The organism is Streptomyces sp. NPDC127114 (assembly GCF_042677525.1).
Lineage (GTDB): Bacteria > Actinomycetota > Actinomycetes > Streptomycetales > Streptomycetaceae > Streptomyces.
The window spans coordinates 12,966-69,122 of record NZ_JBHXTJ010000032.1; the positions used below are offsets into that span (position 1 = coordinate 12,966).

Sequence of the window (56,157 nt, forward strand, 5' to 3'; positions counted from 1 at the left end):
CCCGTGGTTGCCGCTATGCTGGGTGTGGGGGGCGTCGCCGCTTAACGCTCCCCCGGGCTGTTGGCGCTCCGCTGTACGCACGCCGCCACCCCTCGGGGTGCGGCCTTCCGCCGTTTCACGTGAAACATTCAGCGGGTGGCGCCGGTGACGATCCAGCGACCGGAGCGGGCCCGGAACCACAGCGTCGCCATGCGGACCGTCATCATCAGGGTCATCGCCCCCCACAACGCGGTCAGACCGCCTCCGGCCACCGGAACGAGCAGGGCGACGGGCGCGAAGACGGCCAGCGTCAGCAGCATGGCCCAGGCGAGATAGGGGCCGTCACCAGCGCCCATCAGGACACCGTCGAGAACGAAGACCACGCCGGAGACGGGCTGGGAGAGCGCCACGACCAGGAGGGCGGGAAGTAGGGCGTCCTGCACCGCCTGATCACCGGTGAAGAGCGGGATGAACAGAGGTCGGGTCAGGACGAGCAGCACCCCGAGCCCCACTCCGGAGACCACGCCCCACTGCACCATGCGGCGGCAGACCTGGCGGGCGCCGTCCGCGTCGTCTGCCCCGAGGTAGCGGCCGATGATGGCCTGGCCGGCGATGGCGATGGCGTCGAGAGCGAAGGCCATCAGGCTCCACAGGGACAGGATGATCTGGTGGGCGGCGACGTCGGCGTCCCCGAGGCGGGCGGCCACGGCGGTGGCGATCATCAGGACGGCCCGCAGCGAGAGCGTGCGAACCAGGAGCGGGGCGCCGGCCTGGGCACTGGCCCGGATGCCCGCGGCATCGGGTCGGAGGGAGGCGCCATGCCGCCGGGCGCCGCGGACGACCACGACGAGATAGGCGGCGGCCATGCCGAACTGGGCGATGGCCGTGCCCCAGGCGGATCCGGCGATGCCGAGCCCGGCGCCGTAGACCAGGCCCACGTTCAGGGCGCCGTTGGCCGTGAACCCGGCGATGGCGACGTAGAGCGGGGTGCGGGTGTCCTGGAGACCGCGGAGGACTCCCGTGGCGGCCAGGACGACGAGCATGGCGGGGATGCCGAGGATGGAGATGCGCAGATAGGTGACGGCGTAGGGTGCGGCCGTGTCGGAGGCGCCGAAAAGGCTGACGAGCCAGGGTGCCGCGGGCAGGGTGAGGGCGACCACGGCGGCGCCGAGCAGCAGGGCGAGCCAGATGCCGTCGATGCCCTGGCGGATGGCGGCCTTGAGATCACCCGCGCCCACGCGGCGGGCGACGGCCGCGGTGGTGGCGTAGGCGAGGAAGACGAAGACGCTGACCGCTGTGGACAACAGGGCGGAGGCGATGGCGAGACCCGCGAGCTGGGGTGTGCCGAGGTGGCCGACGATGGCGCTGTCGACCATGAGGAAGAGGGGCTCGGCGACGAGTGCGCCGAAGGCCGGGACGGCGAGCGAGATGATCTCGCGGTCGTGTTGCCGCCGAACGGCCTTGGGGATCGCGGGAGCCTGATGCATGAGCCCAATCTAATCTTCCACAGGTAAGAGATGCAAGGGTGTTATGACCCTTACCCTCCCGGCGTGGGACCCTTCGGGTGTGCGCCGTTTGTTCTGATCTTGGTCCGGGCGGCGAAGTTTTTCTCCCCCACAGCCAGTGGACGGAATAACAGCAGGTCAGAAGGGTTTGCCGGAGCCGGTTATGAGTTTGTCCACATGGCTGTCCCCTGGTCCGTGCACAGGTTCCGGGGAGTTCTCCACAGCATCTGGGCCTTCACCCACAGGCCCTGTGGATAACCAGATTGGCTGACGGTGCCCGCGGGCCTACCGTGGTCCGGCGCCCGACGCGCCAGAAGCGGAGTCGAAGCCCCTTGTTTGTCGGAGCCGTGGCGTAAGAAAAGAGGGGCACGGCGATGTCCGCGGAGCGGACGGGAGGAGGTGGCTTGGGTGAGCATGCCCGAGCCCATGGACGATCCCTGGGCCGACAGCGGACCCGGCGACCGGCTCCCGACGCGTACCCGGGACGGCCGGGGTCGCGGCCGCCCCCGGGAGGACCAGCACGAGCGAGGCAGTGAGGGCGGCTGGGACGGCGGCATCTCCGGCTTCGAGCGGGTTCCTCCGCAGGACCTGGACGCCGAGCAGTCCGTCCTCGGCGGCATGCTGCTCTCCAAGGACGCCATCGCCGACGTCGTCGAGATCATCAAGGGCCACGACTTCTACAAGCCGGCCCACGAGACGGTCTACGCGGCGATCCTCGACCTGTACGCGAAGGGCGAGCCCGCCGACCCCATCACGGTCGGTGCCGAGCTCACCAAGCGCGGCGAGATCACCCGGGTCGGCGGCGCCTCCTATCTGCACACCCTCGTGCAGTCGGTGCCGACCGCCGCCAACGCCGCGTACTACGCGGAGATCGTCCACGAACGGGCCGTGCTGCGCCGCCTCGTGGAGGCCGGCACCAAGATCACACAGATGGGATACGCGGCGGACGGCGACGTCGACGAGATCGTCAACCGCGCCCAGGCCGAGATCTACCAGGTCACCGAGCAGCGCACGACCGAGGACTACCTGCCGCTCGGCGACATCATGGAAGGCGCGCTCGACGAGATCGAGGCGATCGGCTCGCGCAGCGGCGAGATGACCGGTGTGCCCACCGGCTTCACCGACCTCGACGCGCTCACCAACGGCCTGCACCCCGGTCAGATGATCATCATTGCCGCGCGTCCGGCCATGGGTAAGTCCACGCTCGCGCTGGACTTCGCGAGGGCCGCGTCCATCAAGCACAACCTGCCCAGCGTCATCTTCTCCCTCGAGATGGGGCGCAACGAGATCGCGATGCGTCTGCTCTCGGCCGAGGCCCGGGTCGCGCTGCACCACATGCGCTCCGGCACCATGACCGACGAGGACTGGACTCGGCTCGCCCGGCGCATGCCGGACGTCTCGCAGGCCCCGCTCTACATCGACGACTCGCCGAACCTGTCGATGATGGAGATCCGCGCCAAGTGCCGCCGTCTGAAGCAGCGCAGCGGTCTCAAGCTCGTCATCATCGACTACCTCCAGCTGATGCAGTCCGGCGGCTCCAAGCGCGCCGAGAGCCGTCAGCAGGAGGTCTCCGACATGTCGCGAAACCTCAAGCTGCTCGCCAAGGAGCTGGAGCTCCCGGTCATCGCGCTCTCCCAGCTGAACCGTGGCCCGGAACAGCGCACGGACAAGAAGCCGATGGTCTCCGACCTCCGAGAGTCCGGCTCGATCGAGCAGGACGCGGACATGGTCATCCTGCTCCACCGTGAGGACGCCTACGAGAAGGAGTCGCCCCGCGCGGGCGAGGCCGACATCATCGTCGGCAAGCACCGTAACGGTCCGACGGCGACCATCACGGTGGCCTTCCAGGGTCACTACTCACGCTTCGTGGACATGGCGCAGACCTGACGGCGGCCCTTGCGGGCTCCCAGCCCTGCGGGAGGCCGCTCAGCGCCTCGTCTCGTACCTGGTCGTGACCACGCCGCCGGGAAACGTCCGCGTCTCCACCAGCTTCAGGTTCACCCAGCTGTCCAGCGCGGTGAAGAACGGCGTCCCGCCGCCCACCAGGACCGGATGGGCGGCGATCACGTACTCGTCGATCAGTCCGGCGCGCATGGCCGCCCCGGCGAGTGTCGCGCCGCCGATGTTCATCGGGCCGCCGTCCTCGGTCTTGAGCCGGGTGATCTCGGCGATCGCGTCGCCGGTGAACAGGCGGGTGTTCCAGTCGACCTCGTCGATCGTCGAGGAGAACACCACCTTCGGCGTGTCCCGCCAGTTCCGGGCGAACGCGATCTCCGCCGGCGTGGCGTCGGGCTGCTGGTCGCCGGTCGGCCAGTAGGAGCTCATCGTCTCCCACAGCTTGCGCCCGTACAGCGACAGGTCACTCGCCTGCTCGTGGTCGAGCCACCACTGGAACAGCTCCTGGCTCGGCGGTCCGCCCCAGCTGATGTCGTCGCCGGCCGCGGCGATGTAGCCGTCCAGGGTCAGGTTCATGCCGTAGATCAGTTTCCGCATGGCCAGCCTTCCGTCCGTGGGTGCCCGGCACAGGGACCAGCATGGCGAGGAAAACACATCGGTGCGCGATCCGGGCCCGCCGTCAGGCCACGTGAGACAGCCATGCCACGATCGGCGAGCCCCACAGCCCCCGCCAAAATGGGAAGGCGTGCGACGGCGCGGGCGGCGAGGATGAGCGCATGACCTCCTCCTTCGAAGACCTCCTGCCCAGTACCGAGCGCGCCTTGCTGCGTCGGATCGCCGTCGCACAGACCGAGGGGCGCTCGCCCTCGTTCGTCGCCGGCGTGATGCGGGGAGGACGGACGGCCTGGTCCGGCTCGCGCAGTTGTGTGGACGGCCACGCCCCGGACGCCGACACGCAGTTCCGCATCGGATCGATCACCAAGGTCTTCACCGCGGTCCTCGTGATGCGGCTGCGGGACGAGGGGCTCATCGGACTCGACGACCCGTTGGAGAAGCATCTGCAGGGCACCGGAGTGGGAGAGGTGACGATCGCTCAACTCCTGTCGCACAGCGCCGGTCTCGCCGCCGAGACGCCGTCGCCGTGGTGGGAGCGGACGCCCGGGTCGACGAGGCCGGGGCTGGCCGACGTGCTGGGGGAGCAGCCCGTGCTGCACCCGGCCGGTCGGCTGTTCCACTACTCCAACCCCGGTTACACGCTGCTCGGTTCGCTCGTCGAGACGCTTCGCGGAGTGTCCTGGGAGGAGGCGCTGCGGACCGAGATCCTGGAGCCGCTGGGGCTCGGCCGTACGACGGTCCAGCCGGTCGCCCCGCACGCCGGCGGCTGGGCGGTGCATCCGTGGGCCGACGTGATGCTGCCCGAACCGCTGGAGGACCTGGGGATCATGGCGCCGGCCGGGGTGCTCTGGTCGACGGTCGAGGACCTCTGCCGGTTCGCCGCGTTCCTGGCCGAGGGGGACGACCGGGTGCTCTGCCGGACGTCCGTGGCCGAGATGAGGGTGCCCGCGGTGCCGCCGGCGGCCGGTGACGGCATGTGGGGCTACGGCCTCGGCGTCCAGCTGATGCGTAGCGGCGACCGGACGTTCGTGGGACACACCGGCTCGCTGCCCGGGTTCGTCGCCGGCCTGTGGGTGGATCCGGACGAGGGCCTGGCCGCGGTGGCGCTCGCGAACGCCACCTCCGGGCCCCTCGCGGCCGCGGTGGCGGCCGATCTCGTCCGGATCGTGGCGGAGGCCGAGCCGCGCATCCCGGAGCCCTGGCGGCCCCTTCCCGCGGCCGAGGTGGACGACGAGCTGCTCGCCCTCACCGGGCCTTGGTACTGGGGCACGTACGGCTTCGGACTGCGGGTCGGTGCCGGGCGCGCCGTGACCCTGGAGCCGTTGAAGGGTGTCGGGCGTCGGGCGAGCTTCCGGGCGCTGCCGGACGGGGGCTGGATCGGACTCGACGGCTACTACCAGGGCGAGACCCTGCGGGTGGTGCGGCGCCCGGACGGCTCCGTGAGCCATCTCGACCTGGGTTCCTTCGTCTTCACCCGCGAGCCGTACGAGCCGGGCGACGCCGTCCCCGGCGGTGTGGACGAGGCGGGCTGGCGCGGTCTCTGACCGGCCGCCGCGGCACGCTTGCCCGGGTACGCGGTCACCGCGTACCCGGCGCGCATCCGGCGGCCTCTCGGGTGCGCTGTTTCACGTGAAACAGCGCACCTTGCAACAGCGCACCATGAAGCAGCGCACGTTGAGCAAGCGCACCCGCTCACAGGCTCAGCTTGAATCCCACGTGCGAGGCCTCGAAGCCAAGCCGCTCGTAGAACCGGTGGGCGTCGGTGCGTGTGACGTCGGACGTCAGCTGCACCAGGCGGCAGCCCTGCTCGCGGGACTCCTCGACGGCCCACTCGATGAGCCGGCTGCCGAGGCCGCTGCCACGCTCGTCCGCGTGGATACGGACGCCCTCGATGATCGAGCGGGTGGTTCCCCGGCGGGAGAGCCCGGGAACGACCGTCAGCTGAAGCGTGCCGACGATCCTGCCCGCGCGCACGGCGACGACCACGTGCTGGTGGGGGTCGCCTTCGAGCCGGTCGAAGGCGGCGTCGTAGGGAGTGAGGTCGTCGGGGGACTCCCGCTGGGCGCCCAGCGGGTCGTCGGCGAGCATCGCGACGATCGCGGGCAGGTCCGCACGCCGGGCAGGCCGGATCTCAAGATCGCTCATGGAGGCAGGCTACGCGCCGCCCTCTGGGCTCAGGCCGGAACGCCGAGCCCTTCGAGGACGCGCACGAACGGGGCCAGCTCCGGGTTCGCGGCGGCCTCGTCCAGCGCCTCGCGCAGGGCGGCGTCGTTGGTGGGACGGGCCTCGTCGAGGAGCTTCTGGCCGGCCTCGGTGACATCGGTGTAGATGCCGCGCCGGTCGGTCGCGCAGAGGTAGCGGGTGAGCAGCCCGCGGTCCTCGAGCCGGGTGACGAGCCGGGTGGTCGCGCTCTGGCTGAGCACGACGGCATCGGCGACCTGCTTCATCTGGAGATGGCCGCCGGGCCCGTCGTGCTGGCGGCTGAGGACGTCGAGGAGCGAGTACTCGCGGACACTCAGACCGTGCCGGGACTCCAGGGCCCGCTCGATGTGCGACTCGATCCTGCCGTGCAGCAGGGAGAGGGCGCACCAGCCCTGGGAGAGGGCCGTCAGGGCGGGATCCGTCGCGGTCATGATCTCTCCTCGCTTTCACGGTCTGGCCTGGTCCGAAGCGGCTCCCTACCAGGGTAGAGGATGCGGCGCAAAAGTCGGCGTATGCAAGTAATGCGCGGAGGGCAGCCCGGGTCTCATCCCGCGGCGACCGTCAGCGGAGCGAAGCGGCGGCTCCCGTCGCCCGGCAGGTCGGGAAGCGAGCGGATCATGATGGACGTGGTGGCGATCCGCTCAAGACCGTTCGCCTTCAGCCAGGTCACGAGGCCGGTGTGGCCGGCGTCGACGTCCGTGCGCAGCGGGCGGTCGGTGGCGGCCGCCAGCGAGGTGACCAGCGCCTGTGCCGTGGCCAGGTCGCGGGCGATCAGCGGGCCGACCACATGGGTGTCCATGTTGGGCCAGATCGCGCCGAAGCCGGTGATCTTCCCGTCCTGCTCCGCCACCCGGAGCTCGTCGGCGAAGGCGGGAAGCCGCGTGATCATGTGGGTGCGGTCGGCACCGAAGATCTCGTGGTCGAGGCGCAGGACGTGCTGGAGGTCCTCGGCGGTGGCGGGCCGGACCGCACGCTCGGGTGCGGGCTCGGTCGCGGTGAACCGTCCCTTCAGCATCTCCGAGCGGCCGACCTCGGCGAAGCCCAGCTCCTCGTAGAGCGGCTGCCCGTTCGCCGTGGCGTACAGGCTGAGCGGGGTGTCGCCGGCCTCCGCGAGGACGTGACGCATCAGCCGGCGTCCGACGCCTCGGCGGGCGTACCGCTCGGCGACCAGGACCATGCCGATCGCGGCGAGGCCGGGTCCGTACGAGGTGACCACGCAGGCCGTGGCCAGTCCCTTGCCGGCCGGGTCGTCGATGCCGTACCCGACACCGGCCGCGAGGAGCAGTCCCCACTTGTGCTCCTCCCGGGCCCATCCGCGGTCCTCGGAGAGGTCGGCGCACGCCGGCAGGTCGTCGGAGGTCAGGCGTCGGATGGGGAGCTGGTCGAGCGGGGTCCGGTCGAGCGGGGTCCGGTCGAGCGGAGAGTGCGAGAGGGGCATGACGATCAGGCTGTCCGACGCCCCGAGGGTGCGTCCACCGGTTTACGAGAACTGGCCTTCGCGCCGAGCCCCGGAAGGCCGGGCAGCGCGGCGCGTGGCCGGTCCGCGCAGGCGGCGGCCTCGTGCCGTCAGCCCCCAGGGCTTGAGCACGGATATCGCGGTCATGAAGAGATAGGCCGTCGTGGAGACCACCGGGGCCGCGACGAGGCTGCTGTCCGGCACTCCTGCGGCCGCCGCGTGGGAGATCTCCGGACGGAGAGCGAAGATCGTCGCGGTGGCGGTGGCCACGGTGATCCAGAACTTGATCCAGACCCAGCGATGCCGGGCGAGCCCCCAGGGCGTCCCCAGGGAGAGCACGAGGCCGCTGCCCAGGGTCACGAGTGCGACGGGGGCCAGCAGCCAGTCGGCGAACACCTTCATGGCCCGGTAGGCCGCCTGCGTGAGGGACAGGTCCTGGGTCGTGTACGCGGTGAGGCCCAGGGCCAGCAGCCCCACGCTGAGGCCGAGCCAGGCCACCGAGACCGCCACATGGACGACGAGGAGGGCCCGCCGTACGGGCCGCTGGAGATGTTTCACGTGAAACACCGTGCCGAACGGCAGTCGTCTGCCGCGTCTGACCGGGGGAGTAACCGGGCGTACTAGCCTGGGCGTACATGACGACCCTTCTCGGCCGGCGGCGGCTGCATCTCTTCGATCTCGACGGCACGCTGATCCGCGGTTCGGCGGCCGCTGTGGAGATCTCCCGCCAGCTCGGGCTGAGCAAGGAGATCGAGCAGCTGGAGCAGGACTTCCTGCTCCGGGGGCTCACACCGGACGAGTTCGCCGTGCGGGCGCACGCACTCTGGGCGGAGCTCACCCCGGAGCACGTGACCGCGGCCTTCGAGGGAGCGCCCTGGCTGGCGGGGATCCAGGAGGTCTGGGCCGACATCCGCGCCGAAGGCGGCCTCTGCGCGGTGATCTCCCTGTCGCCCGACTTCTTCGTCGAGCGGCTCATGGAGTGGGGTCTGGATGCCGCTCACGGCTCCCGCTGGCCTGCCGTCCCCTTCACCCGGCCGATCCATCGGCCCGACATCCTCGACGCCTCGGCGAAGGTACGGATCGCGGGCGAGCTCTGCGCCCGCTTCGGCGTCGAGGCAGCCGACTGCGTGGCGTACGGCGACTCGATGTCGGACGCCGCACTCTTCGCGATCGTCCCCGAGACCGTGGCGGTGAACGCGGACCACCACCTCGTCGACCTCGCCCGGCACCACTACGCGGGCGGCGATCTGCGCGAGGCGTACGCATTGGTCCGAAAGAGCGCAGCCTAGCCGTCCGGGCGGGGCGAATCACCGGGAATCCCGCTTTCCGCCCAGGATCCTCCACGGACTGTCATCCTGCGAACACGGAGGCCGACTGCGGGGAGGCAACGACATGACGGATGCTCCGGCTGCGGCCACGGACGCGCCGCCCCGAATACCGATGGACGAATCCGCTTCCGAGCCGGCGGCCACGACGGACGCGCCCTCGCCCGACGCGATCCTGATCCGCCGCACCCTGGTGGAGATCGCCTCCGTCGCCGACCGGGTGACCTCGTACTTCTACGCCCTGCTCTTCACGCGCCATCCCGACCTGCGCGCGATGTTCCCCGCCGCCATGGACACCCAGCGGGACCGGCTCCTGAAGGCTCTGCTCACGGCGGCCGAGCACCTGGACAACACGCCCGTCCTCACCGACTACCTCCGCAACCTGGGGCGCGGGCACCGGAAGTACGGCACCCGGGCCGAGCACTACCCGGCCGTCGGCGAGGCACTGATCGGTGCCCTGGAGCGGTACGCGAGCAGCGTGTGGGACGCGGACACGGAGGCGGCCTGGGTCCGTACGTACACGACGGTCTCGCAGATCATGATCGACGCCGCGGCCGAGAACGAGCAGCACGCGCCCGCCTGGTGGCAGGCCGAGGTCGTCAGCCACGACCTGCGGACACCCGACGTCGCCGTGATCACGCTCCGCCCCGACCAGCCGTACCCGTTCCTCGCCGGGCAGTACACGACGCTCGAGACGCCGTGGTGGCCGCGGATATGGCGGCACTACTCCTTCGCCTCGGCACCCCGGCCCGACGGGCTGCTCTCCCTGCACGTCAAGGCGGTGCCCGCGGGCTGGGTGTCCAACGCGCTGGTCCACCGGGCCCGCCCGGGGGACGTGCTGCGGCTCGGCCCGCCCGCCGGTTCGATGACGGTCGACCACTCCACCGACAACGGGCTGCTCTGCCTCGGCGGCGGAACCGGGATCGCGCCGATCAAGGCGCTGGTCGAGGACGTCGCCGAGCACGGGGACCGGCGGCCGGTCGAGGTGTTCTACGGCGCCCGCAGTGGTCATGACCTCTACGACATCGACACGATGATGCGGCTCCAGCAGACCTTCCCGTGGCTCGCCGTCCGCCCGGTCACCGAGAAGGAGGGGCGGCTGCCGGACGCCGTGCGCCAGTACGGCCCCTGGGCCGAGTACGACGCCTATCTGTCGGGGCCGCTCGGCATGATCCGCAGCGGCGTCGACGCGCTGAAGGGCGCCGGCATCCCCACCGACCGGATCCGCCACGACTACCTCGGCGAACTGGTCCCCCAGGCCTCGTAGAGCCGGTCCTAGCCGAGGTCGGGGGCGTGCATGGCGCGGACGCCCTCGATGTTGCCGTCCAGGTAGTGGCGCAGCGACAGCGGGACGAGATGGACGGCGGCGATGCCGACCCGGCTGAAGGGCACCCGGACGATCTCGTACTCGCCGACACCCTCGTCGACCTCCGGACCGTGCCGCCGCGAGGGGTCCATGGACTCCAGACGGCAGACGAAGAAGTGCTGGACCTTCACCCCGGAGACGCCGCCGTCCACGATGTGCTCGACGGTGTCGACGAAGCAGGGGACCACATCGGTGATCTTGGCGCCGAGCTCCTCGTCGACCTCCCGGTGCAGGGCCTCGACGACGGTCGAGTCGGAGGGCTCGACACCGCCGCCCGGAGTCACCCAGTACGGGTCCATGCCCGGCTTGGTGCGCTTGATGAGGATCAGGTCGTCCCCGTCGAGCAGGATGGCGCGTGCGGTGCGCTTGACCACTGGTCGTTCGGTCATGGGAAGAAAATGGCCCGCCCCCGCTGTCCTGAAACACTCTCTGTCCTCCCGCACGCGGTGTCCCGGGGACTCACCAGTCCCCCGCGGCGCGCAGCAGCCACTCGTGGGCGCGTGCGATGTGCGGCAGGGCGAGCGTGCCCGTGCGGACGACGAGGAAGTAGGTGCGCAGCGGCGGCACCGGAGGATCGAGCAGGGCCACGAGCCGTCCGCGCTCCAGATCCTCCTCGCACAGGTAGCGCGGCAGCACGGCGAGGCCCGCGCCGGAGGCGGCGGACTCCTTCACCGCCCGCAGGTCGGGGGCGATCACGGTCGCGGTGGCGGCCGGCTTGGACTCGAAGACGGCTGCCCAGTAGCGGGCGACGAAGGGCAGTGACTCGTGCACCTCGACCACCGGAAGCTGCTCCAGGACGACGGCGCACTCGCGGAGCACGTCCGGCGAGAGCCGGGCGGCCCAGCGCGGGGCCGCGACGAGGACGTGCTCCTCGTCGCACAGCGGGGTGGCGGTGAAGAGGCCGCCGCGCGGCCGGGCGGTGGCGACGGCCAGGTCGTGGTGGCCGGCGGCGAGCCCGTCCAGGGTCTCCTCCGCGTTGCCCAGCAGGGACGTGCGGACGGAGAGGCCCTGGGCGATCAGCGGGGTCAGGGCGGGCAGCAGCCGGGCCGAGGTGAACTCGGGCGGCCCCGCGACGTGCAGGGTGCGCAGGCCGTCCCGCTCGTCCGGACCGGTCCCGGCGATCTCGACGAGGGCGTCCAGATGCGGGGCGGCACGATGGGCGAGCTCGTCGCCGACGGTGGTGGGAGTGACCCCACGGGCCTGTCTGAGGAAGAGCGGACGGCCGAGTTGGCGTTCCAGGGTGCGGATCTGGCTGGTGACCGCCGGCTGGGAGAGACCGAGGAGCGCGGCGGCGCGGGTGAAGGACCCGGCCCGGTGCACCGTGACGAACGTGCGCAGCAGCGTCAGATCCATGTCCGCCCCTCCCGGCCCCTCGGGCGGGCCGTTCGACTCAGGCAGTCCGCGGACGGCGCCTCAGGACCGTCCAACTATAAATAAGTCGATAGGCCGCTGTCGCTACCGTGATTGGACACTGACGCAGAGTCAACTAGCCTTGTTCAGGCGGTCGTCCGCCGAGGAAAACCGCAGGGGGACGGGGGCGCTCCGAGCCATGAGGGGGGAGGTTCGGAGCGCCCCTGCCACCGCGCCTGCCGCCGCGGCCTGTCCGGGCCCTGATCCGAAGGAAACGGCCTAGCCGGCGTCCTTGGCGGCCTTGTCGAGCGCCTGCAGCACGTCCGCGACCAGATCCTCCGGGTCCTCCGCGCCCACCGAGAAACGGACGAAGCCCTCGGGCACCGCGTCCCCGCCCCAGCGTCCGCGCCGCTCGGCCGTGGAGCGCACGCCGCCGAAGCTGGTCGCGTCGTCGACCAGGTGCAGCGCGTCCAGGAACCGGTCGGCCCGCTCCCGGTCCGGCAGCACGAAGGAGACCACGGAGCCGAAGCGCCGCATCTGCCGCGCGGCGACCTCGTGCGAAGGGTCGCCGGGAAGGCCCGGGTAGCGCAGTCCGGTCACGTCGCCGCGGTCGGTGAGCGCCTCGGCGAGGGCGAGCGCGGTGGCGCACTGGCGGTCGAGCCGCAACTGGAGGGTGGCCAGGGACCGATGGGCGAGCCAGGCCTCCATGGGGCCGGGGATGGCGCCGACGATCTTGCGCCAGCGCCGCACCTCGGCGGCCCGTTCGGGATCGCGGCAGCTGACATGCCCGAGCAGGATGTCGCCGTGCCCGGTCATGCCCTTGGTGTCGCTGGCCACGGAGAAGTCGGCGCCCAGCTCCAGCGGCCGCTGGCCGAGCGGAGTGGCCAGGGTGTTGTCGACGGCGACGAGTGCCCCGGCCTCGTGGGCCGCGGCCACCATGCGGCGCACGTCGCACACGTCGAGCCCGGGGTTGGACGGGGTCTCCAGCCACAGCAGCTTCGCCCCGGCGAGGACGGACAGCTGGGCGTCGCCGCCGGTCGGCGCGGTGCGGACCTCGATCCCGTACGCCCGCAGCTGCTCGTGCAGCAGGGGCAGGGCCTGGTAGCCGTCGGAGGGGAGGACGACGGCGTCGCCGGACCTGAGCTGGGAGAGGAGGACGGCGGAGATGGCGGCCATGCCGGAGGCGAAGACCAGCGTCTCGACGCCGCTCTCCCCCGGTGCCTCCAGCGCGCCGATGGCCCGTTCCAGATGGGTCCAGGTCGGGTTCTCGTCGCGGCCGTAGGTGTACGGACCGGTCGGCTCCCCGGGGAGGTGGAAGTGGGCCGCGAAGACCGGGCCGGGCAGGGTCGGCTCGTACTTCACGGGCTCGGGCAGCCCGGCCCTTACCGCCCGCGTGCCCTCGCCGAGCGCGCCGGCGCCGGGCCGACCGCTCATGCCGTCCGCCGCGCCCACGCCGTCCGTCCCGCTCATGCCGTCCGCTCCTCCACCGGGTCCGTGACCGCGACGGCGACCGCGTCGCGTACCGCCGCGAGCAGGCCCTCGCTCGCCGTCTCCACCATCTCCAGGCACTCCTCGAAGTGGTCACGGCCACCGTAATAGGGGTCCGGGACGTCGAGGTCGGAGCCCGCCGCGGGGTCGTACGAGCGCAGCAGCCGGATCTTGGCGGCGTCCTCGGGCGTGGGGGCGAGCCGCCGCAGCTCCCGCGCGTGGCCCTGGTCGAGGGCGATCACCAGGTCGAGCGCGGGGAACCAGGAGGCGCGGAACTGCCGGGCGGTGTGCCCGGACTCGTAGCCGTTGTCGTCGAGGACGGCGACCGTGCGCGGATCGGCGCCGTCCCCCTCGTGCCAGCCTCCGGTACCGGCGCTGTCCACCTCCACCACGCCCGTAAGGCCGGCCTCCGTCACACGGGCGCGGAAGACGTGTTCGGCCATAGGGGAGCGGCAGATGTTGCCCGTGCAGACGAAACAGACGCGGTAGGTCATGGCCGGTCCTCAGTCGTTGTCGGGCAGGACGACGTTCAGCGCCCACGAGACGACGGAGATGATCAGGCCGCCGAGCACGGCGGTCCAGAAGCCCTCGACGTGGAAGCTGAGGTCGAGCTGGTCGGCCAGCCAGGACGTCAGGAGCAGCATGAGCGCGTTGACGACCAGGGTGATCAGACCGAGGGTCAGGATGAAGAGCGGAAACGTGAGGAGCTTGACGACCGGCTTCACCAGCCAGTTCACCAGGCCGAAAACCAGGGCGACCAGGATCAGGGTCCAGGCCTTCTTGGCAGTGCTGTCACCGGTCAGCGTGATGTCCTGCAGCAGCCAGATGGCCACGGCGAGAGCACCCGCGTTCGCGAGCGTCTTGACGACGAAATTCTTCATGTGTCTGATCGTGGCAGACATGATCCGGCCAAGGCAGGGGCGTACAACGATGAAGGCATTCCGACTGGACGAGCTGGAGGCGGAGCGCGCCGCGAACGACGGCGCCTACCTCCAGTTCCTGCGCGAGCGCAACATGTCGGTGGGTCTGTACGCACTCGACGCGGGGCAGCTCGACCCGCAGCAGCCGCACGGGCAGGACGAGGTGTACTTCGTGGTGAGCGGCCGGGCCGACATCACGGTCGGGACGGAGACGACGCAGGTGGCGCGGGGCAGTGTGGTGTACGTGCCGGCCGGCGTCCCGCACAAGTTCCACCGCATCACCGAGGACCTGCGGGTCATGGTGGTCTTCTCGCCGCCGGAGGCCTGACTCCGGCGAGGGGTTCGGAGCCCTGACCCCTTAGGGGTCGGATCAGGGAAGAGCAGGGGCCCGGAGGGCCCCGCGTGCCCCGGCTGCGCCCCTAGCATCGAAGGTGTCCGGCGCAGAGCGCGACGGCGAACCGTTCGGAGATGAGGTAAGCGCAATGGCGGTGAAGGAGATTCTCGCGGGGATGCCGTGGTGGGTGAAGTGGATCGCCATACCCGTCATCGCTCTGGTCGTCTTCGGCGGTCTGATCACCAGCGTCCTGACCTTCGTGGTCGGCCTGCTGTTCAAGCTGCTGGTGTTCGTGGCGCTGGTGGCCGGTCTGATCTACGTCGTCAGGAAGTTCACGTCCTCGTCGGCCTCCCGGCGCGAGGACTGGTAGCACAAGTTACCCGGCGGTATGCGGTGCCCTCGGGCGATTAGCCCGGCCGAGGGAACGCGCAGGTCGAAACCCGGTTGGCCCTAGGACCTGCCATTAGAGTGGAAATCTCTGCCGCCCCGGGAACCACAGGCGTAGACCTCCGCAACGACGCGTGATCGTGTCTGCCCCCGGACGGGTCCGCCACCGGACCCGCCGGTCCCAGGCCGCGGCGGGCGCGCGGGGGCGGCCCCCGCGGGCGGGTGCGACGCACTCGTCGACACGCCTGGGGGTGACCTTTGGCCACTGCTTCGCAGCCCGCTGCTCCTACTCTGATCGGTTCCGTGCAGCGGGCGCTGAGACTCCTGGAGGCCGTGGGCTCCCACGAGGACGGTGCTCCCGCCAAGCAGCTCGCGCGCGAGGCCGGACTTCCGCTTCCCACCGCGTACCACCTGCTCCGCACCCTGACGCACGAGGGCTATCTGCGCCGCGAGAAGGGTGTGTTCGTCTTCGGTGACGCCGCCGGCCGACTGGTCGGCGGCGGAGTTCTGCAGAATCGTCGCACCAAGATCGAAGACTCTCTCGCCCACTGGCGGGACTCCATCGGAGTCCCCGTCTACTTCGCCATCTACCGCGAGGGCGAGATCGAGCTCGTCGCCGTCGCCGACACCCCCGCGGCCCCCGCCGTCGAGGAGTGGGCCGACTTCCGGGAGACCGGTCACGCGCACGCCATCGGGCAGTGCCTGCTGAGTCAACTGGATCTGAAGGCTCGTCAAGACCACCTCGACCGCCACCCGGTGGAAGCCATCACGCCGTATACGGTGCGTAATCGACGGTCCCTTTTGAACCGTTTGGGCGGTATGGGGCGAATGGAACCCCTGGTGGAGCGTCAGGAATATGCGCTCGGCACGGTCTGTGCGGCCATTCCCATCACCGCGGGGTCCACGGCGGCCGCGATGGCGATTTCCCTCCCTCTTCACCAGGAAGAACGATTGCTACCTGCTATCGGTCGGCTACAGAATGAGATCGGACGGCTCTTCAGTTCGCTCGCGTTCTCTATCAGTATCTGAAAAATCACTCCTTGTGATCTGCTAGCGCGTACAGCACGATTGCGTCAAGAGGGCCATGGGGGATCATTCCTGGCCGTTTCGACCACAGCTTTCAGCAGCGTGTTTACACAACTGCTCCATCTACTGCGGGGTACATGATGCGAGAGACGGTTCAGGCCGAGGTCCTGATGAGCTTCCTCGTCTCCGAGGAGCTCTCCTTCCGGATCCCGGTGGAACTGCGATACGAGACCCGCGACCCCTATGCGGTGCGGATGACGTTCCACCTCCCCGGAGACGCGCCCGTGACCTGGGCCTTCGGGCGCGAGTTGCTGCTCGACGGGATCAACCGCCCCAGCGGGGACGGCGACGTGCACATCGCGCCGACCGACCCCGAGGGGCTCTCCGACGTGATGATCCGTCTTCAGGTGGGCGGCGACCGCGCCCTGTTCCGCGCGAGCGCACCGCCGCTCGTCGCCTTCCTCGACCGTACGGACAAGCTCGTCCCGCTCGGGCAGGAAGAGACATGGGGCGACTTCGAGGACAGCCTGGAGGCTGCCCTCGGCCGCATCCTGGCGGAGGAGAACGCCGGTTGACCCGCGAGGGCTGACCGCCGGGCCTACTTGGCCCGGCGCCGCCGTCCGCCGCCGCCGGTCCGTGCCGGGCGCTGTCCGCCGGTTCCCGGGCCGGGCCGGTCCGCCGAAACCACCAGTGCCGCAAGGCCGGTGGTGATCGGCACCGAGGCGACCAGACCGATCGAGCCGACCAGCGTCCGGACGATCTCCTCGGCCACCAGCTCGCTGTTGGCGACCGTCCCGACGCTGCTCTGCGCGATCGAGAACAGCAGCAACAGCGGCAGCGACGCGCCCGCGTAGGCCAGGACCAGGGTGTTCACCACCGAGGCGATGTGGTCGCGGCCGATCCGGATCGCGGACCGGTAGAGCCGTCGGGGGCCCATCGTCGGGTCGGCCTGGTGGAGTTCCCAGACCGCCGAGGTCTGCGTCACCGTCACGTCGTCGAGCACGCCCAGCGAGCCGATGATGATTCCGGCGAGCAGCAGACCGGACATGTCGATGTCCGGGTACAGGCCGTGGATGAGGCCGGTGTTGTCGTCCGTGTTGCCGCTGAGCGAGGCCCAGTCGATGAAGAGCGAGCCGAGCAGACCGATCAGCAGCAGCGAGACCAGCGTGCCCAGCACCGCGACCGAGGTGCGGGCCGACAGGCCGTGGCACAGGTAGAGCGCGATCAGCATGATCGCGCTCGATCCGACGATGGCGACCAGGAGCGGATTCGATCCCTGAATGATCGCCGGCAGGATGAACAGGGTCAGCACCACGAAGCTCGCCGCCAGCGCGATCAGCGCCATCACGCCGCGCATCCGGCCGACGACCACGACGGCGAGCGCGAAGATGCCGGCGAGCACGATGATCGGCAGCTTCCGGTTCACGTCGGTGACGGAGTACTGGAGGTCCCGCGGCGCGTCGGGGGCGTACGCCACCACCACGCCCTGCCCCTCGTGGAGTTGCCGCGGCGCGTCCGGCTGGACGATCTCGGTGAACCTACGGCCCTTGTCCTGACCGGTGGTGACCTCGACGGTCGCCTTCTCGCACTGCCCCTGCTGGGCGTTGACCGCCTCGCGCCCCTGCGGGGTGGTGGTGTCGCCGGTCGGCGGGACCTGGGCGGCGTTCACGTCCTTGCAGTCGACCCGCTCGACGGAGACGACCTTGCCCTGCTCGGTCTGCCGGTCGAAGCCGACGCCCGTGCGCTCGTGCCCGGGAGCGCCGCCCGGCCACAGCACCACGAGGCCGACGACGACGGCGGTGGCGAAGGGGATGAGCACCGCGGCGATGACCTTCCGCAGGTGCCGGGAGACGGGTGCGGCGGGGCCGTGGCCGTGCGCATGGCCGTGCCCGTGGCCGTGCCCGTCGCCGTGGGGTTCGTGGGGCTGCTGCGTTGACGTCACCGACCGATCATCGCAAGAACGTGGAGGCCCCCACTGTTCAGCACGCCAGGGATGACGCTAGCGTGGTGACACCTTTGCACACGCGGGAGCTCGGAGCACCGGGCTGAGAGGGCGCTGATCACCGTACGCGCGTACCGATGTACGTACGGGAGGAGGCTGCGCCGACCGCCGAACCTGTTACCGGGTAATGCCGGCGTAGGGAGATTCGGTCTCATGACCATTCAGGATGCACGCACGCCTGCCTCCGACCAGGACCAGAGCGGCCCGCAGGAGCGCACGCCGGGCTGGCACAAGGGCTACGTCGAGGGTTCCCGCCCCGACATCCGGGTGCCCGTCCGCCAGGTGCACCTCACCAACGGCAAGGACGTGACGCTGTACGACACGTCCGGTCCGTACACCGACCCGACCATCGACACCGACGTGCGGCGCGGACTGCCGCCGCTGCGCGAGAACTGGATCATCGCGCGCGGTGACACGGAGGAGTACCCGGGCCGTCCGGTCCGGCCCGAGGACGACGGCATCAAGCACACCTCGCCGCGCGGCGGCGGGCTGAGGAACCTCGACGCCGTCTTCCCCGGCCGCCCGCGGCTGCCCCGCCGGGGCCGCGACGGCCAGGCGGTGACGCAGCTCGCGTACGCCCGCCGGGGCGAGATCACCCCGGAGATGGAGTACGTCGCGATCCGCGAGAACGTCTCGCCCGAGGTCGTACGGGAGGAGATCGCGGCGGGCCGCGCGGTCCTGCCGGCCAACGTCAACCACCCGGAGATCGAGCCGATGATCATCGGCAAGCGGTTCCTGGTGAAGGTCAACGCCAACATCGGCAACTCGGCGGTCACCTCCTCCATCGAGGAGGAGGTGGAGAAGATGACGTGGGCGACCAAGTGGGGCGCCGACACGGTCATGGACCTCTCCACCGGCCGCAACATCCACACCACCCGCGAGTGGGTGCTGCGCAACTCCCCCGTGCCGATCGGCACCGTGCCGCTCTACCAGGCCCTGGAGAAGGTCGACGGCAAGGCCGAGGAGCTGACCTGGGAGATCTACAAGGACACGGTCATCGAGCAGGCCGAGCAGGGCGTCGACTACATGACGGTGCACGCCGGCGTGCTGCTGCCGTACGTGCCGCTGACCGCCCGCCGCAAGACCGGCATCGTCTCGCGCGGCGGCTCGATCATGGCCGCCTGGTGCCTCGCGCACCACAAGGAGAACTTTCTCTACACGAACTTCGAGGAGCTCTGCGAGATCCTCGCGGCGTACGACGTCACGTACTCGCTCGGCGACGGCCTGCGGCCCGGCTCGATCGCGGACGCCAACGACGCGGCGCAGTTCGCCGAGCTGAAGACCCTGGGCGAGCTCAACACGATCGCCAAGCGCCACAACGTGCAGACGATGATCGAGGGCCCGGGCCACGTCCCGATGCACAAGATCAAGGAGAACATCGACCTCCAGCAGGAGATCTGCGAGGAGGCGCCGTTCTACACGCTCGGCCCGCTGACCACGGACGTCGCTCCCGCGTACGACCACATCACGTCGGGCATCGGTGCGGCGATGATCGCCTGGTGGGGGACGGCGATGCTCTGCTACGTCACGCCCAAGGAGCACCTCGGTCTGCCGAACAAGGACGACGTGAAGACCGGCGTCATCACCTACAAGATCGCGGCGCACGCGGCGGACCTGGCCAAGGGGCACCCGGGCGCGCAGGAGTGGGACGACGCGCTGTCCGACGCGCGCTTCGAGTTCCGCTGGGAGGACCAGTTCAACCTGGCCATGGACCCGGACACGGCTCGTGAGTTCCACGACGAGACGCTTCCGGCGGAGCCCGCGAAGACGGCGCACTTCTGCTCGATGTGCGGCCCGAAGTTCTGCTCGATGAAGATCTCCCAGGACATCCGCCGTGAGCACGGCGGTGACCTGAAGGCGGACGAGATCGAGGCGGGCATGGCCGCGAAGTCGGCCGAGTTCGCCGCCGCCGGGAACCGGGTCTACCTGCCGATGGCGGAGTAGCCGGGGCCCGTCCCGTACGTGCCGGCCCGCGAGACTCGGGGGAGTCGCGGGCCGGTGCCTCACTCCGGCCGGTGATCCGGCGGGCCGAAGTCCGGGCTGGTGAAGTCCGGGCTCGAGTAGGTCGGGCGGGGTGAGGGGGTGCCCTCGGCCGGGCTGGTGAAGTCCGGGCCGCTGTAGCCGACCTTGGGTATGCGGCCGGCCGGCGGCGGGGACTGCCGGGGGAGCGCCGGAGCCGTGGCGGCCTCGGCGGGCGTGGCGGCCAGCGCCTCGCGCAGGAAGGGCAGTACGCCGCGCTCCAGGAGCGCCTGGCGCCAGGCGTCCCTGGCGCGTGACAGCTCGTCGTCGGGAGTTCCGGCCGGGACCTGCGTGGCGCCGTTGCGAAGAGCGGTGACGAGGAGTCCGGCCGCCGCCCAGAGCAGGCCGGCCGCGGCGACGGCGCCGAAGAACAGGCCCGCGGTGAGCAGGGTGTCGGCGAAGGCCGGGGGCGGGTCGAGCATCTTCAGGACGGCGCCGACGAGGAGGACGACGACCGCGGCGGTGCCCGCGAGGAGCGGTGCGAGGACGGTCACGACGGCGACGACGCCCGCGCCGTCCGTGTCGGCCGGCACCTCGCCCGTACCGCTTCGGGTGCCGCTTCCCGTACCGCTTCCGCTTGCGCCGCCCGTGCCCCGTGCCGCACCGCGGACCTGCTCGCGGATCTTCACGAAGTGGTCGTACTCGGTCGCGGCCGCCGTGGTGATGAGCGCGGTCGCGTTCAGGGCCATCGCGCGCAGCTGGGCGGGGCTGAGCCGGGTCCCGGCCTCGGCGAGATCCGGGTGGTCGTGCGCGTTGCGCAGTGCCTCGTCGACGACCCGCTCGTACTCGGCGCGGTCCTCGGTCAGCAGGTGCGGAGCCACGTTCATGTGCATCCCCCGATGCTCCGTAGGGGCCGGAACCGGCCGTGCTCGACGGCGGATCAGGCGGAAACGGAGGAGAGCCTGCTACGGATGAGCCGATGGTAGGGCGGTTACGGCACGCGGTGACAGGGTGTTCCCGGAAATCGCCTTCCCCGGATGCGGAGGGTTATGCGTCAGGCGGGCAGCGGGAGTTGGACGACCAGCAGCTTTCCGGCCATGGTCACTCCGCCGTCCATCGCGATGGCGAGACCGTCCGCGTACACGTGCGGGCCGTCGACGACCGGGCGCTCGCCCTCCTCGCCGTCCTCCGTGCCGACCTGGCCGAGAAGGTACGGGATGGGGCTGTGGCCGTGGACGATCCGGCTGCCGCCGTAGGTGCCGAGCAGCTCCCGCACCGCCTGCGGGCCGGCGGCCTCGTCGCGGAACGCGAAGCGCTTGGTGAACTTCCGGAACAGGTCCCAGACCTCGTCCGCGTCGTTCCGGTTGAGGATCTCGTGGACCTTGTCGTTGACGTCCTCGATGGTGTCGCCGTACTCCAGATACGCCGTGGTGTCCGAGTGCAGGAGCAGGTGGCCGTCCTGCTCGACGACGGCGTCGAGCCGGGACATCCACTGGAGGTGGACGTCCTGGAGGCGGTCCATGTCCTGCTTCTGGCCGCCGTTGAGCAGCCAGGCGGCCTGGAAGGTGGCGGTGCCGGCGCCGGAGCTGACCGGTGTGTCGCCGAACCGCTTGGCACCGATCAGGAGCAGTTCGTGGTTGCCCATGAGGGCCTTGCAGTAGCCGCCGGCGGCGGCGGCCTCGGCGGACAGGCGCATCACGAGGTCGATCACGCCGATGCCGTCGGGCCCGCGGTCGGTGAAGTCGCCGAGGAACCACAGGCGGGCGTTGCCGGCGGCCCAGCCGCCGTTCTCGTCGATGAGGCCCTGGGCGCGGAGCGCCTCCAGGAGCTCGTCGAGGTAGCCGTGCACGTCGCCGACGACGTAGAGCGGGCCGGGGCCGTCGCCCGGCGCGGAGGCCGGGGCCGGCTGGGGCACGGGCGTGACGTGGACCTGGACGGTGTCGCCCCGGTTGATGATCGGCAGGTCGCGTTCGGTCGGCGTGTACCCCTCGGGCGGCTCGTCCTCGGGGAACGCGTTTCCGGGGTGGCCCGAGGCGAGCGAGCCCAGGTGGAGCGTCGCGTCGGCGGGAGCGGCCGCGGGAGCAGCGGGAGCGACCGCCGGGCCGGAGGCCGGAGCGGCCGCGGGCGCGGGCGCGGCGGGAGGCGTGGGTGCGTCGGCCGGGAACGGCTCGGCCGCGTGCCCCTGGACGGGCACCCGGGCGTACGGAGGTACACGGAAGTCACGCAACGTCGCCGTGCGCACCACGGGTTCCTGCCCGGCCCCCTGTGTCATCGACCCCTCCACCACCGTCGCGATGCCCTGCACATCGCGGACCGGCCTGGTCGTGGTGGTCCGCGGTGTCGTCCGCCCATCATAGGAATGAGGGTCCTCCTGTGTGACGCACCAGGGGTGGTGAATCCGGGTCCACTCCGGGTTCACCGGTTGTTTCGCCCGAATTGAGAAGGTCCAGGCCAGGGAACGGGCAGGGCCGCCCAGAGGTTTGGCCCTGCCCGTTCCCAGAGGTGCGGCCCCCGCCCCGCACCTCTCGCCCCCCTTGTGGTCGTCCTGCGCGGTCCCTCTTCCGGGGTTCAGTCCTTCGAGGGAGAGCGTGGCGGGCTCACCGTCGTCCGCGGCGAGCGTCGCTGGGAGGAGGTGCGGACGATCAGCTCGGTCGGTATCACCTGCTCGACCGGGCCGTCCGTCTCGATTCCCTCGATGGCGTCGATGAGGAGCTGGACGACGGCGGTGCCGATCCGGCGTGGCTTGAGCGAGAGCGTCGTGATGGGCGGTTCGGTGTTGGCGTAGACGGTCGACTCGCTGCAGCAGACGAGCAGCAGGTCGTCGGGCACCCGCAGCCCGTAGCGGCGGGCCGCCGCGAGCAGGTCGGTGCCGTTGGGGTCGAAGAGCCCGTACACGGCGTCGGGCCGGTCGGGTCGGGCGAGCAGGCGGTCGGCGGCGACGGCGCCCGCACAGGGGTCGTGCGCGGGGTAGGCCTCGTAGACGGGGTCCTGGCCGACCCGTTCGCACCAGTTGAGGTACGCGGTGGTGGAGAGCCGGGTGTACGTGTCGGTGGTGGTTCCGGTGAGCAGGCCGATCCGGCGGGCGCCGGCGGCGGCGAGGTGGTCGAGCAGGTCGAGGACGGCTGCCTCGTGGTCGTTGTCGACCCAGGCGGTGACCGGGAGGGTGCCGGCGGGGCGGCCGTCGGAGACGACGGGCAGCCCCTGCCGGACCAGCTCGGTGACGACCGGGTCGTGGTCGGAGGGATCGATGACGACGGTTCCGTCGAGGGCGACGTTGGACCAGACGTCGTGTCGTGAGGTGGCGGGCAGGATGACGAGGGCGTAGCCGCGGGCGAGCGCGGCGGACGTCGCGGCCCTCGCCATCTCCGCGAAGTACGCGAATTCGGTGAAGGTGAAAGGTTCATCCCCGTACGTCGTCACGGTCAGGCCGATGAGTCCCGACTTGCCGGTACGGAGGGTGCGGGCTGCCGCGGACGGGCGGTAGCCCAGTCTGTCTGCGACCTCGCGGACGTGACGGCGGGTGGCGTCCGGGAGCCGGCCCTTGCCGTTGAGCGCGTCGGAGACAGTCGTGATGGAGACTCCGGCGGCGGCGGCCACGTCCCGGATGCCCGCTCGGCCCTGCCGGCTTCCCCGGGTCTGTGCCCGGCTCACCTGGTGCTTCCCTGCTGCTGTCATGGCGAGCCGATAGTAGGGCGATGGGGGCGGGTTGGGCCGGTCGCATATGCAGACATTGACAGGCACGTTTCTGCATGATCGAGATTCAAGAAATGCCTTGGAAACAAAGGAAGTTCAGGTCGGAGGCATGGGGCCTGTGGTCCTCGTTGCCCGTGCGCCTGGTGAGGGTGGGAGGTCTCGAAGAGGTCTCAACTCACCTCTACGGGCGATGCGCGCCACGGCGCTCGCCACCGGCGCGCGCCACCCCAGGGCGCGCTCCCCCTGTGTCGGGTGCCGTTCGCGGCCCATTTGTCCACAGCCCATTCGCAGGCGGGCCGAATCCTCATAAGGTGAGGAGTATTGGTGGTACGGAAGGTCGAGGAGGACACAGAGTGAGCGAGACCAGCGGGACCAGCGGCACGAGCGCGTCGGGCCCCAGGCTGCGCGCCGTGCTGGACGGCGTCCCCACCTACAAGCCGGGCAAGCCGGCCGCCGCGGGCGGACCGGTCGCCTTCAAGCTGTCCTCCAACGAGAACCCCTATCCGCCGCTGCCGGGCGTGATGGAGCGCGTGCTGGCCGCCGGCGCGAACTTCAACCGCTACCCGGACATGGCCTGCACGGGCCTGATGGAGGAGCTCGCCGACCGCTTCGGCGTGCCCGTCTCCCACCTGGCCACCGGCACCGGCTCGGTCGGCGTGGCGCAGTCCCTGCTCCAGGCCACTTCCGGCCCGGGCGACGAGGTGATCTACGCCTGGCGCTCCTTCGAGGCGTACCCGATCATCACGCAGATCAGCGGGGCCACCTCGGTGCAGGTGCCGCTGACCGACGGCGAGGTGCACGACCTCGACGCGATGGCGGCGGCGATCACCGACCGGACCCGGCTGATCTTCGTCTGCAACCCGAACAACCCGACGGGCACGGCCGTGCGCCGCGCGGAGCTGGAGCGCTTCCTGGACCGGGTGCCCTCCGACGTCCTGGTGGTGATCGACGAGGCCTACCGGGAGTTCGTCCGCGACACCGATATCCCGGACGGCATCGAGCTCTACCGCGACCGGCCGAACGTGGCGGTGCTGCGGACCTTCTCGAAGGCGTACGGCCTCGCCGGCCTGCGGGTGGGCTTCGCGGTGGCCCACGAGCCGGTGGCGGCCGCGCTGCGCAAGACGGCGGTGCCGTTCGGCGTGAGCCAGCTCGCGCAGGACGCGGCGGTGGCCTCGCTGCAGGCGGAGGACGAGCTGCTGGGGCGGGTCGGCTCGCTGGTGGCCGAGCGCGAGCGGGTCCATGCGGGGCTCGTGGCCCAGGGCTGGACCGTGCCGGACACCCAGGCGAACTTCGTCTGGCTGCGGCTCGGCGAGCGGACCATGGACTTCGCGGCGGAGTGCGAGCGGCACGGCGTGGTGGTGCGGCCGTTCGCGGGGGAGGGCGTCCGCGTCACGATCGGTGAGTGCGAGGCGAACGACCTGTTCCTGAAGGCGGCGGAAGGCTTCCGCAAGGACGCGTAGTCCGTCAGGTCGGTCTCGGATGGCCGGCGGGGCGGGTCGTCTCGGATGGCTGACGGGGCGCGTCGTCCGACGGTCCCGTCAGTCGACGAGTTCCACGCGGATCGGGTCACCGTCCCTGACGGTGGCCAGGATCCTCGGGTCGCCGTCCAGCATGCCCAGGATGTTGCACGGGCTCGCGAGCCGCGGCTCGTCCCCGCGCGAGATGGGCGTCGGGCCGTAGGGAAGGGCGAGCGCGTCGCCCTCCGTCCAGAAGGCGACCGTGCCCGGCGCGACGACCTGTCGGGCGCCGGGCTCGACGGGGACGGAGACCGGAGTGTCGAAGTAGACCTCCTCGCCCCACGTCCGGGCGGTGGAGGAGATCGGGAGAACCCCCGCGAGCGCCTTGCTCGTGGGGGTTTCGTCGATGGTGGCCGTGGTGTGGCCGGCGGGCCAGGAAAGACGTATCCGAAGGGTCATGGCCCGGATTCAACAATATGTTGAAGGTCTTGGGAAGGGGTGACCTTCGGTACAGGCACCCCCCCCTATGCCTACGGATTCCGTATGAGCAATAATGCTTGTGAATGTGAACGCGTTCACAAGCGTGTCACCTTCCTCCCGTAATGGGTGGGAGCAAAGGGGCAAACTGCCGATGTGACCACGGCGATGTAAGGAGAGACGACGTGGATCTAGCGTTGGCGCCGGAGACTCTGGCGCGCTGGCAGTTCGGTATCACGACCGTCTACCACTTCCTGTTCGTTCCGCTGACGATCTCCCTCGCCGCCCTCACCGCCGGTCTACAGACGGCGTGGGTGCGCACGGAGAAGGAGAAGTACCTCAGGGCGACCAAGTTCTGGGGCAAGCTCTTCCTGATCAACATCGCCATGGGTGTCGTCACCGGCATCGTGCAGGAGTTCCAGTTCGGCATGAACTGGTCCGACTACTCGCGGTTCGTCGGTGACATCTTCGGAGCGCCCCTCGCCTTCGAGGCGCTGATCGCGTTCTTCTTCGAGTCGACCTTCATCGGCCTGTGGATCTTCGGCTGGGACAAGCTGCCGAAGAAGATCCACCTCGCCTGCATCTGGATGGTCTCGGTCGGCACGATCTTGTCCGCGTACTTCATCCTGGCGGCCAACTCGTGGATGCAGCACCCGGTCGGCTACCGGATCAATGCCGAGCGGGGCCGGGCCGAGCTCACGGACTTCTGGCACGTCCTCACGCAGAACACCGCGCTCACCCAGTTCTTCCACACCATGACCGCGGCCTTCCTGGTCGGCGGCGCCTTCATGGTCGGCATCTCGGCCTTCCACCTGGCCCGCAAGAAGCACATCCCGGTCATGCGGACCTCGCTGCGGCTCGGCCTGATCACCCTGATCATCGCCGGCCTCGGCACCGCGATCAGCGGTGACCTGCTCGGCAAGGTCATGTTCAAGCAGCAGCCCATGAAGATGGCCGCGGCCGAGGCGCTGTGGGACGGCGAGGCACCGGCCCCCTTCTCCGTCTTCGCCTACGGCGACGTCGAGAAGGGCCACAACAAGGTCGCCATAGAGATCCCGGGCCTGCTGTCCTTCCTCGCGAACGACGACTTCGACTCGTACGTGCCCGGCATCAACGACGTCAACAAGGCGGAGCAGGAGAAGTTCGGGCCCGGCGACTACCGGCCCAACATCCCGGTCGCCTACTGGGGCTTCCGCTGGATGATCGGCTTCGGCATGGCCTCGCTGGCCATCGGCGTCGTCGGGCTCTGGCTGACCCGCAAGAAGTTCATGCTGGCGCCGGGGCTGCGGACCGGTGAGGACGAAGTGCCGCATCTGGTCCTGTTCAAGCGGAAGGCGCTCAGCCCCCGCCTGGGCCGGTGGTACTGGATCGTCGCCCTCTGGACCATGGCCTTCCCGCTGATCGCCAACTCCTGGGGCTGGATCTTCACCGAGATGGGCCGGCAGCCGTGGGTCGTCTACGGCGTGCTCCGCACCCGTGACGCCGTCTCCCCCGGTGTGTCCCAGGCCGAGGTGCTGACCTCGATGATCGTCTTCACGCTGCTCTACGCCGTCCTCGCCGTGATCGAGGTCAGGCTGCTCGTCAAGTACGTGAAGGCCGGTCCGCCCGAGCTCACCGAGGACGACCTCAACCCGCCCACCCGGATCGGCGGGGACCGCGACGCCGACCGCCCCATGGCCTTCTCGTACTGAGGCTCAGGAGATCGAGGCATGGAACTCCACGACGTCTGGTTCGTACTCATCGCCGTCCTCTGGATCGGCTACTTCTTCCTCGAAGGATTCGACTTCGGGGTCGGCGTCCTCACCAAGCTGCTCGCCCGCGACCGGTCCGAGAAGCGGGTGCTCATCAACACCATCGGCCCGGTCTGGGACGGCAACGAGGTGTGGCTGCTCACGGCGGGCGGCGCGACCTTCGCCGCCTTCCCCGAGTGGTACGCGACGCTCTTCTCCGGCTTCTACCTGCCGCTGCTGATCATCCTGGTCTGCCTGATCGTCCGCGGTGTCGCCTTCGAGTACCGCGCGAAGCGGCCCGAGGAGAACTGGCAGCGCAACTGGGAGCAGGCCATCTTCTGGACCTCTCTGGTCCCCGCGTTCCTCTGGGGCGTGGCCTTCGGCAACATCGTGCGCGGTGTGAAGATCGACCAGGAGATGGAGTACGTCGGCAACCTCTGGGACCTGCTCAACCCGTACGCCCTCCTCGGCGGACTGGTCACGCTGACCCTCTTCACCTTCCACGGTGCGGTGTTCGCGGCGCTCAAGACGGTCGGGGACATCCGCGTCCGGGCCCGTTCGCTCGCGCTCCGCCTGGGAATCGTCACGGCGGTGCTCGCGCTCGTCTTCCTCGTCTGGACCCAGGCGGACAAGGGCGACGGCTGGAGCCTGGCCGCGATGGTGGTCGCCGCGCTGGCGCTGGTCGGCGCGATCGGTGCGATCCGGATCGGGCGCGAGGGCTGGTCGTTCGCGCTCTCGGGCGTCACGATCGCCGCCGCGGTGGCGATGCTCTTCCTGACGCTCTTCCCGAACGTCATGCCCTCCACGCTGAACCCGGAGTGGAGCCTGACGGTGACCAACGCCTCGTCGAGCCCGTACACGCTCAAGATCATGACGTGGTGTGCCGCCGTCGCGACCCCGCTGGTGCTGCTCTACCAGAGCTGGACCTACTGGGTGTTCCGTAAGCGGATCGGGACCCAGCACATCGCGGAAGCGGCCCACTAGCCGCCCCTCAGCAGGGGAGCATGTTTCACGTGAAACCGATCGATCCACGACTGCTGCGCTACGCCGGGGCCACCCGCTTCTTCCTCCTGGCGGTGGTCGGCCTCGGCCTCGTCGGAGCGGCACTGATCGTCGCCCAGGCGATGCTCATCGCCGAGGTGGTGGTCGGGGCCTTCCAGAAGGATCTGTCGGTTTCCGGGCTCACCACGCCCCTGCTGCTGCTCGCCGCGGTGGCGGTGGGCCGGGGGCTGGTCTCCTGGCTCACCGAGCTCGCCGCCCACCGGGCGAGCGCGGCGGTCAAGTCCGAGCTGCGCGGCCGGCTGCTCCAGCAGGCGGCGCATCTCGGACCGGGTTGGCTCAGCGGGCAGAGGGCCGGTTCGCTGGCGGCGCTCGCGACCCGGGGCGTGGACGCCCTGGACGACTACTTCGCCCGCTATCTGCCCCAGCTGGGGCTCGCGGTCGTGGTGCCGGTGGCGGTGCTCGCCAGGATCGTGACGGAGGACTGGATCTCGGCGGCGGTCATCGTGGTGACGCTGCCGCTCATCCCGGTCTTCATGATCCTCATCGGCTGGTACACCCAGGCCCGGATGGACCGCCAGTGGAAGCTGCTCTCCCGGCTCTCGGGACACTTCCTCGACGTGGTGGCCGGGCTTCCCACCCTCAAGGTCTTCGGCCGGGCCAAGGCCCAGGCCGAGAACATCCGGTCGATCACCGCCGACTACCGGCGGGCGACCATGCGGACGCTGCGGATCGCGTTCCTGTCCTCCTTCGCCCTGGAGCTGCTCTCGACCCTGTCGGTCGCGCTGGTCGCGGTCGGCATCGGCATGCGCCTGGTCCACGGCAGCCTCGACCTCTACACCGGTCTCGTCATCCTGGTCCTGGCGCCCGAGGCGTACCTTCCGCTGCGGCAGGTGGGCACGCAGTACCACGCGGCGGCCGAGGGGCTCGCCGCCGCCGAGGAGATCTTCGAGGTCCTGGAGCGCCCGCTGCCGGCCGGGGGTACGGAGCCGGTGCCCGCGTCCGTACGGCTTGAGCTCGACCGGGTGACGGTACGCCACGCGGGCCGGGCCGCACCCTCCCTCGACGCCGCCACGCTCACCGTGGAGCCGGGCGAGACCGTGGCCCTGGTCGGACCCAGCGGCGTCGGCAAGTCCACACTGCTCGACGTGGTGCTCGGCTTCGCGGCACCGGAGAACTGCGGCGGCTCGGGGAGGGCGTCGGCCGGCGGCGCCGAGGGCGGCGTGGTCCGGGTCGGTGGGGTGGACCTCTCCTCGCTCGACCTGGACGAGTGGCGCTCCCGGATCGCCTGGGTGCCGCAGCGGCCTTATCTCTTCGCCGGGACGATCGCCGAGAACGTCCGCCTGGCCCGCCCCGACGCCTCCGACCCGGCCGTGCGCCAGGCACTGCGGGACGCGGGCGCGGACGACTTCGTCGCCGACCTGCCGGACGGCGCGGACACCCTGCTGGGCGAGGACGGCGCCGGGCTCTCGGCGGGGCAGCGGCAGCGGCTCGCCCTGGCCCGGGCGTTCCTGGCGGACCGGCCGCTGCTGCTCCTCGACGAGCCGACCGCCGCGCTCGACGGCGAGACCGAGGCCGCCGTCGTCGAGGCGGTCCGCCGCCTCGCCGCGGGCCGCACCGTCGTCCTGGTCGTCCACCGCCCGGCGTTGCTCGCCGTCGCGGACCGGGTGGTGCGCCTCGCTCCGGCCGGGAGCCGGACGGACGGGGCCGCGCCGGCCGAGCCGGCGGTCGCCGCGGGCAGCCCGCACGTGGCCGGCCTGCTGCCGGACGGCTCGCCCGCGCCCACCGAGGACCCGGCCCGGGCCGCCGGTACCGGGGACACCACAGGAGTACGGGGCGAACTCCGCGAGGGCGGGGCCGGGGCCGGGGGCGCGTCAGGGACGGCGGCGGACCGGGGCTCCGCCGCGGGGTCCGTCTTCGCGCGGGTGCGTGCCATGGCAGGGGAACTGCGGGGCCGGATGGTGCTCGCGCTGCTGCTCGGGAGCCTCGCGCTGGGGTCCGCCGTCGGGCTCATGGCCGTGTCCGGCTGGCTCATCTCGCGGGCCTCCGAACAGCCGCCCGTCCTCTATCTGATGGTCGCCGTCACCGCGACGCGCGCCTTCGGCATCGGACGGGCCGTCTTCCGCTACGCCGAGCGGCTGGTCTCGCACGACGCCGTGCTGCGGATGCTCGCCGACCTGCGGGTCGCCGTCTACCGGCGCCTCGAGCGGATCGCGCCGGCCGGGCTGCGCCGCACCCGGCGCGGCGACCTGCTGGCCCGGCTCGTGCAGGACGTCGACGCCCTCCAGGACTACTGGCTGCGCTGGCTGCTGCCCGCGGGCGCCGCGCTCGTCGTGGGCGCCGGATCGGTCGGGTTCACCGCCTGGCTGCTGCCCGAGGCCGGTGCCGTGCTGGCCGTGGGCCTGCTGGTCGCCGGCGTCGTCGTGCCGGTGGCCGGCGGCGCGCTGGCCCGGCGGGCCGAGCGGCAGCTGGCGCCCGCGCGCGGCGCGCTCACCACAGCCGTCGTCGATCTGCTGCGCGGCTGCGCCGAACTCACCGTGGCCGGGGCCCTGAAGGGCCGCGTCGAACGGGCCGAGGCGGCCGACCGTACGCTCACCGGCATCGCGTCCCGGCAGTCCGCCGCCACCGCGCTCGGGGCCGGGCTCTCCGCCCTGGTCTGCGGTCTGACGGTCGCCGCCGCCGCGCTCGTCGGTGTGCAGGGCGTCCGGGACGGGCGCCTGGACGGGGTCGCGCTCGCGGTCGTCGTGCTCACCCCGCTCGCCGCCTTCGAGGCCGTCACGGGACTGCCGCTCGCCGTCCAGTACCGCCAGCGGGTGCGGCGCAGCGCCGAGCGGGTCTTCGACGTGCTCGACGCGCCCGTCCCCGTACACGAGCCGACGACGCCCGCCGCTCCCCCGGCCGACCCGTTCCCGCTCGAACTGGCCGGGCTCTCCGCGCGGCACGCCGGACAGGACCGGCCCGCGCTCGTGGACTTCGGGCTCACGCTGGAGGCCGGGCGCCGGGTCGCCGTGGTCGGCGCCTCGGGCTCCGGCAAGACGACGCTGGCGCAGGTGCTGCTGCGCTTCCTGGACGCCGAGTCCGGCACCTACCGGATCGGCGGGACGTCCGCGCCGGAGCTCGACGGCGACGACGTGCGCCGTTTCGTCGGTCTGTGCGCGCAGGACGCCCACCTCTTCGACAGCACGCTCCGCGAGAACCTGCGGCTCGCCAGGACCGGCGCGAGCGACGAGGAGCTGCGCGAGGTGCTGCGCCGGGCCCGGCTCCTCGACTGGGTGGACTCCTTGCCCGAGGGGCTCGACACGCTCGTCGGCGAGCACGGCTCGCGGCTCTCCGGCGGCCAGCGCCAGCGCCTCGCGCTGGCCCGCGCGCTGCTCGCCGACTTCCCGGTGCTCGTCCTCGACGAGCCCGCCGAGTACCTGGACCTGGCGACGGCCGACGCGCTCACGGACGACCTGCTGCGCGTCACGGAGGGCCGTACGACCGTCCTCATCACGCACCGGCTGCGGGGGCTCGACGCCGTCGACGAGGTGGTGGTCCTGGACCGCGGGCGCACCGTGCAGCGCGGGCCGTACGCCGAGCTCGCGGCGGCCGAGGGGCCGCTCCGGCGCATGCTGGAGCAGGAACGGGAGTCCGATCTGCTGCTCGTCCCCGCCGGCGCGGACGGCCCGGCCCCGCACGACCCGACTTTTCTCTCGAAATGGGACTAACTAGGCTCAGCCCATGACCGCCGCCGTGCCCGACGCCCCGGAACCGCTCGCCTCCCCGGACCCGCTCGAAGCCGCGACCCAGGCCACGCGCAGCCTGCACGGCCTCTCCACCGAACTCACCGCACGGGTGCCACAGCTCCTGGAGGCGATGCGCTCCGTCGGCACCGGCCTCGAACTGCACTCCACGCTCGACCGGATCTGCGAGACCGCGGCGGAGCTCGCCGACGCCCGCTACGCCGCCATCGGCGTCGTGGACGAGGAGGGTGACGGGCTCTCCGACTTCGTCACGTACGGCGTCGGGGACGAGGTGGTCCGCCGGATCGGGCACCGGCCGGACGGGCACGCCGGGCTGCTCGGGGCGCTGATCCGCGAACCGCAGACGATCCGGCTGGCCGACCTGTCGAGGGACCCGCGCGCGGCCGGCTTCCCGCCCGGCCATCCGCCCATGAAGACCTTCCTCGGCGTCCCCATCCGGGTCCAGGGGGAGATCTTCGGCAACCTCTACCTCGCCGAGAAGAACGGCGGCGCCGAGTTCAACGACTACGACGTCCACATGGTCAGGGTGCTCGCCACCGAGGCCGGGATCGCCATCAGCAACGCCCGCCTCTACGAGGCCGCACGGCAGCGCGAGCGGTGGATCGACGGCTCGGTCGCCGTGACCACCGCCCTGCTCTCCGGCGGAGACGCGGACGACGCGCTGTCGGTGGTCGCCGAGCAGGCCCGCCGGCTCGCCGACGCGGCGGCGGGCATCGTGCTGCTGCCGGCCGAGGAGGGCGGCCTGGAGATCGTCGCGGTCGCCGCGCCCCGGACCTCCACGTCGCTCGGCGTGGTGATCCCGCCGGAGAGCGCGGTGGTGGAGCTGCTGATGGAGGGCGAGGCGGTGTTCATCGCGGACGCCTCGACCGACCCGCGGATGGTGCACAAGCTGTCCGCCCAGTACGGGCCCGCGATGCTGCTGCCGCTGCAGAGCGGCGGGCGGGTGCTCGGCGCGCTCGCCACCCCGCGGGAACGCGGCGAGCGGCAGTTCACGGAGGCCGAGCGGACGCTGGCCACGCAGTTCGCCTCGCAGGCGGCGCTGGCCCTGATGATGGCCGAGGCGCAGCGGGACCGGGAGCGGCTCGCCGTGTACGAGGACCGCGACCGGATCGCCCGTGACCTGCACGATCTGGTCATCCAACGGCTGTTCGCCACGGGGATGATGCTGGAGAGCGCCCAGCGCAGGTCGATCGTCCCGGCGGTGCAGGAAGGCGTCGGCAAGGCGGTGGACGAGCTGGACGTGACCATCCAGGAGATCCGCACCGCGATCTTCGCGCTCCAGCAGGGGCCCGCCGAGGCGCCCTCGGGGCTGCGCACCCGGGTGCTGCGGGAGATCAACATGGCGGCCGTGCCGCTCGGCTTCAAGCCGGCCCACCGCTTCGTCGGCGTGATCGACGCGACGGTCGGCGACCTCACCGGCAAGAACCTCATCGCCGCGCTGCGCGAGGCGCTGTCGAACGCCTTCCGGCACGCCGGCGCCACCCGGATCGAGGTGGTCGTGGATGCCACCGTGACCCTCCCGGACGGCACGCAGGGCGTGCGGCTCTCGGTCGCGGACGACGGCGTCGGCCTCCCCGAGGGCGGCCGGCGCAGCGGTCTGCGCAACCTGGCCCGCCGCGCCGAGTCGCTCGGCGGCGCGAGCTGGTGCGCCCCGGGGATCGGCGAGGACGGCGGCGGCACGACGGTGGTGTGGGAGGCCCCGTTGTAGGGCCTGCCAGGCGGAGCGCGGGTACCGGTGGAGCCGTGGCGGCGGAGCCGGTGCCGGTCGAGTCGGTGCCGGCGGAACTCAGCACCGGTGGAGCGGGAGCGGTGCGCCGCCTGCCGGAGGCCGGGGCTCCGTCAGCGGCCGCCCGCGGTCCCGGTCTTGGCTTCGGCCTCGGCGACCAGGCGCTCGATGACGACGGCGACGCCGTCCTCGTTGTTCCCGGTGGTACGGCCGGAGGCGGCGGCGATCACGTCCGGGTGGGCGTTGCCCATCGCGAAGGAGCGGCCCGCCCAGCTCAGCATCTCGATGTCGTTCGGCATGTCGCCGAAGGCCGCGACCTCGGCGGGCGTGATGCCGCGCTCGGCGCAACAGTGCGCCAGGGTGGAGGCCTTGGAGACGCCGAGGCCGCTGATCTCGATGAGCGCGGTCGGGCTGGAGCGGGTGAAGGAGGCCAGGTCGCCCGCGGCCTCGCGCGCGGTGGCGAGGAAGACGTCCGGGTCGAGCTCCGGGTGCTGGGCGAGCAGCTTCAGGACGGGTGCCGCGGCCCCCGGTGTCTCCTCGAAGAGGAGCTTCTCGGCGGTGGCGACGGTGGCGCCGGGGTCGAGGAAGAAGGGCGGGTACTCCGGCTCGTAGTGGATGCCGGTGGTGAGTTCGACGGCGAAGCTGGTGCCGGGCGCGGCGGCGCGCAGGGCCTGGACGACGGCGAGGGCGACGGTCCGCTCCAGGGGCCGTACCTCCAGGAAGGTCCCGCCCGCGTGCAGGTCGACGACCGCGGCGCCGTTGGCGCAGATGGCGAGGCCGTGGCCGTGGACGTGCGCGCTGACGACGTCCATCCAGCGGGCCGGGCGGCCGGTGACGAAGAAGACCTCGATGCCGGCCCGCTCGGCGGCGGCGAGCGCGGCGATGGTGCGCTCCGACACGGACTTGTCGTCCCGCAGCAGGGTGCCGTCGAGATCGGTGGCGATCAGCCGGATGGCCGGGGCTTCGGTGAGTGCGGAGTGTGGTGAGGTCACCGCACCATTCTTCCGCACAACGTGCACGGGCGTGCGGGGGAGCGCACATCTGAGTGACCGGATGTGCGCCCCACGTCAGCACTCCCGCGGGAGGGGTCTCGTCAGCCGAGCTGGGCGAGCGCCTCCGTGGCGATCTTCTCGAAGACCGCCGGGTCGGCGGCGAAGTCGGAGTCGGGGATCGGCCAGTGGACGACGATCTCGGTGAAGCCGAGCTCCTGGTGGCGGCCGGCGAAGTCGACGAAGGCGTCGAGCGAGCCCAGGACGGTGTTCCGCTCCGGCGTGAAGCCGGTCAGCAGGATCTTGTCCACCTCCGCCACGTCCCGGCCGATGTCCGCGCAGGCCTTGCCGAGCTTCTCGACCTGGCCGCGGATGGCCTCGACGGACTGCTCCGGGGTGCCCGCCTCGTACAGCTTCGGGTCGCCGGTCGTCACCCAGGCCTGGCCGTGGCGCGCCGCGAGGCGCAGTCCGCGCGGGCCGGTCGCGGCGACCGCGAACGGCAGCCGGGGCCGCTGGACGCAGCCGGGGATGTTCCGGGACTCGTCCGCCGAGTAGAAGGTGCCCCGCTGGGTCACGGACTCCTCGGTGAGCAGCCGGTCGAGCAGCGGCACGAACTCGCCGAAGCGGTCGGCGCGCTCCTTGGGCGTCCAGGCCTCCTGGCCCAGCGCGGTGGCGTCGAAGCCGTTGCCGCCGGCGCCGATGCCGAGGGTGACCCGGCCGCCGGAGATGTCGTCGAGCGACATCAGTTCCTTGGCGAGGGTCACCGGGTGCCGGAAGTTCGGCGAGGTGACGAGGGTGCCCAGGCGCAGTCGCTCGGTGGCCGTGGCGGCCGCGGTGAGGGTCGGCAGGGCACCGAACCAGGTGTGGTCGCGGAACGAGCGCCAGGTCAGGTGGTCGTAGGTGTAGCCGGTGTGGAAGCCCAGCTCTTCGGCCCGCTGCCACGCGGCACGCCCGCCCTCGTGCCAGCGGTCGACGGGAAGGATCACGGTGCTCAGGCGCAAGGTCATGCCTCCGAGCGTACGGGGAGAGGTCAGCGGACGTGACGGGAGAGCCAGGGGCTGAGGAGGTCGCCGAGGACGAGCTCCTTGTAGGACTCGTCGCCGGGGAGCGGGACGACCAGCCACCAGCCGGGCGGGAAGAAGCGGCCCTTCACGTGGGCGAGGCCGCCGTACGCGGAGCGGAGGAAGGCGGGGACGGAGTCGCGGGGCACGTCCTCGAAGACGACCCCTTCCACGGTGATCTTCGCGTCGTCCTCGGGGAAGAGCCGGACGCTGACGGCGGGGGAGCCGCCGAGTTCGACGTGGGCCTCGTGGGGGAGGGAACCGTCCGGGTCGAGCACGGTGAAGGCACCGGCGGAGGTGCGGCGGGAGGTCTGATCGGCGCCGATGTCGTCGGTGACCCTCATCTCCAGGCCGAACTCCTCGGCGACGGCGCGGATCGCCCGCACGGCCGATGCGGTCGTGGGCAGGTGCGGGTGCTGGTGTCGGCCCATGGGAACGATCATGCCGCAGCAGCGGCTGGTCTCGGCCGGGATCAGCCGGGGAAGCGGATATACGCCGGCGGTACGGCGTCGGTGAGCCAGACGCCGTTGGCGCTGATGTGGAAGACATGGCCGGCCCGGTGCATGGCACCGGCGTCGACGCTCAGCACCACGGGGCGGCCGCGGCGGGCGCCGACCCGGGTGGCGGTCTCCCGGTCGGGCGAGAGGTGCACGTGGTGGCGGGCCATGGGGCGCAGGCCCTCGGTCCGGATGGCGGGGAGCCGGGCGGCGACCGTACCGTGGTAGAGGTACGCGGGCGGTTCGGCCGGCGGCAGGTCGAGGTCGACCGGGACGGTGTGGCCCTGGCTGGCACGGATCCGGGTGCCCTCGATCGCGAAGCGCTTCTTGTCGTTGGCGGCGACCACGTGGTCGAGCTCGGCGCGGGTGATCGGGAAGCCGTGGTCGGCGGCGGCCTTCAGGAGGGCGTCGATCTCGGTCCAGCCGTGCGGGTCGAGGACCAGGCCGATGCGTTCGGGCTGGTGGCGGAGGTGCTTCGAGAGGTACTTCGACACCTTCACGGTGCGTTTCTCGTCATTCATGAATCCATTGAAGCCACAGGTTTGTTCCACAGCCAAGTGGGTTTATCCACAGGCTAGTTGGCGTCTCTGTGGAGAACTCCCCTTTGCTTCTTTGGTTATTGACCGACTTGGTTGGCATTCACGGCATTTGAGGCAAGGGTGTCCAATGTCCGCGTCTGTACCTCTCGTTCGGCTGCCGCCGTGACGAAAGCCGCCACGTTCTCCCGGCCAACGAGCCGTTCCACGGCGCGAATCGTCTCCGGCGGCAGGGACACCGAACGCGGCTCCCGGTCTCCCGGAACGGCGGCGTCGGGCGAGAGGTGGTACTGGAGGTGGCGGGTCGCGAACGTCCGCATCGCCCGGGCCAGTTCCGCGTCGACCGTCTGCTGCGCGAGCGGCCGGAGCCGGCGCACCAGGGTCGCCGCCTCGGCCGCGTCGGCGTCCGTCGGCGGCCGGTGCTCCAGATAGCGGGCGAAGACGTGCTCGGCGGTGAACTCCAGGAAGCGGGCGGCGATGTGCTCGACCTGGCCGCGAAGTTCCCGCAGGTGACCGGTGATCGCGGACAGCGGGACGCCCGCCGCGTGCAACTCGGCCGCCACCGCGAGCTCTTGGGGACTGGGAACGAGGTACTCCTCGGTCTCCCGGTCCGGTATGCGTTCCAGGACGCCGAGCTCGATCGCCTCGCGCACGGCGTCCTCGTCGGGAGTGCCGCCGAAGCGGGCGTCGAGCTCGGCGCGGGAGATCCGGTCGGCCTCCTCGTCCGTCCACGGGCCGTCGACCTCGGCGACCAGACCGAGCACCCCGCCGAGCCCGCGTCCGGCGTCCCAGGCCTCCAGGAGCTCCTTGATGGAGGCCAGGGTGTAGCCGCGGTCGAGCAGGTCCGCGATCTGCCGCAGCCGGGCCAGGTGGGTGTCCCCGTACACGTTCGACCGGCCGCGGCGCTCCGGGCGGGGCAGCAGACCGCGGTCCTGGTAGGCGCGGATCGTCCGGACGGTGGCCCCGCTGTGATGGGCCAGATCCTCGATCCGGTACTCCGGCTGTGCCGCCGCCGACTGCTCGGACAATCCCGTTCCCACCGCTCGCTCCTTTCGCCCGTCGAGGGATGGTACGACCCACCAGTCCCGCCCGGCCCGCCTCGGGGCCTCGCCGTCTCGCTACGCCGGAGGCTTCACGCGCGCCAGCGCCCGCAGCGCGCGCGGGGAGAGCCGCGACAACAGGTGGGCGCCGCGGGCCTCCGGGGTCACCGGGACGACCGCCCGGTCGTGGAGCACCGCGCGCAGGATCGCGTCCGCGACCTTCTCCGGCGGGTAGTTGCGCAGCCCGTACAGCCGCGAGACCTTCTGCTGCCGCCGCTTCTCCTCGGCCTCGTCCGTCACTCCGGCGAACCGCGCGGTGGCCGTGATGTTGGTGTTCACGATGCCCGGGCAGATCGCCGAGACGCCGATGCCCTGGTCCGCCAGCTCGGCCCGCAGGCATTCGCTGAGCATCAGCACCGCCGCCTTCGACGTGCTGTACGCGGGCAGCGCGCGGGACGGCTGGAAGGCCGCCGCCGAGGCCGTGTTGACGATGTGGCCGCCCTGGCCGCGCCCGGCCATCTGCGCCCCGAAGACCCGGCAGCCGTGGATCACGCCCCACAGGTTGACGTCGAGGACCCGCTTCCACTCCTCGGTCGTGGTCTCCAGGAACGCACCGGTCAGCCCGATGCCCGCGTTGTTGACCAGCACGTCCACCACGCCGTACTCGCTCGCGACCTTCGCGGCGAGCTTCTCCATCGCCTGCTCGTCGGCGACGTCGGCGGTCTCGCCCCAGGCCTCGGGCGCGCCGATGAGCCGGGACATCTCCGCCGTGCGGGCCGCGCCCTCGGCGTCCCGGTCCACGGCCACGACCCGGGCGCCGGCCTCCGCGAAGGCGAAGGCGGTGGCCCGGCCGATGCCGCTGGCCGCGCCGGTCACCAGGACCAGCTGGCCGCCGAACCGCTCCGCGTACTCGGGGCGGACCCCGCTCTTCGCCGCCGGCTTCGGCGCCCTGGTCGCCGGGTCCTCGTTCGCCTCGACGAACTCGCCTATCCACGCCGCCAGTCGGTCCGGCCGGGTGCGCGGCACCCAGTGCCTGGCGGGCAGGGTGCGCCGGGTCAGGTCCGGCACCCAGTCGGCCAGGTCGTCGTAGAGCCGCTCCGACAGGAAGGCGTCGCCGGTGGGCGTGATCAGCTGCACGGGCGCGTGGGCGAAGGCGTCGGCCCGCGGCCGGGCCAGCCGGGACCGCACGTTGTCCCGGTAGAGCCAGGCGCCGTGCGCCGCGTCGACCGGCAGGGAGGGCGTCGGGTAGTCGCCGGCGGGGACCCGCTCGAACCGCTCCAGGATCCGCGGCCAGCTTCGGCCGAGCGGTCCGCGCCAGGCGAGCTCGGGCAGCACCGGCGTGTGCAGCAGGTACACGTACCAGGACTTGGCGCCCTGGCCGAGGAGCTGGCCGACGCGGCGCGGGGTGGGCCGGGCCATGCGGGTCTTGATCCAGTGCCCGAAGTGGTCCAGCGACGGCCCGGACATCGAGGTGAAGGAGGCGATCCTGCCCTCGGTACGGGGCACCGTCACGAATTCCCAGGACTGCACCGAGCCCCAGTCGTGCCCGACGAGGTGGACCGGCCGGTCCGGGCTGACCGCGTCCGCGACGGCCAGGAAGTCGTCGGTCAGCTTCTCCAGGGTGAAGCCGCCGCGCAGCGGGGCCGGCGCGGTCGACCGGCCGTGGCCGCGGACGTCGTACAGCACGACGTGGAAGCGGTCGGCGAGCCGGACCGCGACCTCCGACCAGACCTCCTTGGAGTCCGGATAGCCGTGCACCAGCAGCACCGTCGGGCGGCCCTCGTCACCCAGCTCGGCCACGCACAGCTCGATCCCGCCCGTGCGGACCCAGCGCTCCCGGGCCCCGTCGAGTCCCGTCTTCCCCGCCATCAGGCCGCCTTCCCTTCCTCGTTCCAGCGCCGCACGTGCGGCAGGTCGTCGTCCAGCCAGAACGCGCTCTGCTCGGGGTCCCTGGAGTCGGTGACGACCAGGATCTCCTCGAACTTCGCGCCCGTCCCCCGGAACCCGAGGTGCGGCTCGACCGCCCACAGGCCGGGCTTGGGCGGGTGGTCGGAGAACGTGTACGGGGACCACAGCGGTGACCAGCCCTCGCGGTGGCCGTGCAGGGCGTCGCTCGCCAGTCCCTTGAGCGACTGGGTGCCGAACCCGAACAGGGTCGGCGACCAGCGGCGCTCCTTCACCCGGTCGATCTTGTGGGCGATCACGCCGAAGGGATACGCCCGGTGCCGGTTCGCGTATCCCTGGCGGACCATGAGCCGGTCCACGTCCTCGTAGATCTCCCGCAGCGAGCGGCGCTCGCGCACCTCGCGCAGGATCAGCTCCCGGTGCTCCCTCAGGTCGGCGAGCAGCTTGTCGTGGACCGGGTCGAGGCCCAGGCAGCCCGAGTAGCCGACGTCCGCCGTGTAGCCCTTGTACACGGGCGCCATGTCGAGGATGAACGGCATGCCGGGCTCGAGCCGCCGGTTGGTCGGGAAGAACTGGAGCGGGATCCGGAAGCCGACGAAGGCCGTGCGGTCCCCGAACCAGGCGAACGGCCGGTGGAACCAGTCCCGCACGCCCCGTGCGTACAGCCACTGCCGCTGCATCCGCGCCGCCTCGCGCTCGGTGACGCCGGGCCTGAGCTGCGCCGCGACGGCCTCGGCGCACTCGTACGCGAGCCGCTGGACCTCTCTGAACCCGCGCAGCTCCTCGGTCAGTTCGCGCGTCACTGCCGTACCTGCCGATGCCATGGCCACCCGCCCGTCCCGTGTGAGCGCCCGACTGCGCTACGCGTCCGTAACTTGACATCGATGAATGTGACAATGCCCGGCGGCTGCGTCAAGAGGCGTGCACGGGCCTGTGGAAAACGAGACCTTGGTCGCGACTCCCTTACGGGCTTGTACGCCTGGAGTCGGACATGGATCGAGCCGTTGGGCTGACGACCGCTGTGGCCCACGCCACTACCGTCGAAGGCGTGACTGTGATCGTGACCGAAAGCCTCAGCAAGCGGTTCCCCCGGGTGACCGCTCTCGACCGGCTCTCCCTGGACATCGGGCCCGGTGTGACCGGACTGGTGGGTGCCAACGGAGCCGGCAAGTCCACCATGATCAAGATCCTTCTTGGTCTGTCCCCGGCCACGGAGGGCCGCGCCGAAGTCCTCGGACTCGACGTCGCGACGTCCGGCGCCCGGATCCGCGAGCGCGTCGGCTACATGCCGGAGCACGACTGCCTGCCGCCCGACGTCTCGGCCACCGAGTTCGTCGTCCACATGGCGCGCATGTCCGGCCTGCCCGCCACCGCGGCCCGCGAGCGGACCGCGGACACCCTGCGCCACGTCGGCCTGTACGAGGAGCGCTACCGCCCCATGGGCGGCTACTCGACCGGCATGAAGCAGCGCGTGAAGCTCGCGCAGGCGCTGGTGCACGACCCGCAGCTGGTGCTGCTCGACGAGCCGACCAACGGCCTCGACCCGGTCGGCCGCGACGACATGCTGGGGCTGATCCGCCGGGTGTGGACGGACTTCGGCATCTCGGTCCTCGTCACCTCGCACCTGCTCGGCGAGCTGGAGCGCACCTGCGACCACGTCGTCGTCGTCGACGGCGGCCGGCTGCTCCGCTCCAGCTCCACCACGGACTTCACCCGCACCACGACGACCCTCGCGGTCGAGGTCACCGACTCCGACGCGCACCCCGACGGCACCGAGGCGCTGCGCGCCGCCCTGACCGCCGCCGGCGTCACCCTGCACCCCGGTGTGGAGGACGGCCTGCCGGGCGCCGGCCACATCCTGCTCCTGGAGGCCTCCGGCGAGGACACCTACGACCTCGTCCGGGACACCGTCGCCGGCCTCGGCCTCGGCCTGGTGCGCATGGAGCAGCGCCGCCACCACATCGCCGAGGTCTTCAAGACGCAGCAGCAGGAGGAGGTGCCGGCGCGATGAGCTCGCAGGCCCCCGGGCCCGTCCAGGCCCCCGAGAACAGCCGGATCCACAACATCGGCTACCGCAGCTACGACGGTCCGCGGCTCGGTCGCGGCGCCGCCCGCCAGGCGCTGTTCTCGCAGTCGCTGCGCGGGGCGTACGGACTCGGCCGCAGCGCCAAGTCCAAGGTGCTGCCGATGCTGCTGTTCGCCGTGATGTGCGTGCCCGCGCTGATCATCGTCGCGGTCGCCGTCGTCACCAAGTCCTCGAAGCTGGCGATCGAGTACACGCAGTACGCGATCTACCTCCAGATGGTCATCGCCATCTACGTGGCCGCCCAGGCCCCGCAGTCCGTCTCCCGCGACCTCCGCTTCCGCACCGTGCCGCTGTACTTCGCCGGCCCGATCGAGCGCACGGACTACGTCCTCGCGAAGTACGGGGCGATGGCCTCGGCGCTCTTCCTGCTCACGGCCTCCCCGCTGCTGATCCTCTGGATCGGCTCGCTGCTCGCCAAGATGGACTTCGGGGACCAGACCCAGATGTTCGGACAGGGACTCCTCTCGGTGGCGCTGCTGTCGCTGCTCTTCGGCGGCATCGGCCTCGTCATGGCGGCCCTCACGCCGCGCCGCGGCTTCGGCGTCGCCGCCGTGATCGCCACCCTGGTCATCTCCTACGGAGCGGTCACCACCCTCCAGGGCATCGCCTACAGCACGGACAACATCAGCGCCGTCAAGTGGATCGGCCTGTTCTCGCCGATCACCCTCATCGGCGGCGTGCAGTCGGCCTTCCTCGGCGCGCCCACTCCCTTCCCCGGCGGGGAGGCCGCGGCGCCCGGCGCCGGCGTCGGCGCGGTCTACCTGCTGGTCGTCCTCGCTCTCGTCGCCGGCTCGTACGGCGTGCTGATGCGCCGCTACCGAAAGGTCGGGCTGTAATGGCCCTCCCGTCGCCCACCACCACCCTTCCAAAGAATGGGCTGCGCCCATGAGCACTCTTTCCATCGACCACGCCTCGCGCTGGTTCGGCAACGTCGTGGCCGTCAACGACGTCACCATGACCATCGGCCCGGGCGTCACCGGTCTCCTCGGCCCCAACGGCGCCGGGAAGTCCACCCTCATCAACATGATGGGCGGCTTCCTCGCGCCCTCCACCGGCACCGTCACCCTCGACGGCGCGGCGATCTGGCGCAACGAGTCGGTCTACCGGCAGATCGGCGTCGTCCCCGAGCGGGAGGCGATGTACGACTTCCTCACCGGCCGCGAATTCGTCGTCGCCAACGCCGAGTTGCACGGCCTCGGCGACGCCGAGGCGCAACGGGCCCTCGCCACGGTGGAGATGGAGTACGCGCAGGACCGCAAGATCGCCACGTACAGCAAGGGCATGCGGCAGCGCGTGAAGATGGCCTCGGCCCTCGTCCACGAGCCGTCGGTGCTGCTGCTCGACGAGCCCTTCAACGGCATGGACCCGCGCCAGCGCATGCAGTTGATGGACCTGCTGCGCCGCATGGGCGCCGAGGGCCGCACGGTGCTGTTCTCCTCGCACATCCTGGAGGAGGTCGAGCAGCTCGCCTCGCACATCGAGGTGATCGTGGCCGGACGGCACGCGGCCTCCGGCGACTTCCGCCGCATCCGCCGGCTGATGACCGACCGCCCGCACCGCTACCTGGTCCGCTCCAGCGACGACCGGGCCCTGGCCGCGGCGCTGATCGCCGACCCGTCCACGGCCGGCATCGAGGTCGACCACAGCGCCGAGGGCGGACTGCGCATCCAGGCCGTGGACTTCGGCCGGTTCACCGAACTGCTGCCGCGGGTGGCCAGGGAGCGCGGTATCCGGCTGCTCACGGTCTCGCCCTCGGACGAGTCCCTCGAATCCGTCTTCTCGTATCTCGTAGCGGCCTGAAAGGAGCCCGACCGATGTACAACCCCACCGTCGCCCGGCTCACCTACCGGGCCCTCCTCGGCCGCCGGCGGGCGCTGATCCTCTTCGCGCTGCCCGCGCTGCTCATCCTGATCGCCGCCGCCGTCCGCATGTTCAACGGGGCCGACGACCAGGTCGCGGCCGATGTCCTCGGCGGCTTCGCGCTCGCCACGATGGTGCCGCTGATCGGCGTGATCGCCGGTACCGGAGCGATCGGACCGGAGATCGACGACGGATCGATCGTCTATCTCCTCTCCAAGCCCGTGAAGCGGCCCACGATCATCTTCACCAAGCTGATCGTCGCCATCGCCGTGACCATGGTCTTCTCCGCCGTGCCCACGCTGATCGCCGGCTTCGTCCTCAACGGCAACGGGCAGCAGGTCGCCGTCGCCTACACGGTGGCGGCCCTCGTCGCCTCCATCGCGTACAGCGCGCTGTTCCTGCTCCTGGGCACGGTCAGCCGGCACGCCGTCGTCATCGGGCTGGTCTACGCCCTGGTGTGGGAGGCGCTGTTCGGCTCCCTCATCGCGGGCGCCCGCACCCTGAGCGTCCAGCAGTGGGCGCTGGCACTGGCCGAGAAGGTCACCGGCGACAGCCTGATCAGCTCCGACGTGGCACTGCCCACGGCGGTCGCGCTGCTGGCCGCCGTCACGGTCGGCGCGACCTGGTTCGCCGGCCACAAGCTGCGGACGCTGACCCTGGCGGGCGAGGAGTAGCCCGCCGGCCCGCCCGGCTCCGGCCCGCGCGGTCGCCGGTCTCCTCGGGCCGTCGCGCCCGGAGCCGTGCGCGTCCTCAGACCGTACGGTTCCGGGCCGCCAGCAGTCCCACCGCGAGTGCCGTCGCGCACACGCCCAGGACCGCGGCGATCGGCAGCGTCCACGAGCCGGTCGCCTGGTGCAGGGCACCGGCGGCCAGCGGGCCGGCGGCGGCGAGCAGATAGCCCACCGTCTGCGCCATGCCGGAGAGCCGGGCGGCGGTCACCGCGTCGCCCGAGCGCAGCACGATCAGGGTCAGGGCGAGGCCCACCGCCCCGCCCTGGCCGAGCCCGAGGACCGCCGACCAGAGCCAGGCACCCTGCACCGGCGCCACCATCAGGCCCGCGTACCCGGCGGCGACCATGGTCGTCACCAGCACGATCAGCGGCCGCTGGCTCCGCATCCGGCCCGCGAGCAGCGGAACCGCGAAGGCGCCCGCGACCTGGATCAGGTTGTTGAAGGCGAAGACCACACCGGCCGTCGAGCGGCTCATCCCGTGGTCGGTGAAGATCGTCGGCATCCAGGCGATCAGCACGTACGACCACAGCGACTGCAGCCCCATGAACAGGGTCACCTGCCAGGCGAGCGCAGACCGCCACACGGACCGGGCCCCTCCGTCGCCCGGGAGCGCCCCCGAGCCGGCCGCCGCCGCGGCCCGCACCTCGTTCCCCGTACGGCCACGGGCGGCGATCACCTGCGGCAGCCAGGCGAGCGCCGCCACCACCGCCAGCAGCGACCAGACGCCGAGCGAGGCCCGCCACCCGCCGAGGGCGCGCTCCAGCGGCACCGAAGCGGCGGCGACGACCGTGGCGCCCGCGATCATCGCGCCCGTGTACACGGAGGTCATCGACGCGGCCCGGCCCGGGAAGTCCCGCTTGATCAGGCTCGGCATCAGGACGTTCAACAGGGCGATGGCCGTGCCGACGAGCACCCCGCCGGCGTAGAGCGCCGCCGCCGAGGGCAGCACCCGCACCAGGATCCCGGCGCCGAGCAGCAACAGCGCCGCGAACAGCACCCGCTCGGCGCCGAAGCGCCGGCCGAGCCACGGCGCCACGAGCGCGCCGAGCCCCAGGAAGAGCACCGGCACCGAGGTCACCAGCGAGCTGGCCGCCGAGGACAGCCCGTACGCCTCTGCCAGCTCGCTCACCAGCGGCGACACGCTCGCGAGGGCGGCCCGCATGTTGAGCGAGGCGAGCACGATGCCGACCATGAGCAGCGCCGGGCGCCCAAGCAGCGCCCCCCGCCGCCCGCCCGCCCCGGCCGCCGTGACCACCCCGGCCGCCCCAGCCGCCCCAGCCGCCCCGGTCGCACCCGCCGCCTCAGTTGCCCTGACCGCACCAGCCGCCCCGACCGCACCAGCCGCCTCAGCCACCCCGGCCGCCCCAGCCACCCCAGCCGCCGTCACCCCCTGGCCCCCGACCTCCGTCCCCGCCAGGCTTCCCGTCTCCGCCCTCACCGCGAGCCCTCCGCCAGGGCCGCGACCGTCTCCAGCGGTACCCGCAGGAGTTCGCGTGCCCCGGCCTCGGCCGCCTCCGCGTCGCCGGCCTCGATCGCGGCCACCAGGGCCTCGTGGGCGTCGATGTCGACCGGCGGCATCGACCGGTCGCCGAGCGCCTCCACCAGGACCTCGTGCACCTGCGCGGAGAAGAAGCGGTAGACCTCGCGGAAGGCGGTGTTGTGGGTGGCCTCGACGACCGCCAGGTGGAAGGCGAGGTCCGCGTCGGCGTCCCGGTCGCCCTCCTCGCGCAGCGTGGTCAGGGCGGCCCGCAGCCGCAGCAGGTCGTGGGTGTCCCGCCGCACCGCCGCGAGCCGGGCCGCCTCGGCCTCCAGGGCGGCGCGCAGCTCCAGGACGTCCCGGGCGCCCGCGTGCCGGACGCCGCGGAGGACGGCGGCCGGGTCGGCGGTGGACCGGACGAAGGTGCCGTTGCCCTGGCGGGACTCCAGGAGCCCTGCGTGGACCAGGACCCGGACGGCCTCGCGGACCGTGTTGCGGCCGACGCCGAGGAGTTCGGCGAGCTCGTGTTCGGTGGGGATGCGGTCGCCGACGGCCCACTCGCCCTCGGCGAGCTGCGCCCGCAGCTGCTCGACCACCGAGTCCACCAGCGAGACCCGCCCCGCCGCCTTCAGCGCCGCCATCGACACTCCTCGATTCCACTCATTCGCCCGGTTGCCCAGTCATCCTACAAGTGACGTCCCTCGCCTCCCCGGCCGGGCCGCAGCGACCGGACTACTGTGGCCTCGTACGTGGGCACGTGTGACTCGTACGCGGACCGAACACCCTCACCACCCTCGGGAGTCAGTCATGTCAGACCGCTTCGACGTCGTCGTACTCGGAGCTGGCCCCGGCGGCTACGTCGCCGCCATCCGCGCCGCCCAGCTGGGCAAGCGGGTCGCGGTCGTCGAGGAGAAGTACTGGGGCGGTGTCTGCCTGAACGTCGGCTGCATCCCCACCAAGGCGCTGCTGCGCAACGCCGAACTCGCCCACATCTTCAACCACGAGGCGAAGACCTTCGGCATCAAGGTCGACGGCACCGTCTCCTTCGACTACGGCGAGGCGTTCCGCCGCAGCCGCACGGTCGCGGACGGCCGCGTCAAGGGCGTCCACTTCCTGATGAAGAAGAACGGCATCACCGAGTTCGACGGCCGGGGCACCTTCCTCGACGCGAACACCCTCCAGGTGGCGAAGTCCGACGGCACCACGCAGACGATCACCTTCGACAACTGCATCATCGCCACCGGCGCCAGCCCGCGTCTGCTGCCCGGTACCGCGCTCAGCGACCGCGTCGTGTCGTACGAGCAGCAGATCCTCGCCGAGGACGCCCCGAAGTCGATCGTCATCGCCGGCGCCGGCGCGATCGGCATCGAGTTCGCGTACGTGCTGAACAACTACGGCACCAAGGTCACCATCGTCGAGTTCCTCGACCGGATGGCCCCGCTGGAGGACGAGGAGGTGTCCAAGGAGCTCGCGAAGCAGTACCGCAAGCTCGGCATCGACGTCCTCACCTCCACCCGGGTGGACGCGATCGACGAGTCCGGCCCGCAGGTCCGCGTCACCGTGACCGCCAAGGACGGTACGCAGAAGGTCCTGGAGGCCGACAAGGTCCTGCAGGCCATCGGCTTCGCGCCGAACGTCTCCGGCTACGGCCTGGAGAACACCGGTGTCGCCCTCACCGAGCGCGGCGCGATCGAGGTCGACGGCCGCTCCCGCACCTCCGTGCCGCACATCTACGCCATCGGCGACGTCACCGCGAAGCTGATGCTCGCGCACACCGCCGAGGCCATGGGCGTCATCGCCGCCGAGACCATCGCGGACGCCGAGACCATGGAACTCGACTACGTGATGATCCCGCGCGCGACCTACTGCCAGCCCCAGATCGCCAGCTTCGGCTACACCGAGGCGCAGGCCCGCGAGAAGGGCTACGACGTCAAGGTCGCCAAGTTCCCCTTCATGGCGAACGGCAAGGCGCACGGCCTCGGCGACTCGACCGGCTTCGTGAAGATCGTCGCCGACGCCAAGTACGGCGAGATCATCGGTGCCCACCTCATCGGCCCCGACGTCACCGAGCTGCTGCCCGAGCTGACCCTGGCCCAGCAGTGGGACCTCACGGTCCACGAGGTGGCCCGCAACGTCCACGCCCACCCGACCCTGGGCGAGGCCGTGAAGGAAGCGGTCCACGGCATTGCCGGACACATGATCAATTTCTGAGGCCTTTCGCGGGCACCGCCCGGCTGTCACCCGGCTTCGGGTGATAGGCACTGATATGTGCCGAGCAAAACCTCACCGCATGTGCAGGCTGTTCCGGGTGGCGAACCGTCCCGGCCGATCAGGTCGTGGGTGCGTTCGTCGCCCGGTACGCATCTCTGGCTGCTCGTCATCGCGATCACCAGTCTGGTCATCGCGCTTTCCTCGGACGGTGTCGAGCACTATCTGCTCCACCGCAACAGCAGCAATCTGTACGAACTCTCCCGCCATCCCATGCGGGCACTCGTCGGCAGTGCGTTCTGGATCCAGAATCCGGCGAGCCTGCCTTTCTACGCGGTCCTCTTCGAGGTCTTCCACGCGCCGGTCGAGCGCTGGCTCGGCACGGTGAAATGGCTCGTCGTCGTCGCCACGGCGCACATCGCGGCCACGCTCATCAGCCAGAAGGTGGTCCTGGAGGCGATCCAGGACCACGACGTGCCGCGCAGCATGGCGCACGTCGTCGACATCGGGGTGAGCTACGGGCTCGCCGCCGCGGTCGGCATCCTCACCTACCGGCTGCCGCGCCCGTGGCGCTGGTTCTACCTCGCCGGCGCTGTGTCCTTCTTCGCCGTACCGCTGCTCACCGACCGCACGTACACGGATCTCGGCCATGCGATCTCGCTCGTGATCGGGCTGGCGTTCTGGCCGCTCACGCGCGATAAACCGGTGGTCGGCAGGCCCCGGACGAGCGCACACTGACCGTACGGGAACGGGGCGGCCGCTTCGAGCGCGCGGGGGCGAACCGCGCGGGCCGCCCCGCTTTCCGTACCGCTTTTCCGTACTGCTCCCCGAGCCGCTTCGCGTATCGCCCGCGTGCCGCTTCGCGTACCGCGACGACGTACGGCCGAGTGCCGTTAAGCGCCCAGCAGGCGCTCCAGGACCACGGCGATGCCGTCCTCCTCGTTCGAGGCGGTCACCTCGTCCGCCACCGCCTTCAGCTCCTCGTGGGCGTTGGCCATGGCCACGCCATGGGCCGCCCAGCCGAACATCGGGATGTCGTTGGGCATGTCGCCGAAGGCGATCGTCTCCGCGGCCTTCACGCCGAGCCGGCGCGCGGCCAGCGACAGACCGGTCGCCTTGCTGAGGCCGAGCGGGACGATCTCGACGATGCCCGGACCCGCCATGACGACGTCGACGAGCCCGCCGACCGTCTCCCTGGCGATCCGGGTCAGCTCGTCGTCGCTCAGCGTCGGGTGCTGGACGTAGAGCTTGGTCAGCGGCGCCGACCAGATCTCCGCCGGGTCCTCGTACGGCACGTACGGCAGCGGGCCCTCCTGGGTCCGGTAACCGGGACCGATGAGGACCTCGCCCTCCAGACCGTCGCGGCTGGCGGCCAGGGCCAGCGGCCCGACCTCCGCCTCGATCTTGGAGAGCGCCAGGCCGGCCAGCTGCCGGTCGAGGGTCAGCGAGGTCAGCAGCCGGTGCTCACCGGCGTGGTAGACCTGCGCGCCCTGCCCGCACACCGCGATCCCCTCGTAGCCGAGGTCGTCGAGGATGTGGCGGGTCCAGGGCACGGCCCGCCCGGTCACGACGATGTGCGCCGCCCCGGCCTCCGTCGCCGCGGCGAGCGCGTCGCGGGTCCGGGCGGAGACGGACTCGTCGGCCCTGAGCAGGGTGCCGTCGAGGTCCGTCGCGACCAGGCGGTAGGGGAAGGTGCTCACTTGGAGATCGGCTCCAGGACCTCACGGCCGCCGAGGTAGGGACGCAGCACCTCGGGGACGCGGACCGAGCCGTCGGCCAGCTGGTGGTTCTCCAGGATCGCCACGATCGTGCGCGGTACGGCGCACAGCGTGCCGTTCAGGGTGGCCAGCGGCTGCACGGTCTTCTTGCCCTCCTTCTCGTCGCGCATGCGGACGGAGAGGCGGCGGGCCTGGAAGCCGTCGCAGTTGGAGGCGGAGGTCAGCTCGCGGTACTTGCCCTGGGTCGGGATCCAGGCCTCGCAGTCGAACTTGCGGGAGGCGGAGGCGCCCAGGTCGCCGGTGGCGACGTCGATCACCTGGAACGGCAGCTCCAGGGAGTTCAGCCACTGCTTCTCCCACTCGAGGAGCCGCTTGTGCTCGGCCTCGGCGTCCTCCGGAGCGACGTACGAGAACATCTCGACCTTGTCGAACTGGTGGACGCGGAAGATGCCGCGGGTGTCCTTGCCGTACGTGCCGGCCTCGCGGCGGAAGCACGGCGAGAAGCCGGCGTACCGCAGCGGCAGCTTGTCGGCCTCGATGATCTCGTCCATGTGGTACGCGGCGAGGGGGACCTCGGAGGTGCCGACCAGGTAGTAGTCGTCCTTCTCCAGGTGGTACACGTTCTCGGCGGCCTGGCCGAGGAAGCCGGTGCCCTCCATGGCGCGCGGGCGGACCAGCGCGGGCGTGAGCATCGGGATGAAGCCGGCCTCGGTGGCCTGCGCGATCGCCGCGTTGACCAGGGCGAGCTCCAGGAGCGCGCCGACGCCCGTCAGGTAGTAGAAGCGCGAGCCGGAGACCTTGGCGCCGCGCTCGACGTCGATGGCGCCGAGCGCCTCGCCGAGCTCCAGGTGGTCCTTGGGCTCGAAGCCCTCGGCGGCGAAGTCGCGGATGGTGCCGTGCGTCTCGAGGACGACGAAGTCCTCCTCGCCACCGACCGGAACGTCCGGGTGGACGATGTTGCCGAGCTGGAGCAGCAGCGCGCGGGCCGTCTCGTCGGCCTCGTTCTGCTCGGCCTCGGCGGCCTTGACGTCGGTCTTGAGCTGCTCCGCCTTCTGCAGGAGCGCGGCGCGCTCCTCGGGGGAGGCCTTGGGGATCAGCTTGCCGAGCGACTTCTGCTCGGAGCGGAGTTCGTCGAAGCGGACGCCGGACGACCTGCGCCGCTCATCGGCGGAGAGCAGGGCGTCGACGAGGCCGACGTCCTCTCCACGGGCGCGCTGGGAGGCGCGAACACGGTCGGGGTCCTCACGGAGCAGGCGAAGGTCAATCACCCCCCCAGGCTACCGGTGCGACGCCGGGCGACCCCACCCGATATGGCAATGCGTCTCGCTTTGCCCGAATTGCTTTGATTTTCCCGAATTCCCCTGGGAGGGTTCTCCACAGCAATGCGCAGCGAGAGTGAGTTATCCACAGGCTGTGCGAAAGATCTGTGGACCACGAAGATCGCTCTCATTTTCCCACTCCTTCGAGTGGGAATGGCGCACTCCGAAGAGTGGGGTCCCGGAGCTGGGCTGACGGACGGCCGGTGCGGATTTGTCGACCGGGCCCACCAGTCTTGTCGACTTGTCCCCAGGTCGAGGAGCGCACCTGTGGATAACTCCTGTGGGTAACCCCGGAGGCCACGCCCTCGGGTCAGGCCCGGCCGTCCTGGGCGCGTGCCAGCCAGTCGGAGGCGTCCATGAATTCCACGTCCGAAGTCCCGCGCCGCAGCGGCCGGACGTCTTCCCGCGAGACGCCCGCCCGCGGATAGGAACCGAGGAAGCGGACGTTCGGGCAGATGCGCTTCAAGCCCATCAGCGCCTCGCCGACCCGCCGGTCCGAGATGTGGCCTTCGGCGTCGACGGCGAAGCAGTAGTTGCCGATTCCGGCGCCGGTCGGCCGCGACTGGATCAGCATCAGGTTCACGCCGCGCACCGCGAATTCCTGAAGGAGTTCCAGCAGGGCACCCGGGTGGTCGTCGCCCAGCCACAGCACGACGGAGGTCTTGTCCGCACCCGTCGGCGCCGCCGGCCGGGCCGGCCGGCCCACGAGCACGAAGCGCGTCTCCGCGTTCGCCGCGTCGTGGATCTCGGTGACCAGGGCCTCGAGACCGTACGTCGCCGCCGCGAACTCGCCCGCGAAGGCAGCGTCGAAACGGCCCTCCTGGACCAGCCGGGCGCCGTCCGCGTTGGAGGCGGCCGACTCCCACAGCGCGTCGGGAAGGTTGTCCCGCAGCCAGTTCCGCACCTGCGGCTGGGCCACCGGGTGCCCCGTGACCGTCTTGATCTCCGACAGCTTCGTGCCGGGCCGTACGAGCAGGGCGAAGGTGATGGGCAGCAGCACCTCGCGGTAGATCATCAGCGGCTCGCCCGAGGCCAGCTCGTCCAGGGTGGCGGTCACCCCGCCCTCGACCGAGTTCTCGATCGGCACCAGCGCCGCCGCCGCCTCGCCGTTGCGCACGGCGTCCAGCGCGGCCGGGACCGAGACCATCGGGACGAGCTCCCGCGTCGCGGCCTCGGGCAGCGTACGCAGCGCGGCCTCCGTGAAAGTGCCTTCGGGACCGAGATACGTATACCGGGTGGCGGACATACGGTCACCCTAACGGCCCCGCGCCCCAGGAGGCCCCTCGTCTCAGGCCTCCAGCAGTCGCTGGCCCACGTACTCGCCCTCGGCCGCCCCGCCCGGCACCGCGAACAGACCGCTCGCCTCGTGCCGGAGGAACGGCGACAGCGCGTCACCCCGGTCGAGCTTGCGCTGCACCGGCACGAAGCCCCGCAGCGGATCCGCCTGCCAGCAGACGAAGAGCAGTCCGGCGTCCGGAGTGCCGTCCGCGGCGATCCCGTCGTGGAAGGAGAACGGCCGGCGCAGCATCGCCGCGCCGCCGTTCTGTTCGGGGGCGGAGATCCGGGCATGGGCGTTGTCGGGGATGACGACCTTGCCGTCCGGCCCGATCCTGTGCAGATCGGGCTCGGTCGTCTCGGTCCCGCCGGTCAGCGGCGCACCGTCCGACTTCCGCCGCCCGATCACCTTCTCCTGCTTGTCCAGCGGCAGCTTCTCCCAGTCGTCGAGCAGCATCCGGATCCGCCGGACGACCGCGTACGAGCCGCCCGCCATCCAGTCCTGGGTGCCGGCCGCGTCCTGCGGCACGAAGATCCGCCGGTCGAAGTCGGCGTCCGTCGGCTTCGGATTGCCCGTGCCGTCGATCTGGCCCATCAGGTTGCGCGCCGTCATCGGGCGCGCGGTGGCACCGGCCGAGCGGTTGAAGCCGTTCATCTGCCAGCGCACGCGGGCCGCGTCACCCGCGTCCTTCTGGATCGCGCGCAGCGCGTGGAAGGCGACCAGCGCGTCGTCCGCGCCGATCTGCACCCACAGATCGCCCTCCGAGCGCTTCGGGTCGAGCATGTCGGAGGAGAAGGCCGGCAACGGGTCGAGCTGGGTGGGGCGGCGCGCCGCGAGCCCGGTCCGGTCGAAGAAGGTGCGCCCGAAGCCGAAGGTCACCGTCAGGGAGGACGGACCGGCGTCGAGCGCGATGCCGGTGTCGGGGCCGGTGGCCGCCGGCCTGCCCGCCATCAGCGCCTTCGCCGTGGCCGACCAGCGGCGCAGCAGCGCGGCGGCCTCCTTGCGGCCCGCGCCGGGCGCGAGGTCGAAGGCGACCAGATGGCCCCGGGACTGCAGGGGAGTGGTGATCCCCGCCTGATGTTTCCCGTGAAACATCACCTCGGTCGAACCGACCGTGGTGAGGGCCGGCGAGCCGGTGGAGCCGGGGTCGTCTCCGACGGCGGAGATCCCCACGCCGCCGGCCGCACCGATCACGAGGCCGGCCGCGCCCGCCGCCCCGACGGTGCCGAGGAGCTGGCGCCGGGAGATCTCAGGGTTCTCACCACTCACGGGCGTGCCCTCGGGCTTGCTCTCGGACTCGCTTACGGGCTCGCTTACGAGCCTGCTCTCGGACTTGCTCACGGTCAGCCGATCTTCACGTTCTTCTCGATGGTGGTCTGGTCGATGTCGGAGGTGCGGACGGTCACCTGCATGAGCCATTCGCCCGGCATCGGCAGCTGGACACCGGTCGCCGTCCAGTGTCCGGTCTGGACGCGGTCCGGCAGCACCGGCAGGGGGCCGATGTTCTTCTCCTTGAGGGTGAAGGCGACCTTCACCTCGGGTACGTCGAGACCGCGGCCGTTGGGGCGCAGCACATAGATGTGCAGGGCGTTCGCGCCGACGCGGCCGGGGTCGAGGGTGAGCTGCACCGTGCCCTTGCCGTCGACGCCGCCCGTGTCGAAGGGCAGCCGTACGTCGATCGGGCGGTTCGGCACCGCTGCCGCGCCGGCGGCGGTCCGGCCCCGGCCCGCCTCCTCCTCCGTACGGGCGGGCTCGGTCGAGGTCAGCACCGTCGTCACGGCGAGCAGGACGACGGCGACGGCGGCCTCGGTGAGCACCGAACGGCGCAGCCCGGCCCGCTCGGGATCGGCGTCCCGGGCCTTCTTGCGCGCCGCGGTGGCGACGGCGGCCCGCTGGCGCGCGAGCTGTGCGGCCCGCTCGGCGTCGGCCTCGGTCCCGGCCGCCGCCGCCTCCTCCGCCGCTTCCTCCTCCGCCGCTTCCTCGGCCGGCTCTTCGGCGTCCGCGTCGCGGTCGGCCCCTGTGGCCGCGGCCGGCCGCTCCGCGAGCCGCCGCACCCACCGCCGTGACACCCAGCCGATGCCCACGAGGACGGCGACCAGCCCGATCTTGACCAGGAGCAGCTGCCCGTAGCGGGTGTCCGTCAGCGCGGACCAGGTGCCGACCTGCCGCCAGGACTGGTAGACGCCGGTGGCCGCGAGGACGACGACCGAGCCGAAGGCGAGGTTCGAGTAACGCTCCACGGCCCGGCGTTCGACGGACGGGTCGCGGTGGAGCGCGACGAGCAGTGCGGTGAGCCCGCCGAGCCAGGTGGCCACGGCCAGCAGGTGCAGGATGTCGACCGGCATGGCGACGCCCGGCTGGAGCCCGGTCGAGGCGTGCTCGGCGAGCGCCCACGTACCGGCGATGCCGGCCGCGACCACGCTGCCGCCGACGGCCAGGCCGAAGGTGAGGTCCTTGTGCTCCTTCTCGTCCGTCCGCCGGGCGTACGCGCCGAAGAGCACGGCCACGAAGAGCGCCGCCGCGCCGAGCAGCAGCAGTCGCGAGGAGAGCGCGGCGCCGGTCTTGGTCTCCAGGACGGCCCGCAGCCCGCCGAGGTCGAAGACGTCGCCGAGCTTCCCGGTCCTCGTGTACGGGTGACGGAGCAGCAGCAGCGCGAGGGTGGCGGCGGTCAGCGTGAGCCAGCCGCGCACGACGAGCCGCTGCAGCGGACGCACGGAGGCGCCGCGCGGCCAGCAGGCCAGGACGAAGACGCCGCCGCCGACGAGGACGACGAAGCCGGCGTACGCGAGGTAGCGGGCGATGCCGTAGAGCGTGCCGACGAGTCCGCCGCCGACCGCGGTGTCGGGCAGCGCGACGGAGGTGGTGGACGGGGCGCCGATGGAGAAGGTGAAGGCGCCGGCGACGGGATGGCTGTCGGCGGAGACGGTCTGCCAGGCCACGGTGTAGGTGCCGTCGGGCAGTCCGGGCAGCAGCGCGACCCCGTAGCGGACGACGGAGCCGCTGCACAGGTCGCGGATCTCCCCGGTGTCGACCCGTTTGCCCGAGGGGTCGAGGACCCGGATGGAGTCGTCGCTCATGGCGACCTGTTCCGAGAAGGTCAGGTTGACCTCCTTGGGGGCGGTGGCGACCACCGCCCCGTCCTGCGGGTCGCTGCCGGTCAGCGCCGCGTGCGCGGACGCGGGGCCCGCCGTGGCGAGCAGGGCGGCCAGCAGCGCGGCGGCGACGAGCAGCAGCCTGGTGAGGGCGGGCCCGAGGCGCGGGGCGGTGGTCGTCACGGTTTCTGTCACTCCCTCGGGCGAGCTCAGTGCTGCTTCGGGTTGTGGTTGGGCGCCTCGACGGGAAGCTCGACCTTGATGGGGCCGGCCTTCTCGAAGTGCAGCTCTATGGCGACCTTCTCGCCCTGCCTGGGCCGCTTCTTCAGGCCCATGAACATGATGTGGCTGCCGCCGCGTTCGAGCTTCAGCTCGCCGTTCGCGGGGATGTCGAAGGACTCCACGCGCTGCATCTTCTGGTTCTTCGTCTCGTGGATCTGGACGTCGTCAGAGATGCCGCTGGTGACGGAGGTGAGCTTGTCGGCCGTGTCACCGCTGTTGGTGATGGTGAGGAAGCCGCCCGCCATGTCCATCACGGGCTGGGGCATGAACGCGCCGCTCACCTTGAGTTCGGGTCCGCCGTCCTCGGACGAGCAGCCGGTCAGGGCGAGCGCGGCGGCGAGTGCGACGGCGGCGGACAGGGCGGTGGTGCGGCGGTTCACGGGTTCTCCCCCTTGATGAGCTTCGGCAGGTCCTTGGCGTAGTCGTCGGCGGTGGTGTCCTCGCC

52 protein-coding genes and 1 riboswitch (1 of these 53 cut by a window edge) are annotated in these 56,157 nt (G+C 71.4%); of the genes, 20 read left to right on the plus strand and 32 right to left on the minus strand.

Annotation, left to right across the window (positions count from 1 at the left end; genetic code table 11):
• Positions 1–128: 128 nt before the first annotated feature.
• Positions 129–1,466 (minus strand): MATE family efflux transporter, encoded by a 1,338-nt coding sequence (locus tag ACFVGS_RS27095; protein ID WP_385694087.1) that lies wholly within the window; start codon positions 1,464–1,466, stop codon positions 129–131.
• A 444-nt stretch (positions 1,467–1,910) separates the two neighbouring features.
• On the opposite strand from ACFVGS_RS27095, the gene dnaB reads away from it, so the two are divergent.
• Positions 1,911–3,371, plus strand: a complete 1,461-nt coding sequence (gene dnaB, locus ACFVGS_RS27100; protein ID WP_385694146.1) for a replicative DNA helicase — start codon at positions 1,911–1,913, stop codon at positions 3,369–3,371.
• 39 nt (positions 3,372–3,410) lie between these two features.
• Here the strand turns inward: dnaB and ACFVGS_RS27105 are convergent, their stop codons facing one another.
• The gene (locus ACFVGS_RS27105) at positions 3,411–3,977 is read right to left on the minus strand and encodes a dihydrofolate reductase family protein (RefSeq protein WP_384407647.1); all 567 of its coding nucleotides are present in this window, start codon (positions 3,975–3,977) and stop codon (positions 3,411–3,413) included.
• 179 nt (positions 3,978–4,156) lie between these two features.
• Here ACFVGS_RS27105 and ACFVGS_RS27110 point away from each other — a divergent pair, with 179 nt between their 5' ends.
• Positions 4,157–5,539, plus strand: coding sequence for a serine hydrolase domain-containing protein (locus ACFVGS_RS27110; RefSeq protein ID WP_385694089.1), 1,383 nt, complete (start codon positions 4,157–4,159; stop codon positions 5,537–5,539).
• Between the two features lie 148 nt (positions 5,540–5,687).
• Here ACFVGS_RS27110 and ACFVGS_RS27115 read toward each other — a convergent pair whose 3' ends face one another.
• The 4 genes from ACFVGS_RS27115 to ACFVGS_RS27130 form a co-directional block, all read right to left on the minus strand.
• Positions 5,688–6,140, minus strand: a complete 453-nt coding sequence (locus ACFVGS_RS27115) for a GNAT family N-acetyltransferase (protein ID WP_384407643.1) — start codon at positions 6,138–6,140, stop codon at positions 5,688–5,690.
• Positions 6,141–6,169: 29 nt separating this feature from the next.
• Complete coding sequence (locus tag ACFVGS_RS27120) at positions 6,170–6,628, minus strand: MarR family winged helix-turn-helix transcriptional regulator (protein ID WP_384407641.1); 459 nt, start codon at positions 6,626–6,628, stop codon at positions 6,170–6,172.
• 113 nt (positions 6,629–6,741) lie between these two features.
• Positions 6,742–7,635 (minus strand): GNAT family N-acetyltransferase, encoded by an 894-nt coding sequence (locus ACFVGS_RS27125; RefSeq protein ID WP_384407639.1) that lies wholly within the window; start codon positions 7,633–7,635, stop codon positions 6,742–6,744.
• Between the two features lie 42 nt (positions 7,636–7,677).
• Positions 7,678–8,211, minus strand: coding sequence for a DUF2269 domain-containing protein (locus ACFVGS_RS27130; RefSeq protein ID WP_384407637.1), 534 nt, complete (start codon positions 8,209–8,211; stop codon positions 7,678–7,680).
• A gap of 77 nt (positions 8,212–8,288) precedes the next feature.
• Between ACFVGS_RS27130 and ACFVGS_RS27135 the strand changes: the two genes are divergently transcribed.
• Both ACFVGS_RS27135 and ACFVGS_RS27140 read left to right on the plus strand, forming a co-directional pair.
• On the plus strand, positions 8,289–8,942 hold the full coding sequence (locus tag ACFVGS_RS27135; protein WP_384407635.1) for an HAD family hydrolase: 654 nt from the start codon (positions 8,289–8,291) through the stop codon (positions 8,940–8,942).
• 103 nt (positions 8,943–9,045) lie between these two features.
• Complete coding sequence (locus ACFVGS_RS27140) at positions 9,046–10,245, plus strand: globin domain-containing protein (protein ID WP_384407634.1); 1,200 nt, start codon at positions 9,046–9,048, stop codon at positions 10,243–10,245.
• Between the two features lie 8 nt (positions 10,246–10,253).
• Here the strand turns inward: ACFVGS_RS27140 and ACFVGS_RS27145 are convergent, their stop codons facing one another.
• The 5 genes from ACFVGS_RS27145 to ACFVGS_RS27165 all read right to left on the minus strand — a co-directional run bounded on the left by ACFVGS_RS27145 (position 10,254) and on the right by ACFVGS_RS27165 (position 14,063).
• On the minus strand, positions 10,254–10,733 hold the full coding sequence (locus ACFVGS_RS27145) for an NUDIX domain-containing protein (RefSeq protein ID WP_384407631.1): 480 nt from the start codon (positions 10,731–10,733) through the stop codon (positions 10,254–10,256).
• A 70-nt stretch (positions 10,734–10,803) separates the two neighbouring features.
• Positions 10,804–11,697: a LysR family transcriptional regulator gene (locus ACFVGS_RS27150; protein WP_384407629.1), complete on the minus strand. Its 894-nt coding sequence runs from the start codon at positions 11,695–11,697 to the stop codon at positions 10,804–10,806.
• Positions 11,698–11,973: 276 nt separating this feature from the next.
• The gene (locus ACFVGS_RS27155; protein ID WP_385694148.1) at positions 11,974–13,128 is read right to left on the minus strand and encodes a cystathionine gamma-lyase; all 1,155 of its coding nucleotides are present in this window, start codon (positions 13,126–13,128) and stop codon (positions 11,974–11,976) included.
• 32 nt (positions 13,129–13,160) lie between these two features.
• Positions 13,161–13,676 (minus strand): low molecular weight protein-tyrosine-phosphatase, encoded by a 516-nt coding sequence (locus tag ACFVGS_RS27160; RefSeq protein WP_385694095.1) that lies wholly within the window; start codon positions 13,674–13,676, stop codon positions 13,161–13,163.
• Positions 13,677–13,685: 9 nt separating this feature from the next.
• On the minus strand, positions 13,686–14,063 hold the full coding sequence (locus ACFVGS_RS27165; RefSeq protein ID WP_384407625.1) for a phage holin family protein: 378 nt from the start codon (positions 14,061–14,063) through the stop codon (positions 13,686–13,688).
• Positions 14,064–14,112: 49 nt separating this feature from the next.
• Between ACFVGS_RS27165 and ACFVGS_RS27170 the strand changes: the two genes are divergently transcribed.
• From ACFVGS_RS27170 to ACFVGS_RS27185, 4 genes are all read left to right on the plus strand, one after another.
• Positions 14,113–14,430, plus strand: coding sequence for a cupin domain-containing protein (locus ACFVGS_RS27170; protein ID WP_384407623.1), 318 nt, complete (start codon positions 14,113–14,115; stop codon positions 14,428–14,430).
• A 154-nt stretch (positions 14,431–14,584) separates the two neighbouring features.
• A complete protein-coding gene (locus ACFVGS_RS27175) occupies positions 14,585–14,806 on the plus strand; it encodes a DUF5326 family protein (protein ID WP_384407621.1) in 222 nt (73 codons plus the stop codon).
• Positions 14,807–15,126: 320 nt separating this feature from the next.
• Positions 15,127–15,852, plus strand: a complete 726-nt coding sequence (locus tag ACFVGS_RS27180) for an IclR family transcriptional regulator (RefSeq protein ID WP_384407619.1) — start codon at positions 15,127–15,129, stop codon at positions 15,850–15,852.
• 137 nt (positions 15,853–15,989) lie between these two features.
• Positions 15,990–16,424, plus strand: coding sequence for an SsgA family sporulation/cell division regulator (locus ACFVGS_RS27185; RefSeq protein ID WP_384407693.1), 435 nt, complete (start codon positions 15,990–15,992; stop codon positions 16,422–16,424).
• 23 nt (positions 16,425–16,447) lie between these two features.
• Here the strand turns inward: ACFVGS_RS27185 and ACFVGS_RS27190 are convergent, their stop codons facing one another.
• Positions 16,448–17,791: a YibE/F family protein gene (locus ACFVGS_RS27190; protein ID WP_384407616.1), complete on the minus strand. Its 1,344-nt coding sequence runs from the start codon at positions 17,789–17,791 to the stop codon at positions 16,448–16,450.
• 72 nt (positions 17,792–17,863) lie between these two features.
• A riboswitch (TPP riboswitch) is annotated at positions 17,864–18,010 on the plus strand.
• Here ACFVGS_RS27190 and thiC point away from each other — a divergent pair.
• Entirely contained in the window at positions 18,005–19,795 is a 1,791-nt protein-coding gene (gene thiC / locus ACFVGS_RS27195; protein ID WP_384407614.1) for a phosphomethylpyrimidine synthase ThiC, read from the plus strand. It overlaps the preceding riboswitch by 6 nt.
• A gap of 59 nt (positions 19,796–19,854) precedes the next feature.
• Here thiC and ACFVGS_RS27200 read toward each other — a convergent pair whose 3' ends face one another.
• From ACFVGS_RS27200 to ACFVGS_RS27210, 3 genes are all read right to left on the minus strand, one after another.
• Positions 19,855–20,703: a hypothetical protein gene (locus ACFVGS_RS27200; protein ID WP_385694100.1), complete on the minus strand. Its 849-nt coding sequence runs from the start codon at positions 20,701–20,703 to the stop codon at positions 19,855–19,857.
• 161 nt (positions 20,704–20,864) lie between these two features.
• On the minus strand, positions 20,865–22,097 hold the full coding sequence (locus ACFVGS_RS27205) for a metallophosphoesterase (protein ID WP_385694151.1): 1,233 nt from the start codon (positions 22,095–22,097) through the stop codon (positions 20,865–20,867).
• A gap of 281 nt (positions 22,098–22,378) precedes the next feature.
• Entirely contained in the window at positions 22,379–23,485 is a 1,107-nt protein-coding gene (locus ACFVGS_RS27210; RefSeq protein ID WP_046908646.1) for a LacI family DNA-binding transcriptional regulator, read from the minus strand.
• Positions 23,486–23,856: 371 nt separating this feature from the next.
• Between ACFVGS_RS27210 and hisC the strand changes: the two genes are divergently transcribed.
• Positions 23,857–24,963 carry a histidinol-phosphate transaminase gene (hisC, locus tag ACFVGS_RS27215; protein ID WP_384407608.1) on the plus strand — a complete coding sequence of 369 codons (1,107 nt, stop codon included), beginning with the start codon at positions 23,857–23,859 and terminating at the stop codon, positions 24,961–24,963.
• Between the two features lie 78 nt (positions 24,964–25,041).
• Here hisC and ACFVGS_RS27220 read toward each other — a convergent pair whose 3' ends face one another.
• Positions 25,042–25,419 (minus strand): cyclophilin-like fold protein, encoded by a 378-nt coding sequence (locus ACFVGS_RS27220; RefSeq protein ID WP_385694104.1) that lies wholly within the window; start codon positions 25,417–25,419, stop codon positions 25,042–25,044.
• 203 nt (positions 25,420–25,622) lie between these two features.
• Here ACFVGS_RS27220 and ACFVGS_RS27225 point away from each other — a divergent pair, with 203 nt between their 5' ends.
• From ACFVGS_RS27225 to ACFVGS_RS27240, 4 genes are read left to right on the plus strand one after another with little or no spacing between them, the layout of a single operon-like run.
• Positions 25,623–27,128 carry a cytochrome ubiquinol oxidase subunit I gene (locus ACFVGS_RS27225; RefSeq protein WP_385694106.1) on the plus strand — a complete coding sequence of 502 codons (1,506 nt, stop codon included), beginning with the start codon at positions 25,623–25,625 and terminating at the stop codon, positions 27,126–27,128.
• Between the two features lie 18 nt (positions 27,129–27,146).
• Positions 27,147–28,151: a cytochrome d ubiquinol oxidase subunit II gene (gene cydB, locus ACFVGS_RS27230; protein WP_384407602.1), complete on the plus strand. Its 1,005-nt coding sequence runs from the start codon at positions 27,147–27,149 to the stop codon at positions 28,149–28,151.
• A gap of 20 nt (positions 28,152–28,171) precedes the next feature.
• Positions 28,172–31,873, plus strand: a complete 3,702-nt coding sequence (gene cydD / locus ACFVGS_RS27235; RefSeq protein ID WP_385694109.1) for a thiol reductant ABC exporter subunit CydD — start codon at positions 28,172–28,174, stop codon at positions 31,871–31,873.
• A 13-nt stretch (positions 31,874–31,886) separates the two neighbouring features.
• Complete coding sequence (locus ACFVGS_RS27240) at positions 31,887–33,617, plus strand: GAF domain-containing sensor histidine kinase (protein WP_385694111.1); 1,731 nt, start codon at positions 31,887–31,889, stop codon at positions 33,615–33,617.
• 131 nt (positions 33,618–33,748) lie between these two features.
• On the opposite strand, the gene ACFVGS_RS27245 is transcribed toward ACFVGS_RS27240, so the two are convergent.
• From ACFVGS_RS27245 to ACFVGS_RS27275, 7 genes are all read right to left on the minus strand, one after another.
• Positions 33,749–34,627: a Cof-type HAD-IIB family hydrolase gene (locus ACFVGS_RS27245; protein WP_385694113.1), complete on the minus strand. Its 879-nt coding sequence runs from the start codon at positions 34,625–34,627 to the stop codon at positions 33,749–33,751.
• Between the two features lie 101 nt (positions 34,628–34,728).
• Positions 34,729–35,631: an LLM class flavin-dependent oxidoreductase gene (locus tag ACFVGS_RS27250; RefSeq protein ID WP_384407594.1), complete on the minus strand. Its 903-nt coding sequence runs from the start codon at positions 35,629–35,631 to the stop codon at positions 34,729–34,731.
• Positions 35,632–35,654: 23 nt separating this feature from the next.
• Complete coding sequence (locus ACFVGS_RS27255; protein ID WP_384407592.1) at positions 35,655–36,116, minus strand: hypothetical protein; 462 nt, start codon at positions 36,114–36,116, stop codon at positions 35,655–35,657.
• Between the two features lie 41 nt (positions 36,117–36,157).
• Entirely contained in the window at positions 36,158–36,703 is a 546-nt protein-coding gene (locus ACFVGS_RS27260) for an RNA 2'-phosphotransferase (RefSeq protein ID WP_384407590.1), read from the minus strand.
• Positions 36,704–36,798: 95 nt separating this feature from the next.
• Positions 36,799–37,758 carry a MerR family transcriptional regulator gene (locus ACFVGS_RS27265; protein ID WP_384407588.1) on the minus strand — a complete coding sequence of 320 codons (960 nt, stop codon included), beginning with the start codon at positions 37,756–37,758 and terminating at the stop codon, positions 36,799–36,801.
• A 78-nt stretch (positions 37,759–37,836) separates the two neighbouring features.
• The gene (locus ACFVGS_RS27270) at positions 37,837–39,627 is read right to left on the minus strand and encodes an SDR family oxidoreductase (RefSeq protein WP_384407586.1); all 1,791 of its coding nucleotides are present in this window, start codon (positions 39,625–39,627) and stop codon (positions 37,837–37,839) included.
• Positions 39,627–40,487 (minus strand): M24 family metallopeptidase, encoded by an 861-nt coding sequence (locus ACFVGS_RS27275; RefSeq protein ID WP_384407691.1) that lies wholly within the window; start codon positions 40,485–40,487, stop codon positions 39,627–39,629. Before ACFVGS_RS27275 ends, ACFVGS_RS27270 begins: the two co-directional genes overlap by 1 nt.
• A gap of 230 nt (positions 40,488–40,717) precedes the next feature.
• On the opposite strand from ACFVGS_RS27275, the gene ACFVGS_RS27280 reads away from it, so the two are divergent.
• Genes ACFVGS_RS27280 through ACFVGS_RS27295 form a run of 4 tightly spaced genes read left to right on the plus strand, consistent with a single transcriptional unit; the run spans position 40,718 to position 44,283 of the window.
• On the plus strand, positions 40,718–41,674 hold the full coding sequence (locus tag ACFVGS_RS27280; RefSeq protein ID WP_384407689.1) for an ABC transporter ATP-binding protein: 957 nt from the start codon (positions 40,718–40,720) through the stop codon (positions 41,672–41,674).
• Positions 41,671–42,585 (plus strand): ABC transporter permease, encoded by a 915-nt coding sequence (locus tag ACFVGS_RS27285; protein WP_385694117.1) that lies wholly within the window; start codon positions 41,671–41,673, stop codon positions 42,583–42,585. Before ACFVGS_RS27280 ends, ACFVGS_RS27285 begins: the two co-directional genes overlap by 4 nt.
• 49 nt (positions 42,586–42,634) lie before the next feature.
• Positions 42,635–43,549, plus strand: coding sequence for an ABC transporter ATP-binding protein (locus tag ACFVGS_RS27290; RefSeq protein WP_384407582.1), 915 nt, complete (start codon positions 42,635–42,637; stop codon positions 43,547–43,549).
• Positions 43,550–43,563: 14 nt separating this feature from the next.
• Positions 43,564–44,283: an ABC transporter permease gene (locus ACFVGS_RS27295; RefSeq protein ID WP_384407580.1), complete on the plus strand. Its 720-nt coding sequence runs from the start codon at positions 43,564–43,566 to the stop codon at positions 44,281–44,283.
• Positions 44,284–44,359: 76 nt separating this feature from the next.
• Here the strand turns inward: ACFVGS_RS27295 and ACFVGS_RS27300 are convergent, their stop codons facing one another.
• Together ACFVGS_RS27300 and ACFVGS_RS27305 are read right to left on the minus strand one after the other, a co-directional pair.
• Positions 44,360–45,595 carry a CynX/NimT family MFS transporter gene (locus ACFVGS_RS27300; protein WP_384407687.1) on the minus strand — a complete coding sequence of 412 codons (1,236 nt, stop codon included), beginning with the start codon at positions 45,593–45,595 and terminating at the stop codon, positions 44,360–44,362.
• Positions 45,596–45,774: 179 nt separating this feature from the next.
• Positions 45,775–46,458: a FadR/GntR family transcriptional regulator gene (locus tag ACFVGS_RS27305; RefSeq protein ID WP_384407578.1), complete on the minus strand. Its 684-nt coding sequence runs from the start codon at positions 46,456–46,458 to the stop codon at positions 45,775–45,777.
• Between the two features lie 166 nt (positions 46,459–46,624).
• Between ACFVGS_RS27305 and lpdA the strand changes: the two genes are divergently transcribed.
• The gene (gene lpdA / locus ACFVGS_RS27310; RefSeq protein ID WP_384407576.1) at positions 46,625–48,028 is read left to right on the plus strand and encodes a dihydrolipoyl dehydrogenase; all 1,404 of its coding nucleotides are present in this window, start codon (positions 46,625–46,627) and stop codon (positions 48,026–48,028) included.
• Between the two features lie 57 nt (positions 48,029–48,085).
• Positions 48,086–48,763: a rhomboid-like protein gene (locus ACFVGS_RS27315; protein WP_385694120.1), complete on the plus strand. Its 678-nt coding sequence runs from the start codon at positions 48,086–48,088 to the stop codon at positions 48,761–48,763.
• A 155-nt stretch (positions 48,764–48,918) separates the two neighbouring features.
• On the opposite strand, the gene ACFVGS_RS27320 is transcribed toward ACFVGS_RS27315, so the two are convergent.
• The 7 genes from ACFVGS_RS27320 to ACFVGS_RS27350 all read right to left on the minus strand — a co-directional run.
• Positions 48,919–49,725, minus strand: a complete 807-nt coding sequence (locus tag ACFVGS_RS27320; protein ID WP_385694123.1) for an HAD family hydrolase — start codon at positions 49,723–49,725, stop codon at positions 48,919–48,921.
• Entirely contained in the window at positions 49,722–51,011 is a 1,290-nt protein-coding gene (serS, locus tag ACFVGS_RS27325) for a serine--tRNA ligase (protein WP_384407570.1), read from the minus strand. The genes ACFVGS_RS27320 and serS overlap by 4 nt, the downstream gene beginning before the upstream one ends.
• Before the next feature lie 361 nt (positions 51,012–51,372).
• A complete protein-coding gene (pheA, locus tag ACFVGS_RS27330; RefSeq protein ID WP_384407568.1) occupies positions 51,373–52,308 on the minus strand; it encodes a prephenate dehydratase in 936 nt (311 codons plus the stop codon).
• Between the two features lie 42 nt (positions 52,309–52,350).
• Positions 52,351–53,757 (minus strand): iron uptake transporter deferrochelatase/peroxidase subunit, encoded by a 1,407-nt coding sequence (gene efeB / locus ACFVGS_RS27335; protein WP_384407566.1) that lies wholly within the window; start codon positions 53,755–53,757, stop codon positions 52,351–52,353.
• The gene (locus tag ACFVGS_RS27340) at positions 53,682–55,613 is read right to left on the minus strand and encodes a copper resistance CopC/CopD family protein (RefSeq protein WP_385694127.1); all 1,932 of its coding nucleotides are present in this window, start codon (positions 55,611–55,613) and stop codon (positions 53,682–53,684) included. The genes efeB and ACFVGS_RS27340 overlap by 76 nt, the downstream gene beginning before the upstream one ends.
• A gap of 26 nt (positions 55,614–55,639) precedes the next feature.
• Positions 55,640–56,092: a copper chaperone PCu(A)C gene (locus ACFVGS_RS27345; protein ID WP_384407562.1), complete on the minus strand. Its 453-nt coding sequence runs from the start codon at positions 56,090–56,092 to the stop codon at positions 55,640–55,642.
• Positions 56,089–56,157, minus strand: partial view of an SCO family protein gene (locus ACFVGS_RS27350; RefSeq protein ID WP_384407560.1) — the end only. Its footprint extends 681 nt past the window's final position; only the last 69 of its 750 coding nucleotides appear in the window; the start codon falls outside the window, past its right edge; the stop codon is at positions 56,089–56,091. The genes ACFVGS_RS27345 and ACFVGS_RS27350 overlap by 4 nt, the downstream gene beginning before the upstream one ends.

Excerpts from the sequence above, each read along its gene's own strand:
- ACFVGS_RS27095 (WP_385694087.1), bottom strand. The coding sequence starts at position 1,466 with ATGCATCAGGCTCCCGCGATCCCCAAGGCCGTTCGGCGGCAACACGAC.
- dnaB (WP_385694146.1), top strand. The coding sequence starts at position 1,911 with ATGGACGATCCCTGGGCCGACAGCGGACCCGGCGACCGGCTCCCGACG.
- ACFVGS_RS27105 (WP_384407647.1), bottom strand. The coding sequence starts at position 3,977 with ATGCGGAAACTGATCTACGGCATGAACCTGACCCTGGACGGCTACATC.
- ACFVGS_RS27110 (WP_385694089.1), top strand. The coding sequence starts at position 4,157 with ATGACCTCCTCCTTCGAAGACCTCCTGCCCAGTACCGAGCGCGCCTTG.
- ACFVGS_RS27115 (WP_384407643.1), bottom strand. The coding sequence starts at position 6,140 with ATGAGCGATCTTGAGATCCGGCCTGCCCGGCGTGCGGACCTGCCCGCG.
- ACFVGS_RS27120 (WP_384407641.1), bottom strand. The coding sequence starts at position 6,628 with ATGACCGCGACGGATCCCGCCCTGACGGCCCTCTCCCAGGGCTGGTGC.
- ACFVGS_RS27125 (WP_384407639.1), bottom strand. The coding sequence starts at position 7,635 with ATGCCCCTCTCGCACTCTCCGCTCGACCGGACCCCGCTCGACCGGACC.
- ACFVGS_RS27135 (WP_384407635.1), top strand. The coding sequence starts at position 8,289 with ATGACGACCCTTCTCGGCCGGCGGCGGCTGCATCTCTTCGATCTCGAC.
- ACFVGS_RS27140 (WP_384407634.1), top strand. The coding sequence starts at position 9,046 with ATGACGGATGCTCCGGCTGCGGCCACGGACGCGCCGCCCCGAATACCG.
- ACFVGS_RS27145 (WP_384407631.1), bottom strand. The coding sequence starts at position 10,733 with ATGACCGAACGACCAGTGGTCAAGCGCACCGCACGCGCCATCCTGCTC.
- ACFVGS_RS27150 (WP_384407629.1), bottom strand. The coding sequence starts at position 11,697 with ATGGATCTGACGCTGCTGCGCACGTTCGTCACGGTGCACCGGGCCGGG.
- ACFVGS_RS27155 (WP_385694148.1), bottom strand. The coding sequence starts at position 13,128 with ATGAGCGGTCGGCCCGGCGCCGGCGCGCTCGGCGAGGGCACGCGGGCG.
- ACFVGS_RS27160 (WP_385694095.1), bottom strand. The coding sequence starts at position 13,676 with ATGACCTACCGCGTCTGTTTCGTCTGCACGGGCAACATCTGCCGCTCC.
- ACFVGS_RS27165 (WP_384407625.1), bottom strand. The coding sequence starts at position 14,063 with ATGAAGAATTTCGTCGTCAAGACGCTCGCGAACGCGGGTGCTCTCGCC.
- ACFVGS_RS27170 (WP_384407623.1), top strand. The coding sequence starts at position 14,113 with ATGAAGGCATTCCGACTGGACGAGCTGGAGGCGGAGCGCGCCGCGAAC.
- ACFVGS_RS27175 (WP_384407621.1), top strand. The coding sequence starts at position 14,585 with ATGGCGGTGAAGGAGATTCTCGCGGGGATGCCGTGGTGGGTGAAGTGG.
- ACFVGS_RS27185 (WP_384407693.1), top strand. The coding sequence starts at position 15,990 with ATGCGAGAGACGGTTCAGGCCGAGGTCCTGATGAGCTTCCTCGTCTCC.
- thiC (WP_384407614.1), top strand. The coding sequence starts at position 18,005 with ATGACCATTCAGGATGCACGCACGCCTGCCTCCGACCAGGACCAGAGC.
- ACFVGS_RS27200 (WP_385694100.1), bottom strand. The coding sequence starts at position 20,703 with ATGCACATGAACGTGGCTCCGCACCTGCTGACCGAGGACCGCGCCGAG.
- ACFVGS_RS27210 (WP_046908646.1), bottom strand. The coding sequence starts at position 23,485 with ATGACAGCAGCAGGGAAGCACCAGGTGAGCCGGGCACAGACCCGGGGA.
- ACFVGS_RS27220 (WP_385694104.1), bottom strand. The coding sequence starts at position 25,419 with ATGACCCTTCGGATACGTCTTTCCTGGCCCGCCGGCCACACCACGGCC.
- cydB (WP_384407602.1), top strand. The coding sequence starts at position 27,147 with ATGGAACTCCACGACGTCTGGTTCGTACTCATCGCCGTCCTCTGGATC.
- cydD (WP_385694109.1), top strand. The coding sequence starts at position 28,172 with ATGTTTCACGTGAAACCGATCGATCCACGACTGCTGCGCTACGCCGGG.
- ACFVGS_RS27240 (WP_385694111.1), top strand. The coding sequence starts at position 31,887 with ATGACCGCCGCCGTGCCCGACGCCCCGGAACCGCTCGCCTCCCCGGAC.
- ACFVGS_RS27250 (WP_384407594.1), bottom strand. The coding sequence starts at position 35,631 with ATGACCTTGCGCCTGAGCACCGTGATCCTTCCCGTCGACCGCTGGCAC.
- ACFVGS_RS27255 (WP_384407592.1), bottom strand. The coding sequence starts at position 36,116 with ATGGGCCGACACCAGCACCCGCACCTGCCCACGACCGCATCGGCCGTG.
- ACFVGS_RS27260 (WP_384407590.1), bottom strand. The coding sequence starts at position 36,703 with ATGAATGACGAGAAACGCACCGTGAAGGTGTCGAAGTACCTCTCGAAG.
- ACFVGS_RS27270 (WP_384407586.1), bottom strand. The coding sequence starts at position 39,627 with ATGGCGGGGAAGACGGGACTCGACGGGGCCCGGGAGCGCTGGGTCCGC.
- ACFVGS_RS27275 (WP_384407691.1), bottom strand. The coding sequence starts at position 40,487 with ATGGCATCGGCAGGTACGGCAGTGACGCGCGAACTGACCGAGGAGCTG.
- ACFVGS_RS27285 (WP_385694117.1), top strand. The coding sequence starts at position 41,671 with ATGAGCTCGCAGGCCCCCGGGCCCGTCCAGGCCCCCGAGAACAGCCGG.
- ACFVGS_RS27290 (WP_384407582.1), top strand. The coding sequence starts at position 42,635 with ATGAGCACTCTTTCCATCGACCACGCCTCGCGCTGGTTCGGCAACGTC.
- ACFVGS_RS27295 (WP_384407580.1), top strand. The coding sequence starts at position 43,564 with ATGTACAACCCCACCGTCGCCCGGCTCACCTACCGGGCCCTCCTCGGC.
- ACFVGS_RS27305 (WP_384407578.1), bottom strand. The coding sequence starts at position 46,458 with ATGGCGGCGCTGAAGGCGGCGGGGCGGGTCTCGCTGGTGGACTCGGTG.
- lpdA (WP_384407576.1), top strand. The coding sequence starts at position 46,625 with ATGTCAGACCGCTTCGACGTCGTCGTACTCGGAGCTGGCCCCGGCGGC.
- pheA (WP_384407568.1), bottom strand. The coding sequence starts at position 52,308 with ATGTCCGCCACCCGGTATACGTATCTCGGTCCCGAAGGCACTTTCACG.
- efeB (WP_384407566.1), bottom strand. The coding sequence starts at position 53,757 with ATGGCTCATGCAGGTGACCGTCCGCACCTCCGACATCGACCAGACCAC.